General features: G+C 48.7%; 44 protein-coding genes and 21 tRNA genes (2 of these 65 cut by a window edge). 30 read left to right on the forward strand and 35 right to left on the reverse strand.

Annotated elements, in window-relative coordinates:
* Positions 1-431: the final stretch of a peptide ABC transporter ATP-binding protein gene (locus L1285_RS02825; RefSeq protein WP_046003465.1), read on the forward strand. It extends 577 nt beyond the left edge of the window; 431 of the gene's 1,008 nt are visible here — the last part of the coding sequence; the start codon falls outside the window, past its left edge; its stop codon occupies positions 429-431.
* On the forward strand, positions 416-1,177 hold the full coding sequence (locus tag L1285_RS02830) for an ATP-binding cassette domain-containing protein (RefSeq protein ID WP_046003464.1): 762 nt from the start codon (positions 416-418) through the stop codon (positions 1,175-1,177). The genes L1285_RS02825 and L1285_RS02830 overlap by 16 nt, the downstream gene beginning before the upstream one ends.
* A gap of 256 nt (positions 1,178-1,433) precedes the next feature.
* Here the strand turns inward: L1285_RS02830 and L1285_RS02835 are convergent, their stop codons facing one another.
* The 11 genes from L1285_RS02835 to L1285_RS02885 all read right to left on the reverse strand — a co-directional run bounded on the left by L1285_RS02835 (position 1,434) and on the right by L1285_RS02885 (position 11,379).
* On the reverse strand, positions 1,434-3,347 hold the full coding sequence (locus L1285_RS02835) for a SurA N-terminal domain-containing protein (RefSeq protein ID WP_235410925.1): 1,914 nt from the start codon (positions 3,345-3,347) through the stop codon (positions 1,434-1,436).
* 341 nt (positions 3,348-3,688) lie between these two features.
* On the reverse strand, positions 3,689-3,961 hold the full coding sequence (hupB, locus tag L1285_RS02840) for a nucleoid-associated protein HU-beta (protein ID WP_046003462.1): 273 nt from the start codon (positions 3,959-3,961) through the stop codon (positions 3,689-3,691).
* Between the two features lie 224 nt (positions 3,962-4,185).
* Entirely contained in the window at positions 4,186-6,549 is a 2,364-nt protein-coding gene (lon, locus tag L1285_RS02845) for an endopeptidase La (RefSeq protein WP_235410926.1), read from the reverse strand.
* 346 nt (positions 6,550-6,895) lie between these two features.
* Positions 6,896-8,179 (reverse strand): ATP-dependent protease ATP-binding subunit ClpX, encoded by a 1,284-nt coding sequence (clpX, locus tag L1285_RS02850; RefSeq protein WP_046003460.1) that lies wholly within the window; start codon positions 8,177-8,179, stop codon positions 6,896-6,898.
* Positions 8,180-8,322: 143 nt separating this feature from the next.
* Positions 8,323-8,940, reverse strand: a complete 618-nt coding sequence (gene clpP / locus L1285_RS02855) for an ATP-dependent Clp endopeptidase proteolytic subunit ClpP (protein WP_046003459.1) — start codon at positions 8,938-8,940, stop codon at positions 8,323-8,325.
* Between the two features lie 287 nt (positions 8,941-9,227).
* Entirely contained in the window at positions 9,228-10,535 is a 1,308-nt protein-coding gene (gene tig / locus L1285_RS02860) for a trigger factor (protein ID WP_125721981.1), read from the reverse strand.
* Positions 10,536-10,866: 331 nt separating this feature from the next.
* Positions 10,867-10,943, reverse strand: a tRNA-Pro gene (locus tag L1285_RS02865).
* Between the two features lie 19 nt (positions 10,944-10,962).
* Positions 10,963-11,039, reverse strand: a tRNA-Pro gene (locus L1285_RS02870).
* Positions 11,040-11,058: 19 nt separating this feature from the next.
* Positions 11,059-11,134, reverse strand: a tRNA-His gene (locus tag L1285_RS02875).
* Positions 11,135-11,157: 23 nt separating this feature from the next.
* A tRNA-Arg gene (locus tag L1285_RS02880) sits at positions 11,158-11,234 on the reverse strand.
* 68 nt (positions 11,235-11,302) lie between these two features.
* Positions 11,303-11,379 (reverse strand) — tRNA-Pro (locus L1285_RS02885).
* Positions 11,380-11,760: 381 nt separating this feature from the next.
* Between L1285_RS02885 and folD the strand changes: the two genes are divergently transcribed.
* Positions 11,761-12,615: a bifunctional methylenetetrahydrofolate dehydrogenase/methenyltetrahydrofolate cyclohydrolase FolD gene (gene folD / locus L1285_RS02890; protein ID WP_235410927.1), complete on the forward strand. Its 855-nt coding sequence runs from the start codon at positions 11,761-11,763 to the stop codon at positions 12,613-12,615.
* Positions 12,616-12,744: 129 nt separating this feature from the next.
* Positions 12,745-13,296 (forward strand): GNAT family N-acetyltransferase, encoded by a 552-nt coding sequence (locus tag L1285_RS02895; RefSeq protein WP_235410928.1) that lies wholly within the window; start codon positions 12,745-12,747, stop codon positions 13,294-13,296.
* 4 nt (positions 13,297-13,300) lie between these two features.
* Here L1285_RS02895 and L1285_RS02900 read toward each other — a convergent pair whose 3' ends face one another.
* Entirely contained in the window at positions 13,301-13,615 is a 315-nt protein-coding gene (locus L1285_RS02900) for an FHA domain-containing protein (protein ID WP_235410929.1), read from the reverse strand.
* A 233-nt stretch (positions 13,616-13,848) separates the two neighbouring features.
* Here L1285_RS02900 and L1285_RS02905 point away from each other — a divergent pair, with 233 nt between their 5' ends.
* Positions 13,849-14,679 carry a substrate-binding periplasmic protein gene (locus L1285_RS02905; RefSeq protein WP_235410930.1) on the forward strand — a complete coding sequence of 277 codons (831 nt, stop codon included), beginning with the start codon at positions 13,849-13,851 and terminating at the stop codon, positions 14,677-14,679.
* 76 nt (positions 14,680-14,755) lie between these two features.
* Here the strand turns inward: L1285_RS02905 and pyrC are convergent, their stop codons facing one another.
* Positions 14,756-15,799: a dihydroorotase gene (gene pyrC / locus L1285_RS02910; protein WP_046006714.1), complete on the reverse strand. Its 1,044-nt coding sequence runs from the start codon at positions 15,797-15,799 to the stop codon at positions 14,756-14,758.
* Positions 15,800-16,010: 211 nt separating this feature from the next.
* Between pyrC and L1285_RS02915 the strand changes: the two genes are divergently transcribed.
* From L1285_RS02915 to L1285_RS02935, 5 genes are all read left to right on the forward strand, one after another.
* Positions 16,011-18,404, forward strand: a complete 2,394-nt coding sequence (locus L1285_RS02915; protein ID WP_235410931.1) for an EAL domain-containing protein — start codon at positions 16,011-16,013, stop codon at positions 18,402-18,404.
* Positions 18,405-18,906: 502 nt separating this feature from the next.
* Positions 18,907-19,794 (forward strand): LysR family transcriptional regulator, encoded by an 888-nt coding sequence (locus L1285_RS02920; protein ID WP_125721890.1) that lies wholly within the window; start codon positions 18,907-18,909, stop codon positions 19,792-19,794.
* Positions 19,795-20,095: 301 nt separating this feature from the next.
* Positions 20,096-20,860, forward strand: coding sequence for a YdcF family protein (locus L1285_RS02925; RefSeq protein ID WP_235410932.1), 765 nt, complete (start codon positions 20,096-20,098; stop codon positions 20,858-20,860).
* A 208-nt stretch (positions 20,861-21,068) separates the two neighbouring features.
* Positions 21,069-21,428 carry a hypothetical protein gene (locus L1285_RS02930; RefSeq protein WP_046006712.1) on the forward strand — a complete coding sequence of 120 codons (360 nt, stop codon included), beginning with the start codon at positions 21,069-21,071 and terminating at the stop codon, positions 21,426-21,428.
* Positions 21,429-21,575: 147 nt separating this feature from the next.
* The gene (locus tag L1285_RS02935; protein ID WP_235410933.1) at positions 21,576-22,781 is read left to right on the forward strand and encodes an iron-containing alcohol dehydrogenase; all 1,206 of its coding nucleotides are present in this window, start codon (positions 21,576-21,578) and stop codon (positions 22,779-22,781) included.
* 1 nt (position 22,782) lies between these two features.
* On the opposite strand, the gene L1285_RS02940 is transcribed toward L1285_RS02935, so the two are convergent.
* Positions 22,783-23,253, reverse strand: a complete 471-nt coding sequence (locus tag L1285_RS02940) for a GNAT family N-acetyltransferase (protein WP_235410934.1) — start codon at positions 23,251-23,253, stop codon at positions 22,783-22,785.
* Between the two features lie 98 nt (positions 23,254-23,351).
* The gene (locus L1285_RS02945; RefSeq protein WP_235410935.1) at positions 23,352-24,008 is read right to left on the reverse strand and encodes a glutathione S-transferase family protein; all 657 of its coding nucleotides are present in this window, start codon (positions 24,006-24,008) and stop codon (positions 23,352-23,354) included.
* A gap of 109 nt (positions 24,009-24,117) precedes the next feature.
* Between L1285_RS02945 and L1285_RS02950 the strand changes: the two genes are divergently transcribed.
* Positions 24,118-24,960, forward strand: a complete 843-nt coding sequence (locus L1285_RS02950; RefSeq protein WP_235410936.1) for a LysR family transcriptional regulator — start codon at positions 24,118-24,120, stop codon at positions 24,958-24,960.
* A 122-nt stretch (positions 24,961-25,082) separates the two neighbouring features.
* Positions 25,083-25,679 carry a porin family protein gene (locus L1285_RS02955; protein WP_235410937.1) on the forward strand — a complete coding sequence of 199 codons (597 nt, stop codon included), beginning with the start codon at positions 25,083-25,085 and terminating at the stop codon, positions 25,677-25,679.
* A gap of 48 nt (positions 25,680-25,727) precedes the next feature.
* Here L1285_RS02955 and uvrB read toward each other — a convergent pair whose 3' ends face one another.
* Together uvrB and L1285_RS02965 are read right to left on the reverse strand one after the other, a co-directional pair.
* Positions 25,728-27,737: an excinuclease ABC subunit UvrB gene (gene uvrB / locus L1285_RS02960; RefSeq protein WP_235410938.1), complete on the reverse strand. Its 2,010-nt coding sequence runs from the start codon at positions 27,735-27,737 to the stop codon at positions 25,728-25,730.
* On the reverse strand, positions 27,734-29,119 hold the full coding sequence (locus L1285_RS02965) for an MATE family efflux transporter (RefSeq protein ID WP_235410939.1): 1,386 nt from the start codon (positions 29,117-29,119) through the stop codon (positions 27,734-27,736). Before L1285_RS02965 ends, uvrB begins: the two co-directional genes overlap by 4 nt.
* Before the next feature lie 1,135 nt (positions 29,120-30,254).
* On the opposite strand from L1285_RS02965, the gene L1285_RS02970 reads away from it, so the two are divergent.
* The 11 genes from L1285_RS02970 (at position 30,255) to L1285_RS03020 (ending at position 40,026) form a co-directional block, all read left to right on the forward strand.
* Positions 30,255-30,331, forward strand: a tRNA-Asn gene (locus L1285_RS02970).
* Between the two features lie 20 nt (positions 30,332-30,351).
* Positions 30,352-30,428: transfer RNA gene (locus tag L1285_RS02975), tRNA-Asn, on the forward strand.
* Between the two features lie 195 nt (positions 30,429-30,623).
* Positions 30,624-32,567, forward strand: a complete 1,944-nt coding sequence (locus L1285_RS02980; protein WP_235410940.1) for an EAL domain-containing protein — start codon at positions 30,624-30,626, stop codon at positions 32,565-32,567.
* 172 nt (positions 32,568-32,739) lie between these two features.
* Positions 32,740-33,321: an electron transport complex subunit RsxA gene (gene rsxA, locus L1285_RS02985; RefSeq protein WP_010386487.1), complete on the forward strand. Its 582-nt coding sequence runs from the start codon at positions 32,740-32,742 to the stop codon at positions 33,319-33,321.
* Position 33,322: 1 nt separating this feature from the next.
* The gene (rsxB, locus tag L1285_RS02990; protein ID WP_046006703.1) at positions 33,323-33,877 is read left to right on the forward strand and encodes an electron transport complex subunit RsxB; all 555 of its coding nucleotides are present in this window, start codon (positions 33,323-33,325) and stop codon (positions 33,875-33,877) included.
* Positions 33,878-33,886: 9 nt separating this feature from the next.
* Positions 33,887-36,517: an electron transport complex subunit RsxC gene (gene rsxC / locus L1285_RS02995; protein ID WP_235410941.1), complete on the forward strand. Its 2,631-nt coding sequence runs from the start codon at positions 33,887-33,889 to the stop codon at positions 36,515-36,517.
* Complete coding sequence (gene rsxD, locus L1285_RS03000) at positions 36,514-37,572, forward strand: electron transport complex subunit RsxD (protein WP_235410942.1); 1,059 nt, start codon at positions 36,514-36,516, stop codon at positions 37,570-37,572. Before rsxC ends, rsxD begins: the two co-directional genes overlap by 4 nt.
* Positions 37,569-38,210 (forward strand): electron transport complex subunit RsxG, encoded by a 642-nt coding sequence (gene rsxG, locus L1285_RS03005; protein WP_235410943.1) that lies wholly within the window; start codon positions 37,569-37,571, stop codon positions 38,208-38,210. The genes rsxD and rsxG overlap by 4 nt, the downstream gene beginning before the upstream one ends.
* The gene (locus L1285_RS03010) at positions 38,203-38,901 is read left to right on the forward strand and encodes an electron transport complex subunit E (protein WP_046006699.1); all 699 of its coding nucleotides are present in this window, start codon (positions 38,203-38,205) and stop codon (positions 38,899-38,901) included. Before rsxG ends, L1285_RS03010 begins: the two co-directional genes overlap by 8 nt.
* A gap of 68 nt (positions 38,902-38,969) precedes the next feature.
* On the forward strand, positions 38,970-39,605 hold the full coding sequence (nth, locus tag L1285_RS03015) for an endonuclease III (protein WP_235410944.1): 636 nt from the start codon (positions 38,970-38,972) through the stop codon (positions 39,603-39,605).
* Between the two features lie 106 nt (positions 39,606-39,711).
* Positions 39,712-40,026, forward strand: coding sequence for a hypothetical protein (locus tag L1285_RS03020; protein WP_235410945.1), 315 nt, complete (start codon positions 39,712-39,714; stop codon positions 40,024-40,026).
* On the opposite strand, the gene zigA is transcribed toward L1285_RS03020, so the two are convergent.
* From zigA to L1285_RS03085, 13 genes are all read right to left on the reverse strand, one after another.
* Positions 39,967-41,178, reverse strand: coding sequence for a zinc metallochaperone GTPase ZigA (gene zigA, locus L1285_RS03025; RefSeq protein WP_235410946.1), 1,212 nt, complete (start codon positions 41,176-41,178; stop codon positions 39,967-39,969). The genes L1285_RS03020 and zigA overlap by 60 nt on opposite strands.
* 55 nt (positions 41,179-41,233) lie before the next feature.
* Complete coding sequence (locus tag L1285_RS03030; RefSeq protein WP_046006695.1) at positions 41,234-41,677, reverse strand: TraR/DksA C4-type zinc finger protein; 444 nt, start codon at positions 41,675-41,677, stop codon at positions 41,234-41,236.
* Positions 41,678-41,833: 156 nt separating this feature from the next.
* Positions 41,834-42,634, reverse strand: coding sequence for a hypothetical protein (locus L1285_RS03035; RefSeq protein ID WP_235410947.1), 801 nt, complete (start codon positions 42,632-42,634; stop codon positions 41,834-41,836).
* Between the two features lie 57 nt (positions 42,635-42,691).
* Positions 42,692-43,246: a hypothetical protein gene (locus tag L1285_RS03040; protein ID WP_235410948.1), complete on the reverse strand. Its 555-nt coding sequence runs from the start codon at positions 43,244-43,246 to the stop codon at positions 42,692-42,694.
* Between the two features lie 290 nt (positions 43,247-43,536).
* The gene (locus L1285_RS03045) at positions 43,537-45,117 is read right to left on the reverse strand and encodes a methyl-accepting chemotaxis protein (RefSeq protein WP_235410949.1); all 1,581 of its coding nucleotides are present in this window, start codon (positions 45,115-45,117) and stop codon (positions 43,537-43,539) included.
* Positions 45,118-45,329: 212 nt separating this feature from the next.
* A tRNA-Glu gene (locus tag L1285_RS03050) sits at positions 45,330-45,405 on the reverse strand.
* Positions 45,406-45,571: 166 nt separating this feature from the next.
* Positions 45,572-45,647 (reverse strand) — tRNA-Glu (locus tag L1285_RS03055).
* A 68-nt stretch (positions 45,648-45,715) separates the two neighbouring features.
* A tRNA-Glu gene (locus L1285_RS03060) sits at positions 45,716-45,791 on the reverse strand.
* 68 nt (positions 45,792-45,859) lie between these two features.
* A tRNA-Glu gene (locus L1285_RS03065) sits at positions 45,860-45,935 on the reverse strand.
* Between the two features lie 152 nt (positions 45,936-46,087).
* Positions 46,088-46,163, reverse strand: a tRNA-Glu gene (locus L1285_RS03070).
* 68 nt (positions 46,164-46,231) lie between these two features.
* Positions 46,232-46,307: transfer RNA gene (locus tag L1285_RS03075), tRNA-Glu, on the reverse strand.
* A 152-nt stretch (positions 46,308-46,459) separates the two neighbouring features.
* Positions 46,460-46,535: transfer RNA gene (locus tag L1285_RS03080), tRNA-Glu, on the reverse strand.
* A 71-nt stretch (positions 46,536-46,606) separates the two neighbouring features.
* Positions 46,607-46,682, reverse strand: a tRNA-Ala gene (locus L1285_RS03085).
* Positions 46,683-47,278: 596 nt separating this feature from the next.
* Here L1285_RS03085 and L1285_RS03090 point away from each other — a divergent pair.
* From L1285_RS03090 to L1285_RS03120, 7 genes are all read left to right on the forward strand, one after another.
* Positions 47,279-47,354: transfer RNA gene (locus L1285_RS03090), tRNA-Val, on the forward strand.
* Between the two features lie 18 nt (positions 47,355-47,372).
* Positions 47,373-47,448 (forward strand) — tRNA-Val (locus L1285_RS03095).
* 63 nt (positions 47,449-47,511) lie between these two features.
* Positions 47,512-47,587: transfer RNA gene (locus tag L1285_RS03100), tRNA-Val, on the forward strand.
* 120 nt (positions 47,588-47,707) lie between these two features.
* Positions 47,708-47,783 (forward strand) — tRNA-Val (locus L1285_RS03105).
* A 197-nt stretch (positions 47,784-47,980) separates the two neighbouring features.
* A tRNA-Val gene (locus tag L1285_RS03110) sits at positions 47,981-48,056 on the forward strand.
* 40 nt (positions 48,057-48,096) lie between these two features.
* Positions 48,097-48,172: transfer RNA gene (locus L1285_RS03115), tRNA-Val, on the forward strand.
* Positions 48,173-48,502: 330 nt separating this feature from the next.
* On the forward strand, positions 48,503-50,137 hold the full coding sequence (locus L1285_RS03120) for a response regulator (protein ID WP_235410950.1): 1,635 nt from the start codon (positions 48,503-48,505) through the stop codon (positions 50,135-50,137).
* A 17-nt stretch (positions 50,138-50,154) separates the two neighbouring features.
* Here L1285_RS03120 and msrB read toward each other — a convergent pair whose 3' ends face one another.
* The 5 genes from msrB to L1285_RS03145 all read right to left on the reverse strand — a co-directional run.
* Entirely contained in the window at positions 50,155-50,610 is a 456-nt protein-coding gene (msrB, locus tag L1285_RS03125; protein ID WP_046006588.1) for a peptide-methionine (R)-S-oxide reductase MsrB, read from the reverse strand.
* Positions 50,611-50,781: 171 nt separating this feature from the next.
* The gene (locus L1285_RS03130; RefSeq protein ID WP_138552880.1) at positions 50,782-51,267 is read right to left on the reverse strand and encodes a DUF2919 family protein; all 486 of its coding nucleotides are present in this window, start codon (positions 51,265-51,267) and stop codon (positions 50,782-50,784) included.
* Positions 51,268-51,475: 208 nt separating this feature from the next.
* Complete coding sequence (gene ligA, locus L1285_RS03135) at positions 51,476-53,497, reverse strand: NAD-dependent DNA ligase LigA (protein ID WP_235410951.1); 2,022 nt, start codon at positions 53,495-53,497, stop codon at positions 51,476-51,478.
* A gap of 81 nt (positions 53,498-53,578) precedes the next feature.
* Positions 53,579-54,307: a cell division protein ZipA gene (gene zipA, locus L1285_RS03140; RefSeq protein ID WP_235410952.1), complete on the reverse strand. Its 729-nt coding sequence runs from the start codon at positions 54,305-54,307 to the stop codon at positions 53,579-53,581.
* A gap of 16 nt (positions 54,308-54,323) precedes the next feature.
* On the reverse strand, positions 54,324-57,671 hold the 3' portion of the coding sequence (locus tag L1285_RS03145; protein ID WP_235410953.1) for a chromosome segregation SMC family protein. 60 nt of this gene lie beyond the right edge of the window; the window shows 3,348 of its 3,408 coding nt (coding positions 61-3,408); its start codon lies beyond the right edge, outside the window — the gene reads right to left on this strand; it ends in the stop codon at positions 54,324-54,326.

Consider the following 57,671-nt stretch of genomic DNA (forward strand, 5'->3'; position numbering starts at 1 on the left):
CTCGGGCGCAGGTTTTCCGCTTATTGAAAAGCCTCAACCAGCTGAAGAACATGTCGATTTTGATGATCACCCATGAGCTGGAAGAAATTGCCGACTGGTCACATGCCATGCATGTCCTTTACTGTGGTCAGATGGTTGAAGCAGGCCCGACAACCAAAGTCTTTTGTCACCCCTATCACCCTTATACGCAAGCCCTGGTGAAATCGCTCCCTGACTACGCCCATGGGATTGGCCACAAAGCGTCTTTCTTTGCGCTCAAAGGCACCATTCCCCCTTTACAGCACTTACCGATTGGCTGCCGCCTGGGGCCCCGCTGCCCGCAGGCACAGCGTGAGTGTGTAGTCACACCGGAACAGGTTAAGTCGCACGGTCATGCTTATGCTTGTCACTTTCCATTGCTCCAGGAGAAGAAAAAATGCAACCCGTGCTAAAGGTGCAGTCGCTGAATAAAACCTTTAACACCCGGGCAGGCCTGTTTCGACGCAAGCGCGTTAAGGTGCTCAAAGATGTCTCTTTTGCCGTTGCTCCGGGCGAAACGCTGGCGGTGATTGGCGAAACCGGCTCAGGTAAAAGTACCCTGGCCCGGGTTTTGGCTGGCGCTGAGCACGCCGATTCGGGGCAGATTTTGCTAAGTGGTGAAATGATTGAAGACAACGGTCATCAAAATCATGATTGTCGTCATATCCGGCTGATCTTTCAGGATCCGACCCGCTCACTCAACCGGGGCCTGACCATAGGCGATATGCTGGACGACTGTTTGCGCTTAAATACCCAACTCACCAAGCATCAGCGCGATAAAAAAATCGTCGCAACCTTGTCTCGTGTTGGCTTGCTGTCAGAACATTATGACTACTATCCCCATATGTTCAGTGGCGGGCAGTTGCAACGTGTGGCGCTGGCGCGCGCTTTGATTTTGGACCCTAAAGTGGTGGTGCTGGACGAAGCCCTGTCGTCACTCGACCCGTCTGTTCGGGCACAAACCGTAAACCTGCTGCTGGAACTGCAACGTGATTATGGCTTAAGCTATATCCTGATCACCCACCACCTTAGCTTAGTTCGCCATATGAGTGATAAGTTACTGGTATTGAGCAGAGGAAGATGCGTGGAATACGGCAACAGCGAAGCAATTTTTCGTGCCCCTCAGTCTAAGGTTATGCAAAAGCTGCTAGCAGTTTAATACCAATTTCACTTAATAGCTGTTCAATTTGACGGAGCAAATATGACGCTAACTGTGTTAAAAATTTCTTATTTAGAACCTTTACCTAAGGTATAAGTTCGCAAATTTTTGCCTGGTTATCGAACATATTTTCTCGCCTCAAAATAGAACACTTAATTAAGCAAATTGGTATAAACACTGAGACTTCGTTAATTCAGACATAAAAAAACGCCGGGGTCCCGGCGTTTTTTCGTTTAGCTCTTCGATTATGCGTAACTTACTGCATTTCGTCGCTAAATTGTAAAGTTGGACGAACCACCTCAGCATCGGACTCCAGAGCGCTCAACAGAGCAAGGAAGTTTTTGTTCACCACAGACATGGTGATGTTTTGCTTCTGCTGTGGCTCCACTTCACCAGTGACCGCTGTGGTTGTAACCCCTTTAAGCACCAACAACGCGGCATCACCACTATTTAGCTCAACCAGCGCAGACTGAGCCTGGTCGCTATCCGGGTGTGCCAGTTTGAATGCCTGTTGGACAATCTCCGGCGCAACGGTAAAGCTTTGACGTTTCAGGGCTGTTTCGCTTTTCACTTCGACTGATTCTGCCGCAGCGATATCGCGCAGTGCTTTGCCTTCTTCCAGCTGAGCATATAGCGTGTTCGCTTTTTCTTTAATCAGCTCAGACGCTTTTTCGTTCTCAAGACGTGTTTTGATCTGCGCAGTCACCTCTTCCAGCGGCTTCACAGTCGCTGGCTTGTGGTCCAGAACACGAACCACAACAATGTGCTCGTTGCCTGCTTCAAGCACTTCTGAGTTAACTCTGTCTTCGATCAGCTCAGGCGTGAAAATAGCATTAGCAATGCTTGGATCGTTAAGCGGTGCAGGCAACGCCATACGCGATACCAACTCTGTGCTCTTCAGCTCAATATCCGCGACAGCCGCGGCATCTTCCAAAGTATCTGCCACTTCGAACGCCAACTCTGCGATTTGAGATTGTTTCTCGTAAAACGCATTGGCTTTAGCAGTACTTTCCAACTCTGCACGCAAGTCAGCTGCAACCTCTTCGAATGCTTTTGACTGTTGCGCCTGTAGATCGGTTAGCTTGATAATGTGAAAACCAAATTCAGTTTCGACAACAGGAGAGATATCACCGACATTTGCCAGCGCGAATGCCGCTTCTTCGAACTCAGGCTCCATCATGTCACGCTCGATCCAATCCAGATCACCACCGATTTCTGCTGAAGCGATGTCGTCAGATTCGCTTTGTGCCAGCTCGGCAAAGTCTTTGCCACCTTGTAGCTGCTCGTACAAAGCGGTCGCTTTTTGCTTCGCCGCTTCGGCATCGTCAATGCTTTCAATCAGAATATGTGCTACACGACGACGTTCTTCTTCCAGGTATTGCGCCTGGTTTTCTTCATAGTAAGCACGTACTTCTTCGTCAGTGACCGGCTGATCCAGGGTAATATCTTCAGACTTAAGCTCCAGATATTGTAACGCAATTTGCTCTGGCGCCTGGAACTGCTCCTGATTGAGCTGATAGTAGTCAGAAATTTCAGCATCAGTTACGGATACCTCATCTTTAACTGTTTCTTTGCTCAGCTCAACGTAATCAATGTCACGTGTTTGTTGTTGCAGAGCGAGCGTTTGCTTTAGCTCGTTGTCCAACACAAAATCAGACCCAGCAACCGCAGAAACCAACTGATCACGGGTCATTTCTTCACGCAGGTACTCTCGGAAAGAGTCTGGCTGGAAGTTCATCTGGCGGATCAGCTGCAGATATCTGTCGTTACTGAACTGGCCACCTGACTGAAAGTAAGGCATCTCAAAAATGGCTTGCTTCACTTGCTCGTCACTCACTCTCAGGCCTAACTCAATCGCTAGCTGGTTTTGTAGTTCTTGTTGTACCAGACGGTCAATGATCCCACTGCGGATCTGAGCCATGTATGCTGGATCTGCCGAGATTTGTGTAAAGTACTCACCAAACTGACGCTCCAGCCGTTGACGTTCACTTTCATAGGCGCGGGAGAATTCCACTTGTGTGATCTTAACTCCGTTAACTTCTGCTACGGCCTGCTCAGTGGTTTGACCTAGGTAACCACCGATCCCTGCCAACGCAAAAGACAAGATCACTACACCAAGAATAATTTTGGCTGCCGGGCCCTGTGAGCCTTCTCTAATCTTTTCTAGCATTTATTCTATCTCTTATCTAAGTCCAAGCACGTAAGTCCAAGCACACTCGGTACTGTGGGTTTATGTGCGTATCCAAGCTCGCTGAACACAATACTCCAGCGCCCTGTTTTATCTCTGTACCTATTTATATGGATAAGTGCGGCAATTGCAAGCACAGAAGTGCAAACTTACATGCAACTCAGCCCATTGAGCCAAATCGCCATTGGTCAGGCGACTGTGCGTCATTATCCAGCTGGTATAAAAAAAGCGTATCTTAGCAGATACGCTTTTTTTCTTGAAGCTTATCTGGCCCAATCACACTATTTTAACATAGGTCACCGGACAGACTGAGCGAAATCTGCTTAGTTTACCGCGTCTTTCAGAGTTTTACCGGCTTTGAAAGATGGGATGTTAGCTGCAGCGATTTCGATTGCCGCACCAGTTTGTGGGTTACGACCAGTACGCGCTGCACGCTCACGCACTGAGAAAGTACCAAAACCGACTAGGGCAACTGAGTCACCGTCTTTTAGCGCACCAGTTACTGACTCAATGAATGAATCCAGAGCACGACCAGCAGCCGCTTTAGAAATATCAGCATCAGCTGCGATTTGATCGATTAATTGAGATTTATTCACAATATCATCCTCTTACATTGTTATTATCAAGAGCGATGAGGGCTTACCACTAACATCACTTTTGTAGTTAACTCAGAGAAATCTGACGATTCTCTATTTCATCTAATGTCTCAAAGCCTAGTAACCATGCGGGTTGCAAGCTACCAGGCTAATCCAGTGCTTAAGTTAGCATACCATATAGATTTGAAAACCCTTTTTACGCACTTTTATGTACTTTTTCTGCTTTACCCGGCCGACTTTTGCGACTCAATGGCAAAACTGTCTACTGGATGAGCGAGTGCCAGAGATAAAACGTCATCAATCCAGCTCACTGGGTGGATTTCCAGACCTTCCAGCACGTTTTGCGGGATCTCTTTCAAGTCACGCTCATTCTTCTTCGGAATGACCACCGTTTTAATGCCACCACGGTGCGCGGCTAACAGCTTCTCTTTCAGTCCACCAATAGGGAGGACTTCACCGCGTAACGTAATTTCACCTGTCATCGCCACATCGCTGCGCACCGGGTTACCGGTCAGACTGGAAACCAGAGCTGTGACCATGGCAATACCGGCACTTGGGCCGTCTTTTGGCGTCGCACCTTCAGGCACGTGTACATGGATGTCACGTTTCTCATAGAAGTCTTCATTGATCCTAAGCTTTTCGGCACGATTGCGTACCACGGTCATGGCAGCCTGAATCGACTCTTGCATTACATCGCCAAGCGAACCGGTATAGGCTAATTTGCCTTTTCCTGGTACCGCCGCACATTCAATGGTCAGTAAGTCACCGCCCACTTCAGTCCAGGCTAAACCTGTGACCAGGCCAACACGATCGCCATCTTCTGCTTTACCATAATCGAAACGCTGAACACCCAGGTAACTTTCCAGGTTTTGGCCGTTGATCACCACCTTGTCTTTGGACTTACTCAGCAGGATACTCTTAACCGCTTTACGACACAGCTTTGACAGTTCACGCTCCAAGTTACGTACACCGGCTTCTCGGGTATAGTAACGTATGGTATCTATGATCGCGCTGTCTTCAATTTCAATTTCATGCTCTTTCAACCCGTTACGCTTGATTTGTTTCGGGATAAGGTGCTGTTTAGAGATATTCAGTTTTTCATCTTCGGTGTAACCCGACAGACGGATCACTTCCATTCTGTCAAGCAGTGGGCCTGGGATGTTAAAGCTGTTAGAGGTCGCAACAAACATCACATCCGACAGGTCATATTCGACTTCCAGATAATGGTCGGCAAAGCTGCTGTTTTGCTCAGGATCCAGCACTTCAAGCAAAGCTGAAGCTGGGTCGCCACGCATATCAGAAGACATTTTGTCGATTTCGTCCAGCAAGAACAGGGGATTCTTTACACCCACTTTGGTCATGCTCTGGATCAATTTACCTGGCATTGAACCAATGTAGGTACGTCTGTGACCGCGGATCTCCGCTTCATCACGCACGCCACCCAGTGCCATACGGACATACTTACGACCCGTTGAACGTGCAATAGATTGCCCCAAGCTGGTTTTACCCACCCCAGGCGGGCCCACAAGACACAGAATTGGGCCTTTTAGCTTGTTGGTGCGCTGCTGAACCGCAAGATATTCAATAATACGATCTTTGACTTTCTCCAGACCGTAGTGGTCAGCATCAAGGATTTTCTGCGCATTCGCCAAGTCTTTTTTAACCTTAGAGCGTTTTTTCCACGGCACACCGATCAGCGTATCAATGTAAGAGCGAACCACAGTTGCTTCAGCCGACATAGGCGACATCATTTTCAACTTGTTCAGCTCGGAGGTGGCTTTTTCTTCTGCCTCTTTGGGCATTTGCGCTTCTGCGATGCGCTTTTTCAGCGCTTCAAATTCATCCGGGACATCGTCCAGCTCACCCAGCTCTTTCTGGATGGCTTTCATTTGTTCATTGAGGTAATACTCGCGCTGCGATTTTTCCATCTGCTTTTTAACGCGTGACCGGATCTTCTTCTCAACCTGTAGCAGGTCAATTTCACCTTCCATCAACGCCATCAGATATTCTAATCGCTCAGTGACATTATATAGCTCGAGCACTTTCTGCTTTTCAGGTACTTTGATAGGCATGTGCGCAGCCATAGTGTCAGCAAGGCGCGCCGTTTCATCAATCCCGGAAACCGAAGTCAGCACTTCTGGCGGGATCTTCTTATTGAGTTTTACATAGCCTTCAAATTGACTGATAGCACTGCGGATGAAGATATCTTGCTCCGGGCCTTCAATGTTTTCAGACGCAATAAATTGCGCTTCTGCCATGAAGTACTCGTCGGTCACCAAAAACTTTTCTATCTTGGCGCGCTGAGTGCCTTCAACTAATACCTTTACGGTGCCATCAGGTAATTTAAGTAGTTGCAGTACGGTAGCGACGGTGCCAACCTGATAGATATCATCAGTGTCTGGGTCGTCTATTGACGCTTCTTTTTGCGCCACCAAAAAAATTTGCTTGTCATTCTCCATCGCGGCTTCTAGGCATTTTATTGATTTTTCTCTGCCTACAAACAACGGGATCACCATATGAGGGTATACGACCACATCACGCAGTGCCAATACGGGTATTTCGACTCGATCCATTCTCTCAAGCGTCATTATATTCTCTTCGCACTTCATTAATTTCAAGGATTAGGGAGGTATATGGGGATTGCCTTTAAAAAGTTCAACCTAAATACCAATCCGTATCGATTTCTAGTTTGAGTTTATACCAATTTGCTTAATTAAGTGTTCTATTTTGAGGCGAGAAAATAGGCTCGATAACAAGGCAAAAATTTTGCTATTTAGTTGTCCTAAATGAGAAATTTTTAACGCTGTTAGCGTCATATTTGCTCCGTCAAATTGAACAGGTATTAAGTGAAATTGGTAATATAGTTTGCTGGTACAACTAAACTGTAGACAAAAAAAGGAGCCTGAGGCTCCTTTTTGCGATAAAACTCGCTCGTTACTCCGATGCAGCTTTATCCTGACTGTTGTTTTCGTAAATCAAAATTGGGTCAGATTCACCTTTAATGACGGTTTCATCTACCACAACTTTAGTTACGTCTTCGATGGACGGCAGTTCGTACATAGTATCCAGCAGGACACCTTCTACAATGGAGCGTAGTCCGCGTGCGCCGGTTTTTCTGTCCATCGCTTTACGAGCAATGGCCTTAAGCGCGTCTTCACGGAACTCAAGCTCAACCCCTTCCATCTTGAACAATGCACCATATTGCTTGGTCAGCGCATTTTTAGGCTCATTCAAGATTTGGATCAGAGCGTCTTCGTCCAGTTCAGTCAAAGTTGCAACCACAGGCAAACGACCGATAAACTCAGGGATCAAACCATACTTGACCAGATCTTCCGGTTCAACATCTTTAAAGGTCTCACTCAGTGAACGTTCGCTGTCTGAGAGTTTCACCTGAGCGCCGAAGCCAATACCTGTGTTGGTATGACTGCGCTGCTCAATCACCTTATCCAGACCCGCAAATGCGCCGCCACAGATAAACAGGATCTTCGATGTGTCGACTTGCAAAAACTCTTGCTGAGGATGCTTACGCCCGCCTTGTGGCGGCACCGAGGCAACGGTCCCTTCAATCAGTTTTAACAGTGCTTGCTGAACGCCTTCGCCCGATACGTCACGGGTGATGGACGGGTTATCAGATTTACGTGAAATCTTATCGATTTCATCAATGTAAACAATGCCGCGCTGTGCTTTTTCAACGTCGTAGTCGCACTTTTGTAAGAGCTTCTGGATAATGTTTTCAACATCCTCACCCACATAACCAGCTTCGGTTAGAGTGGTGGCGTCAGCCATAGTGAAAGGCACATCCAGTAAACGTGCTAGCGTTTCTGCTAGTAGCGTTTTACCACTACCTGTTGGACCGATCAGCAGGATATTACTCTTGCCCAGTTCCACATCGCCTTTCAGGCCCTGGTTTTTCAGTCGCTTGTAATGGTTGTACACAGCAACCGAAAGCACTTTTTTAGCGTGCTCCTGGCCAATCACATAGTCATCAAGGTGATTGCGGATCTCTCTAGGTACCGGCAATTTATCAGACGAATCGTGTTGCGGCGCTATATCCTTGATTTCTTCTCTAATGATGTCGTTACACAGTTCGACGCATTCATCACAAATGTACACTGACGGACCAGCGATCAACTTGCGTACTTCGTGTTGGCTCTTACCACAAAATGAGCAGTATAAGAGCTTACTATTCTTGTCGCCGTCTGTAGGAGTGTCTGACATTCAGCTACCTCTTAAATTTGGTCAGTTATCTACTGCGATAACATAAAACATATTTTAACTATACCAAAGAATTTTGCCTTTAGCATAGCCGGGCCAACCGCATTTATCTAACAGTGTTTAGAAATACGCCTGCCCGAAACAGATTACTTGATGTTTCTGCTGCTATGAACGGCATCAACCAGACCGTATTCAACGGCTTGCTCGGCGTTCATAAAGTTGTCACGATCCGTGTCATTGGCCACGACATCGTAAGGCTGGCCAGTATGTTCAGCCAACAGGCGATTCAGTTTCTCTTTGATCGTCAGGATCTCTTTGGCGTGGATCTCAAAGTCTGATGCCTGGCCCTGGAAACCACCCAGCGGTTGATGGATCATAACGCGTGAGTTTGGCAGGCAGTAGCGTTTGCCTTTAGCACCGCCAGAAAGCAGGAAGGCACCCATGCTGGCAGCCTGGCCAACACACACAGTGCTCACATCTGGCTTGATAAAATTCATTGTATCGTAAATCGACATACCTGCAGTCACTGAGCCACCCGGTGAGTTAATGTACAGATAAATGTCTTTTTCAGGGCTTTCTGATTCCAAGAAAAGCAGCTGAGCAACAATCAGGTTTGCCATATGGTCCTCAACCTGACCGGTCAAAAAGATAATGCGCTCTTTAAGCAAGCGAGAATAAATGTCATACGAACGCTCGCCTTTCGCTGTTTGCTCAACAACCATAGGGACTAACGCGTTTAGAGGATCAAACATACCGTCATTCATTTTATAGATTCCTTATAAACAGGGAAGTGCACTGCAAAACCTGGCTGCTTGTCAGTCTCAATACACAGGACAAGCAGGATTTGTTTACCCGAGTTACAACAAGCTGGTTTTGAGGTATAAGTTTATACAAAAGGTGCTGATAAACAAAAGTATACGCACAATAGTGTTGCTTTGAGAAAACAAACAAAAATGGCTCGCAGCGCTGCAAAACACAGAGCAATACGAGCCATTTAAACGTTAGCTTAACAGTAAGTCAATGATTTCGTCTTTGACGATATCAAAAGGGCTTACTGAGCCGCCTGTTGTGGGTTCATGATGTCGTCGAAAGACTTCTCAACATCAGCAACCTGAGCTGCTGCCAGAATCGCATCTACCGCTTGCTCTTCCATTGCAACATTACGCATTTGCTGCATAAGTTGGTCGTTGCCTTTGTAGTAAGCAACTACTTCACTTGGATCTTCGTAAGCAGAAGCAACTGTTTCGATTAGCTCTTCAACTTTTGCATCATCTACTTTGATGTCGTTCGCTTTGATCACTTCGCCTAACAGCAGACCCGTTTTAACGCGTGTTACTGCTTGCTCGTGGAACAGCTCAGCTGGTAGCTCAGGCATGTTCTTAGCATCGCCACCGAAACGCTGTGCAGCTTGCTGACGTAGCGCATCGATTTCCTGGTCGATAAGTGCTTTAGGTACTTCAACTTCGTTCGTTTCTAGAAGACCTTTGATCGCTTGATCTTTGATCTGAGCTTTAACAGCCTGACCAAGTTCACGCGTCATGTTTTTCTTCACTTCTTCTTTCAGTGCGTCAACACCGCCTTCAGCAACACCGAACTTAGTTGCGAATTCGTCAGTCAGTTCAGGCAGTTCCTGAACTTCAACTTTCTTCACAGTGATCTTGAACTGTGCCGCTTTACCCTTCAGGTTTTCAGCGTGGTATTCTTCAGGGAAAGTTACGTCTGCAACCACTTCTTCGCCTGCTTTCTTACCGATGATGCCATCTTCGAAACCAGGGATCATGCGGCCTTGACCAAGCTCAAGAGGGAAATCTTCCGCTTTACCACCTTCGAACTCTTCGCCTTCAACTGTACCCAGGAAGTCGATAGTTACACGGTCTTTCTCGCCTGCAGCAGCGTCGCTTTCAGTCCAGCTTGCGTGTTGCTTGCGCAGAGTTTCCAGCATGTTAGCCAGGTCATCTTCAGTTACGTCAACCACTGGCTTCTCAACTGAGATCTTCTCAAGATCTTTCAGCTCAACTTCAGGATAAACTTCAAAAGTTGCATCGAACTCCAGGTCCTTACCTGACTCCAGAGACTTAGGAGCAAAAGTAGGTGCGCCAGCTGGGTTGATCTTTTCAGAAACAATCGCTTCGATATAGTTGCGTTGCATCAGCTCGCCCGCAACTTCCTGCATTACCGCAGCACCGTAGCGCTTTTTGATAACAGATACTGGTACTTTACCCGGACGGAAGCCGTCGATACGCTGTGTTTTAGCCAGTTGTTGTAAGCGTTTTTTTACTTCAGTCTCAACGTTCTCAGCTGGAACTGTGATAGTCAGACGGCGCTCAAGACCTTGAGTCGTCTCAACAGAAACTTGCATGATATAACCTCAATTTTCATTTTTGGCGACAACGCGCCTTCCTTACAAACAAGTCGACTTTTTATCAGACCAGATGACAGCAGAGCATCATATCCGCTCAATCTCGATTAAGCAGATCACCGTTGAAAACATCCCTACATTTGATGTTTAAGAATCAGTGCTGATCCCCGTCAGACTTGCTGCCTGCCCATACAGGGCGCTATGTTAAATAATAGACGCGGCATTATAACCTATAAAACGGGAGAGTCGAGCAATCACAGCAAATAATTGATGTTGCTTAGGACAAAATTAAGGAAATAAAACAGATTTAGAACAAGTAGAAGAGAAGAGATGGTCGGCGATGCAGGATTTGAACCTGCGACCCCTTGGACCCAAACCAAGTGCGCTACCAAGCTGCGCTAATCGCCGAATATATCAATTTTGAAAGTGGTCGGCGATGCAGGATTTGAACCTGCGACCCCTTGGACCCAAACCAAGTGCGCTACCAAGCTGCGCTAATCGCCGAACATATAGGTTTTGTAGATGGGGCGACTGACGAGGCTTGAACTCGCGACAACCGGAATCACAATCCGGGGCTCTACCAACTGAGCTACAGCCGCCACTACAAATGTGGATTTTAAAATGGCGCACCCGGAAGGATTCGAACCTTCGACCGACGGCTTAGAAGGCCGTTGCTCTATCCAACTGAGCTACGGGCGCGGCGCAAAGAATGCTTCTTCGTGCATACCACCAACTTTCGTTGATTACTCTCTTTAAAGTAAAGAAAGTGGTCGGCGATGCAGGATTTGAACCTGCGACCCCTTGGACCCAAACCAAGTGCGCTACCAAGCTGCGCTAATCGCCGAAATTTGTTATTTCAGAGTTTCTCTTGCGAGCCCCTCGTTGACAACGGGGTGCATAATAGTGATTTGCCCGGATGAGGTCAAACATTTTTTTTAGAAATCATGTCAACTGACTATTTTTACTGCAAAACGTTTAATTAATATAACAAAACGATTGGTTTTCCAGCAATTTCTTCAGCTGCAATGGTAATAAAAGCGCCCGGCGACGGATCCAGCTTGGCTATTCAGGGGATTTTTGAGAAAATAGCGACGGCTTTTTGAGTTTTGTCCTATCATGCTTAGTACTGATTTCAATAACTCACATGCCACCAATAAATAGAGTACCCCCTTTAATACACTCTATAATCGTTCAAGTAATTAACCCTTAAATTTAAAGGTCAGTCATGACGGCAAACATCATCGACGGTAAAGTCATTGCGAAACAGGTTCGCAATACCGTAGCTAACCGCGTTGCAGCGCGGATCAATCAGGGACTCAGAGCACCAGGACTAGCAGTTGTACTGGTTGGCCAGGACCCCGCCAGCCAGGTATACGTCGGCTCAAAGCGCAAAGCGTGTGAAGAAGTCGGCTTCGTATCTAAGTCATATGATCTACCCGCAGACACAAGTGAGGCGCAATTGCTGGAGTTGGTGGACACGCTCAATCAGGATCCAAGCGTTGACGGTATCCTGGTGCAATTGCCTTTACCTGACGGGCTCGATGCAGAGAAAGTGCTGGAACGAATCCACCCGCACAAAGATGTTGATGGTTTCCACCCTTATAACGTCGGACGACTGGCACAGCGTATGCCAGCGCTGCGCCCCTGCACGCCCAAAGGGATCATCACCTTACTCGACTCAACCGGCGTAAGGTATAAAGGTATGCATGCCGTTGTTGTGGGTGCATCCAATATAGTTGGTCGCCCCATGTCACTCGAGTTGTTGCTGGCAGGCTGTACGACGACCGTTTGCCACAAATTTACCCAAGATCTCGAAGCCCACGTGCGCCGTGCCGATCTACTGGTCGTTGCCGTCGGTAAACCAGAATTCATTCCGGGTGACTGGATAAAAGAAGGCGCCATGGTCATCGATGTTGGCATTAACAGGCTTGAGTCTGGCAAATTGGTCGGCGATGTACAATATGATGTTGCCGAGCAACGTGCCAGCTTCATCACGCCAGTACCTGGTGGCGTTGGACCAATGACAGTTGCAAGCCTGATTGAGAACACGCTCGAAGCCTGCGAAAACTATCATAGTTAATGTCTTCATAGCAGGTGCACACCGCACCTGCTTCCCTCACCTACCTCGTCTCAATTTCAAACAAAATCTGGCATGTTCTCAAATATGAACTAGGGTTGTACGGCTATTGCTATCATATAAAGGATCATGATGACAGCGTTCACCCAACCGCAATTAAAAACCTATTCTCTGCAATGTTACACCCCGGGCACCTTGAGTGATGCAGATAAACTCAGACTGGGGCAGTTTCGAAGCTCAATATGGCGCGAGCAAGGACAAACCGTCCGTCATTGTGCAACGTCAGACTCCTGGCTTGAGCGCGCAGACGATGAGGCATATATCTGGCTGGCAAAAAATCAGGGAAATATTGTCGCAACCGCCAGAATGAACCTGTGCGGGCATCTTGCACATTTGCCCGAACAACAACTTTACCAACCACTAAGCGACCAATTGATCACCCCATTGGCCACCTGGGGACGACTTGCCGTCGCTACGCAGTGGCGAAGCCAAGGGTTAGCGACCCAACTTATTAAGGCACGCTTGCTGCTAGCTAACCAGTTGGGCTGCCGATATATTGTGTTAGATTGCCCGATTTCACGAGTTGCAGCGATGCAGGCACACCACTTTAAAGTACTGCTGCCGCCTCAGCCAGGTATTTTGTTTCCCGATTTGCAATTTGTCGTCATGGGCCGCAAGCTTTAACTCATCAGCCAGATTGAGTCGGCGGGGCCAAAGAACTTACGACAAAGCTGTGAGGGTGTAAATCTGAAAAAGTGATCACATCACCCAGGCTCAGCACAGTGTCTACTTCAGATGATATCTTAATTTGGTTTACAAACACGCCATTTTTACTGGTGTCTTTGAGCGTCCATTGCTCGCCTGTCCAGACAATCACAGCATGGTGGCGCGAGATTTCGATGCCAAACACCTGAGTGTCGACCTCATCCTGTGCTCGACCAAAACGGTGACGCGGTTTGAGAAGGATATGATCATTGGTTTGTGCTAATAAAAGATGTGCCATGCCTGTGCCTATCTGAGTGTCCTGACGTCGAATCTTGCAACAGTAGGTATCCCGGGAATAAGAAATTCCCAACTGTTGGGCATGAGATTGTAATCGTTACTTAATAATGATGACATTACGCCAGCTTACAGCGCACAAAGCTTTCAGTAATAACCATGTAAACCTATCCAATACTGGCATCTGAACAGATCTTATCTAAAGTTAAAATAAGGGTTCCCTCTGGAAGTACAGCCGTGTCAGAAGTAGCTAAGGCAAATCAACGCAGGTGTCTGCATCGCGCATATTCTGGTTATATACAAGTGATGCGCCTGCTGGTGTGGTTTAGCATTTTTACGAGCAATATTGTCCGTGCCGCAAGCCCGATACCAGTCACTATTTTGGCTGACGACAGCTATCCACCCTACTCGTATGTTCAGGATGGAAAACTGGTCGGCATTTATCCGACACTCATTCTGGAAGCCGCCAAGCTCATCAAAGAAGAATACCAGGTTGAGTTACGCCCTATTCCCTGGAAAAGAGGCGTTGCAGCACTCGAGCAGGGTGAAGCGTTTGCACTGATGCCACCTTATATCCACCTTGATACACGCCCTTATATCTGGCCTTACTCGGTCGCGTTAAAACAAGAAGAGGTCGTGGCGTTTTGCAACCCCGGCATCACTTTACAAAATATCGCTCAGCGTGATGGCGAGCTGGCGCCCATTAATATCGGGTTGAATGCAGGCTTTTTGATCCTGGACGATGCGCTAAAAGAAGCGAGAAAAGCCGGACGTATTATTGTTTGGGAAAACAAAAATACCCGTGCCAACATCATCAAGCTGTATAAAAAGAGGGTCGACTGCTATATCAACGACAGGCTCTCGACCTTGATTGGGATCAGCGATCTGCAAGACCAACTGCCCGGCTTAAGTGCACAATCATTTGTTGAGGACCATGTGGTACTGAGCCGCAGTGCTCACATCGGCTATCTGAAGGGGTATGAAGGAAAGTACCCATATAAAGCAGACTTTATCGAAAAAATGGATGAGGCCTTAAATACGGTTTTACAAAAAGCGACCCCCCCCTGACTTTTACTTAAATCTCACGGCATCAAGTTGCACAAAAAAGGCAGCGACGGCTGCCTTAATATCTCTGTTCTAATGCTTACTCAGCAACAACCTGCCAGTCGATGCTGGCACCGGCTTTGATTGGCACAACCTGAGTATCTCCGAGCGGATAAGACTCTGGCACTTGCCAGCTGCTTTTTTCCAGAGTGATGGTATCGGTATTGCGAGGCAACCCGTAAAAATCCGCACCAAAGTGACTGGCAAAGCCCTCGAGCTTATCCAGTGCGCCGGCTTCTTCAAATGCCTCTGCATATAATTCAATGGCGGCGTGGGCGGTGTAAGCACCGGCACAACCACAAGCGGCTTCTTTTTTATCTTTAGCATGAGGTGCCGAATCAGTACCCAGGAAGAACTTTTTGCTACCGCTGGTTGCCGCTCGCAATAATGCCTGCTGATGGGTATTACGCTTGAGAATTGGCAGGCAGTAATAATGTGGACGAATGCCACCGGCCAGCATGTGGTTGCGGTTGTATAGTAGATGATGCGCCGTAATCGTAGCAGCAACATTGTCAGGTGCTGATTCAACAAACTCAACCGCATCTTGCGTGGTAATGTGCTCAAGCACGATTTTCAGCTTAGGAAAGGCATCGACTACTTTTCTGAGCTTAGTATCAATGAATACCTTTTCACGGTCGAAAATATCTATCGAAGAATCGGTCACCTCACCATGCACCAGTAACAGCATACCGACTTCCTGCATCACTTCCAGGATTGGGTAAATGTTTTCAACGTCGGTTACACCAGAGTCCGAATTGGTGGTTGCGCCCGCAGGATATAACTTCGCAGCGACAATATGGCCACTGGCCTGCGCCGCACGGATCTCTTCAGCACTGGTGTTGTCAGTCAAATACAATACCATTAAAGGCTCAAATTGTCCGTTTGGCTTTGCAGCAAGAATTCGCTCACGATATGCCAGTGCACTTTGCGTACAAGTTGCCGGTGGTACCAGGTTAGGCATAATGATGGCCCGCCCCATATAGCGACTGATATCGCGCACTGTATCAACGAGTACCGCGCCATCGCGAAGATGCACATGCCAATCGTCCGGACGAGTGATTGTTAAGGTCTGTTTACTTGTCATTGCTCTTTCCCACTACTGAATTTGCCCGATCATAGGCTGAGCCAGCTAGTTAGTAAAGTTTTTAAGCCCAATCAGCCCACAGCTTGTACCCGAATATGTCGTAAAAGTGTCATCAGGTTTACAGCCAATAGCAATTTAATTGCAACATTGACTGTAACGCATCATTTAAGAGCGTTAACATAGTAGAAGATTAAGTAATCAGGCCTGTGTCATGCCAATACTGTCAGAAGCAAAACTAGAATCAAAAACCGAACAGTTAAGCATCATTAACCAGTTTTCATCGTCACTACTACAAATCACCCATCTCGATGAACTCTTTGAGTATGTTACCAGTCAGGTTGTGAGCAAGCTGGGGTTCGTGGATTGCGTTATTTATCTTAGTGATCCGGCTGGCCAGTTTCTCGATGTGGTCGCCAGTATGGGCGTGGCACACAAAGACATCTGCCACCAGGTAAGCCAACAGAAGATCCCCATTGCGGCGGGGATCACAGGACATGTTGCGCGAACCAAACAACCGTTTATTTCTGGCAACGTGGCGCTGGAACCTATGTATATTGCCGATGCCCGGCCTGCGCTCTCAGAGCTGTGCGTACCTTTGGTATACGAAAATACATTGCTGGGCGTTATTGACTGTGAGCATCCTGAGGCGGATTACTTCACCCAGGCACATTTGCAGATCCTCTCTACGGTGGCACATTTACTCAGCGCCAAAATCCATCAGGTTCGTACACTGGATCACCTCAAGGCAACGGTAGAGCAACTACACCAGGCACAACAACTGGAAACGTGCCTGCTAAAAATCGCCAATATCACCTATCAGTCGCGTAATCTGGAAGCTTTTTATGATGAGCTTTATAGCATCATCTGCTCGCAGCTCCCGGCGGAGAACTGCTTTATTGGGCTGTACGATACCCAGCAGGATGTTCTGGAGATCGATTACCTTATAGAGGCAGGGGTGAAATGCAGCGCGCACCAGAAAGTCTCCAAAGAGCAAATAAAACACACTGCGTCCTATTATATTATTAAACAACAGCACCCTTTATTGTGCGACCACCAGCAATTTCTGACTCATATTAAGAAGCAAAACTTCAAAATGGTTGGCCGCTCACCTCGTTCATGGCTTGGTGTGCCCTTCGTCGTCAACGATCAGTATCAAGGCGTAGTGGTGCTGCAAAGCTACGATAACGACCGGGCTTTTAGTCAGCATCATAAAGCCATTTTGACCTACATCAGCCGCCAGCTTAGTATGGCCATAGACAGACGTCTTGCCCGGCAGGCACTGGAGCACCGGGCTCTGCATGACGACCTGACGGGCCTGGCAAACCGCTATCTGATGCTGGAGCGCATTAAACACGCTATTTTATCGTTGGGCAGAAGTCAGCCTGAGCGCCAGCACTGCCTGCTGTATCTTGATCTGGACCGATTCAAAAGCATTAATGACGCGCTGGGGCATGATGTTGGCGACCATTTTTTGGTGGCCATTGTTGGGCTTATTAAGGCCAGTATCCGCAAAACAGATACCTTTGCGCGTCTGGGCGGCGATGAGTTCGCCATTTTTATGGAGAACATTAGCGACAAGCAACAAGTGGAACTGGCACTGGAACGGATCACTGGTGCCATTGCCAAGCCCATTCAAATCGATGGCCATTTGTTGCAAGCCTCCAGCAGCATCGGGGTTGCATTTACCTCCAGCGACTCAGACAGTGCCATTACCCTGCTTCAGCAAGCCGATGCCGCCATGTATGAAGCCAAATCAGCTGGACGCAGTCAGATCCGATATTTCAATAATGAAATGCGTAAAAAGCTCAAGCAACAAGCCGACATAGAAAACGACCTACAAAACGGCATTAAAAATGGTGAGTTTGAGCTGTATTATCAACCAATTTTTTCGCTAACTCAGCCCAGGGTGGTCAGCTTTGAGTCTCTGGTACGCTGGCATCACCCCAAAAATGGGCTGGTCACGCCAGATGACTTTATTCCCATCGCCGAGCAAACAGGCCAGATCATAGAACTTGATTTACATTTGCTTGAACTGGCGGCAAAACAAATTGCGCAGTGGCAGGATGCCGGGGCTGGCAATATCTGTCTGACGGTCAATGTGTCATCTCGCCATTTTGCTAGCCTGGAGTTTGTCGATCAAATAGCCTCCTTGTATCGCAACTATGGCTTAAGCCAGGGCGCGCTCAGCCTTGAAATTACAGAATCGGGTTTGATTGAAAACCTCAACCTGGCCACCAAAGTCATCAACGGCTTGTCACCTTACGGCGTAAAGCTCTATCTGGATGATTTTGGCACCGGCTACTCTGCGCTGGGATACCTGCATCAGCTACCCATCCACGTACTAAAAATCGATAAGAGTTTTATTAGTCAGTTAACAGATGAAGAAAACCCGCTGGTTGATGCCATTTTATCGCTGGCAAAATCCCTGGATCTGGAAGTAGTCGCCGAAGGCATAGAAACCTCGCAGCAGTTTCAGTTACTCAGCACCAAAGCGTGCCAGTATGGGCAAGGGTTTTTGGTTTCCCGCCCGCTAAAAGCAGCACAGGCTATGGCCTTTTTACAAACGGAGCAGATTAAACTCGCAACCGCCCCCACTTTGGCGTAATGCAAGTAGTTAAAGCGCATTAGCTTGCTCAGCTCAATGCGCTTGCCTTACAACTCCAGCTTAACTTCTTTAGCAGCCCAATTAAGAACTAACAGCGCGAATAACCGAAGGTGCTCCATCACTTATACTCAGTCAAGCGGCTTTGCACCCAATCCACTGGTAAAGTGTAACTACTCACTCTATGTGCTAACTGTTTTGCGAAATACAGTAGATTAGCTTGTTCCCTGCAGCGCTCTCATCAAAGTTTCCAAGTTAACAGAGCTAAACTTTTTGCCTCAGTAGCGCCTTGAGAGCAACTTGAGTAAAATTAAATTGTAATTTTTTGGAAAAAAGTCAAATAAAGAATGACAACGCTGTCAAAAATAGTGCTATAGTAATTTTGTAAATATTTAGTCAATCGCTGCTGGATTTATAGACGTCTAGACGTTGAATAGCTAGGGTTCACAGCGTAATATGGGTGTAATCTGAGTTTTACTCACGTTTAGAATGAGATTTGTTGATGATGATAGATATAAAGCACTTAAAAACCATAGCGACCCTGAAAGAAACCGGATCACTGGTCAATACGGCGCGTGAGTTATTCCTAACTCAGTCAGCACTCTCTCACCAAATCAAAGATCTGGAAAATAAACTGGATTGTCAGTTATTCGAGCGCAAGACCCAGCCCGTGCGATTCACTCCACAGGGTATGTTGCTGCTGGAGCTGGCCAATGATGTATTACCCAAAGTTGAAGCAACCAAGTGCCGCCTCAAAGAAAGCCTGAATCAACCCATCTCACAACTACGACTCAGTGTTGAGTGCCACGCCTGCTTCCATTGGTTATTGCCCACTATCAAAGAATTCAATAACTTCTGGCCTGACATCAAAGTCGATTACGAACGTGGCTTTAGCTACGACGCTATTCCGGAGTTGCTCAGTGATGAACTCGACCTAGTCCTGACTTCTGATATTCGCGAGCCAGAGCAGGTTGAGTATGCTCATATCTTCGACTTTAAACTGAAACTGATTGTCGCACCAGACCATGAACTGGCTAAAAAAGCCTATGTTACGGCGCTCGATTTAAAAGACGAAACCATCATTTCTTACCCAATTCCTAAAGAGCGCCAGGATATATTTAAACACTTTATTCAAAACGCTCGCTTTGACGGCACACTGAAAACGGTCGATCAGGGGCTGTTGATTTTTCAGTTAGTCAGTGCCGGTATGGGCGTTGCTGCGCTGCCTGACTGGCTGGTTACGCCCTACGAAAGTCAGGGGCTGATCAAGTCTATCCCTCTGGGTGCACTGGGTTTAAGCCGCCCTATGTACCTGGCAATGAAAAAGAACATGAAAGACAACCCGGTGTACCGGCACTTTCTGAACACCTGCAAGCAGTCTGTCGCACGCTAAGTTACAAGTCTGCATATTTACGTAACGCAATTGCCTGACAATAGGAGTAAACTAAGCGCAAACTAAGTAAACGGACAACTTGTGATGTTTGAGATGAAAAAGGTAATTGGCTCACTGTTAATGCCCTTACCGGTGACGCTACTACTAAAAGAACATGAAAGACAACCCGGTGTACCGGCACTTTCTGAACACCTGCAAGCAATCTGTCGCACGTTAAGTTCCAGGCCTGCTGATTTACATGACGCAATTGCCTGACAATAGGGGTAAACTAAGCGCAAACTAAGTAAACGGACAACTTGTGATGTTTGAGATAAAGAAAGTAATTGGCTCACTGTTAATGCCCTTACCGGTGACGCTACTACTGCTTGCGCTCTGCTTATTGTTTATTGCTAAAACACACCGTAAATCTTACCTGATGAGCTGGCTGCTCGTGGTAGGCCTGTGGGCTGTCAGCACACCTTTTGTTGCTGACAAACTGATAAACCCAACGGAGGCGAAGTTGAGTCCATTCGCAGTGAACAAACACAAAGATATGGACTATATCGTCGTGCTTGGGTGTGGCATGAGCCCGGCACCTCGACTGACTGCCAACCTACAACTCTCTGGGTGCGCATTGTCTCGTCTTACCGAAGGGCTCAGATTACTACAGCACTATCCACAGGCTCAGTTGGTTGTTTCGGGTGCCGGATATGGAAAAACGACCAGTAGTGCTCTGATGGCAGACACCGCAATCTCACTGGGGGTTCCTGCAACTAAGATAATCCAAAATCCACAAGCCCGGGATACAGCCGAAGAAGCATTGTTGCTCGCAACCAGACTAGTTGACAGTAAAGTGGCACTGATCACCTCTGCCAGCCATATGGCACGCGCACAGGATTTATTCTCTGCTCAGGGCATAGATACCCTTGCAGCCCCTGTGCAGTTTTATAGCTATGCAAACTCACAGGGCTACCGACGCTTTATTGCCAGTGCATCCGTATTAAAAGCGGTAACCACCTATGCGCATGAAGCACTGGGGCAACAGTGGATTTTGCTACGTCGAATGTTAGACCCGCAGGCGCTCTAATACCCATGTCACTTAATAGCGGTTTAATTTGAAGGGGCAAATTGGTATAAATTAGTGCAAAAGTCGCACATAGCACACTCAAGCAGGTACTGATTTGCGATGAATCAGAGCTTAAAAACGCAAAAAATTGAAAAATACCTCAAAAATAGGTATAAATATCGTTTAATCTTAACCTGCGTATCCGCGTATAACACGACTGGGATTTACGATGAGTAAACTAGATAAAACTGAAGTTTTAAGTGCATTTGAAGCCGCATATGAAGCAGCCCACGGCAAAAAGCCAGAGATCACCACTAAGCCTGGCTGGTACAGCATTGACGGTGGTAAAAATATGCGTCTGGCAGATGTAGCAGCTTTGACCGAAGAGCTAACTTCAGGGACAGCCGCGACAGAACAACCTGCGCCAAAGAAAAAAGCAACAAAGAAGGCCGCAGCGCCTGCTGTTAAAAAAGCAGCGCCATTCACGGTTGTTAAAGCCAATGACGATGGCTATACCGCAGAAGAAGCTTGGATCATCGAGCTGGCTGAAAAGGACCATGACTGCCGCCTGCCGCGTGGCGTTGTCTAATTGCCTTTCATATGAGTCAGCACTCGCTGACTCATACACCTCCCAAAACATCGTAAATACAATCACCTACTATTAAAAACTTTGCCAATCTTTGGTACTTTCGGCTATGCTTCTGTGCAATAAACAACCAAGCGAGCCTGTACAGTCATGCACTTACTCTATCGTTGCTACCACTTTGTTTTAAAATCGATAGTCAGATTTATCGGTATTCCGGAACCACAGTTATACCAAGGCACCCAGGGGCTGAAGGATGCTATAGCAGACCTGTCTTTACCCGATGATGCTCAGGTTCTGGTTGTTACAGATAAGGTGCTCAATGAGCGTGGCATAATCCAACCCGTACTTACCGCGCTTTACGCCCAAAACCTAAGCCCCGTAGTTTATGATCAGGTGCAGCCTAACCCGACAATCAAGAACATTGAACAGGGCTATCAGGTATACAACCAACACCACTGTGTGGCAATCGTGAGTGTTGGTGGTGGTTCTGTGCTGGATGCGGCAAAGTTAATCGGTGCCCGTGTCGTCAGACCAAAGCGCCCAGTAAAGACGTTTTCTGGCTTGTTTAAAGTGCTCAAAACACTACCACCAAACATTGCGATACCAACGACGGCAGGCACAGGCTCCGAGACCACGGTTGCGGCGGTATTTAACGATGAAAAGCAGGGTAAAAAGCTCGCGGCCGCAGACTTTTGCCTGGTGCCACAACGAGCGGTTTTGCTCAGCCAGCTTACCACCTCACTGCCAGGCGGGATCACAGCAACCACAGCCATCGATGCCCTGACACACGCCATTGAAGCCATTTTAAGCATTAACGCTACCAAGCTTACGAATGACAGAGCACTCGAAGCTTGTTCGCAGATATTTGCTCACTTACCCACGGCCTACCATAATGGTCAGGACCAAAAAGCGAGGGAAAAACTGCTCTATGCCTCCTTTCTAGCCGGACAGGCGTTCACCCGAACCTCCGTGGGTTATATTCATGCCATTTCGCATCAGCTTACAGCCAGGTACGGCACCCCGCACGGTCTGGCCAACGCCGTTTTGCTGTTGCCTGTTTTGCACTGGTACGGCAGCAGGATACACCGTCAATTAGCCATGATTGCCTGCCATTGCAGCCTGACTTCACTGGATTACCCCGTCGAACAACAAGCGCAGGACCTTATTGCCCATATTACCCAGCTACTGGCACAGTTAAATATTCAAACCCAACTCACTGAAGTACTGAGTGACGACATTCAGTCTCTGGCGGTCATGGCGCTCGATGAGGCACACCCCGATTACCCGGTGCCGCACTTTATGGCACTACCGGATTGCCAGAACATACTGACACAGATCCGGGCCTGCTCTTCATGACTCACGTGCAGGTATTGTAGTGAAACTGCTGACGGGTCACAGTCCCCCAATATGGATCCAGATAGGTATCTTCAGTCATCTTCGCTATACCAGCTGTCGCAATGGCGCGGCGCCAGAATTGCGTTGCATACTCAGCACCAGCGATCTGCTTAATGGTCCAAAATCCGGGCAATTTATCCCAGATAGCCCGGGCAAATCGGGCACCCAGCCCCGCTTTACGATAACGCGGCACAATGTAAAACTCACACACCTCAAACTCACTCTCTCCATGCCGCGATATCGCCGCCAACCCTACTGGCGTTTCACCGTCATACCAGAGATAACCTGTCACACTGCCTTCTAACACAGTATCCAGTGCAAACAGGCCATCAGTCCCAGGGGCTTTATCAGTCAGGGCAGAAAACTCGGCTTCATAAGCCTGTGCCAGATTGAGATAAACAGGCAGATTGTTGGCATCAACGGGGATAAGCATAAGGCACCTCCATTATTGAGTAATACACAAGAGTAAGTGTACTACTCAATTAAGGAGGCAATATGCAAATAACTCCGGCAGATAAAAAGTGACTGAGATTAGGGGTATGGTACACCCGCTTCATCACTTTCCACTATGTCCTTTTCCAGTAATGCTTCAGCACGCCACTTTTGTATCGCCGGGCAGGCAAGGACTTTTTCCATATACGCTTTTTCCAAAGGACCTAACTCAACACCATAGCTGATAAAGCGCATCACAACAGGTGCAAACATCGCATCAACAATGCTCCAGCTGCCAAATAACCAGCCTTCCTGAGCGCCGAACTCTGTCAACTGTTGACGCCAGATCTGGGCAATACGCACTATGTCTTTCTGGGCAGCTGGGGATAACTCTACACGCCGCTGTGCTCTGATATTCATTGGCATTTCAGCCCTGAGTGCCAAAAAGCCACTGTGCATTTGTGCACTCAACGTCCGCGCTCTGGCCCGTAATTTAGGGCAGCAAGGCCAAGCCTGTCCGAAAAGATAAGCTTCATTGATATATTCACAGATAGCCAAAGATTCCCAGACGACCAAATCTCCATCCACAAGCAAGGGGACTTTCTGCGTTGGGCTGAGCTCAGACAAGGTTTGGTAGAAGGCGGGTGTTTCTAACTTGAGTGCCACTTCCTCAAAATTTAGTTTATACTTTTCAATAAGCAGCCAAGCTCTCAGCGACCAGGTAGAGTAATTTTTATTCCCGATATAGAGTTTCATAATGCGCCTCAGTTCAGTGATACATTTTTAGTTAGCATTACTTTAGGTTGCTTTATCAGCTCAAACCAGCGGATAATTCTGATATCAAACATCAACATTTCTTATAGATATGGATATAGACTCTCTGCGTAGTTTCATCGCCTGTGTCGAAAATGGCAGTTTTACCCGGGCTGCCAGCCAACTGTATCGCACTCAATCAGCCATCAGCATGCAGATGAAAAAGCTCCAGCAGGAAGTAGGCAGGCCCTTGTTTGAAAAGTCCGGGCGAAAATTACACCTGACTCAGGATGGACACACTTTAATGCGCTACGCCCGACAGCTGGTGCGGTTACACGATGACACGCTGTCCCATATGCGGCGTAATGAGGGAACAACCTTACTCAGGCTTGGCTGTCCGGACGATTACGCCGATGCAATTTTGCCCAGGTTAGTAAGCCAACTACATCGACATTGGCCAAACCTGGAACTGGACATTCACTGTATGTCCAGCAACCGGATCAAAGATGCGCTGGACCGTGGCGAGTTAGATTTAGCTGTGATCACCCGCAGTCCGGATTCTGAGGAAGGGGTATTACTCTATCATGATCAAGGCGTCTGGGTTGGCAGCTTCCACCCCGATCCCAGTTTGTCACTGGCCATATTCCAGCGAGACTGTCGTTTCCATCAGGCCGCCATCGAAGGATTAATGAAACAGGAGCGGCCATTCAAAGTAATCGCTAACTGCGGGAGCGCTTCTGCTTTGCGCGCTCTGGTTAAAGCGGGCTTGGCAGTGGGTGCGCTGGCGAAAAGTAGCGCACGGGGCCTGCCAATTATCAGCCACTCGGATTTACCCGCCCTGCCGGCTATCGAAATAGTGCTGATCCGCAGTAACGCCGCTGCTAACCCGATTAGAGAAGAGGATTTGCGCGCTATCTGTGATGCTACCGGTAACGCCATCGACCTCCCTGAGTGAGCGTATTCATAGTTGCTTACAGCCACTCTACATGCGCTTACATTTTATGACACCCCGCAAACAGACTCTCACAAGGTGTCTGCATACACTTGTCGGCAAGTTAACCAAACGGAATGACGGCAATGAAAACTTTCTCTCTCCTCTCACTTGTTTTTGCAGTTTCAGCTTCTTTTGCAACTCAGGCTGCCCAGCATAACGAGCAGCACCGCGTAGGTGCTCAGCTATTTGGTGGCGACGCCTCTTACAAAAGCTCAAGCCAAGACGGCGACGGTGTGACACATGTGTATTTTTACTACAACTATCAGTACGACTCTACCTGGGCGCTGGAAGCCGCCTACAACACAGGTATGGAAGCGGATGAATGGGAATGTAAAGATGACAGCGATGACAAGTTCACCTGTACACGCAACGACAAGGCGCTGTTCGGCCTCGGTGCGAATGAGCTAGATTACGATAACTTCGTGCTGGCAGTTAAGGGCCAGTATCAGCTGTCGGATAGCAACTACCTGTACGCCAAACTTGGTGCTCACTACTATGACTACGAGATTGGCTACAAAGGCAAAACCATGGTTGAAGAAGATGGCGTTAGTTTCCTGACGGAAGCAGGCTGGCAGTACGACTGGGACAATGGCATGTCGCTTAATGCCAGTATTCAATACATGGATATGGGTGATCTGGACACGACTAACTTCGGTTTAGGCGTAAGCTATCGCTTCTAATTCAGATAATAAAAGCGCAGCTACTGGCTGCGCTTTTCGCATCAAACGTTAACTTTTTAACAATTGCTGCTGCAATAGATGTACCTCATCCCGAATAGCTGCCGCTTTTTCAAACTCTAACTCTCGGGCATATTGCATCATCTGCGCCTCAAGCTGTTTTATCTGCTCGGTCAGGTCAGTCACACTTTGATTCTGCTTAGCAGCCGATGGCTTTCTCGCCGCTTTCGATGCCGCTGCCTGTTCAGCCGATACTTCCTCGCCCAGGTCCATCACATCGGTGATCTTCTTAACCAGAGCCTGCGGTTTCAGACCATGTTTCTCATTGTAGGCGTGCTGAATAGCCCGGCGTCGCTCCGTTTCATCAATGGCCTTTCGCATGGATTTAGTGATCACATCACCATACAGAATGGCTTTACCATTGATGTGTCGGGCAGCCCGGCCAATGGTCTGGATCAATGAACGGGTCGAGCGTAAAAAGCCTTCCTTATCCGCATCCAAAATAGCAACCAGAGATACTTCGGGCATATCGAGCCCTTCACGTAACAGGTTAATGCCGACTAACACGTCAAACACGCCTTTGCGCAAATCGCGGATAATTTCCATCCGTTCCACAGTATCAATATCCGAATGTAGATAGCGTACCCGAACATCATGATCATTGAGATAATCTGTCAGGTCTTCGGCCATGCGTTTCGTCAGCGTGGTCACCAGCACCCGCTCCTGCAGCTCAACCCGGCGATAGATTTCAGACAGCAAGTCGTCCACCTGAGTGGCAACGGGGCGTACTTCCAGCACGGGATCAAGCAGCCCTGTCGGGCGAATAACCTGCTCGGCGACCTCGCCACTTGAGCGTTCTAGTTCATAGTCGCCTGGCGTAGCTGACACATAGATGGTTTGCGGCGCAATCGCCTCAAACTCTTCAAATTTCAAAGGCCGGTTGTCCATTGCAGACGGTAATCTGAAGCCGTATTCCACCAGGTTCTCTTTACGACTGCGGTCGCCCTTGTACATGGCGCCTATCTGCGACACAGTCACGTGAGATTCATCTATGATCATCAGTGCATCATCTGGCAAGTAATCCAGTAATGTTGGCGGCGGCTCGCCCGGTGCACGACCTGATAAATAACGGCTATAGTTTTCAATGCCCGAGCAATAACCCAGCTCGGTCATCATTTCAATGTCGTATTGCGTGCGCTGTGCAACCCGCTGCTCTTCGACCAGGCGGTTATCGGCCAGTAATTTGTTGCGGCGCTCTTTGAGTTCCTGCTTGATGTTTTCTATCGCGTCGAGAATTTTTTCGCGCGGCGTTACATAGTGAGTTTTGGGGTAAATGGTTGCACGCACTAAATGCTTTTCGACCGCGCCGGTCAGGGGATCAAACATACTAATGCGCTCGATTTCTTCATCGAACATTTCCACCCGGATAGCATAAGTATCCGATTCTGCCGGGAAGATATCGATCACCTCTCCCCTCACCCGATAAGTACCGCGACTAAAGTCCATATCATTGCGGGTATATTGCAGTTCAGCCAGGCGTCTGAGCATGGCCCGCTGCTCCATGGTTTCACCCACTTTAAGCAACAGCATCATCTTCATGTAAGAGTCAGGGTCGCCCAAACCATAAATGGCAGATACAGACGCAACTATGATGGTATCCCTACGCTCCAGCAAAGCTTTTGTCGCAGACAAACGCATTTGCTCAATATGCTCATTGATTGAGGCATCTTTTTCAATGAAGGTGTCGCTGGCAACCACATAGGCTTCGGGCTGATAATAGTCATAGTAAGAAACAAAATACTCCACCGCGTTATTGGGGAAAAACTCTTTCATCTCTCCGTATAACTGTGCGGCCAGCGTTTTATTGTGCGCCATGATAATGGTTGGCCGGTTTAACGTATGAATAATATTGGCCATAGTAAAAGTTTTACCTGTACCGGTCGCACCCAGTAGGGTCTGATGCGCCAGACCGGCTTCCAGCCCATCACACAATTGTGCAATAGCGGTGGGTTGATCGCCACTGGGTGAAAACTCGGACACCAGGTCAAAGACATCACTCATACCGTTTTCTCCTGTGATTGAGGTTGACTTACTTGCATCGCACCCAAAGTGCTCATAAACCATCTATACGCCAGCATTGCCGTAAACAGGTTACCAATTGCGGCGCCAATAAACAGCCCTTGAATGCCTGCAATGTGTGACCCCAGATAAGCGCAAGGGACATAAAACACAAACAAACGCACTATACTCAGAACCAAAGCCCGCATCGGCTTATGTAACGCATTAAAGGATGAGTTGGTAAGAATGATCACCCCTTGCAAACCATAACTCAGTGGCAAGGTATAAATGAATAGCTTAATAATATCGACCACCTGAGGTTCATCGCCAAATGCCACACTGATCCAATGCGATGCCGCAATAAGCACAATATAGATGCCAAACTGCCATGCCATCACAAACTTCAGTGTTGTGCGGTATGCATCTTCAACTCGCTGATACTTCTGCGCACCAAAGTTTTGACTCACAAACGGCGGTAAGGTCATAGATAACGCCAACACCACCAGACTGGCAATCGATTCGATACGACTGCCTACCCCAAACGCCGCCACAGCTTCTGCACCATAGGTTGCAATAATCGCTGTCATCACCGCCATCGCGATTGGCGTAAGCATATTCGCCCCGGCAGCAGGCAAACCTATCTTTAATATTTTACTGGTCGCCTGACTAATGCTTTGCTGCGGACTCGATATCTGTAGTAAACGCTTCTTCACTGCCAACAAATATAAAATGAACACCACACCGACGCTCCAGGCAATCACACTGGCGATCGCTGCACCTTTCACACCCAGTTCAGGAAACGGTCCATAGCCAAAAATAAGCAAGGGATCCAAAATGGCATTGATAAGCCCGCCCAATCCCATGATCAGGCTTGGCGTTTTGGTGTCGCCGCTGGCTCTGAGGATAGAGTTACCTATCATTGGCATAATCAAAAAGACGGCACCTGCAAACCAGATAGAAATATAGTCATAAATATACGGCATGGTCTGTGGGCCGGCACCCAGTAAGGTAAAAATAGGCTCAATCAATGCGTAACCCGCAGCAGACAAGATAGCCACCATCAGCGCAGACACCAGCAAAGCGACAAACCCATCAAACTTTGCTTCTTCCATGTTATTGGCACCCAGTGCTTTTGCGATTACCGCCGACGTGCCGATACCAAGGCCAATTGCCAGGCTGATCACCGTAAAAGTAACAGGAAAGGTAAAACTCACCGCAGCCAGCGGCTCGGTACCAAGCAAGCTAATAAAGAAGGTATCGACTAAGTTAAAACTCATCAGCGTGATCATGCCAAAAATCATGGGCACGGTCATACGCCTGAGCGTAGCCGCTATAGACCCATTGAGAATATCACTGCCGGTATTTGATTGACGAACTGCGGACATAGTTTGTTTTACCTCATTTGGAAGCGAGTATTCTAAAGGATCCCCCTCTGTGATGCACTTAATTAAACACCGATGGCGTGTACATACCTGATACAAGATGCATAACATAGGTAGCGCATCATAGCGCTGTGCGATGATTTAGACTTACCAGCGTTTTCTCGCCATGACACGTATCGCGCAAAACATACGCAAACTAAGCTTCTTGTGCTATCGAGGCTCTGGCACAGCGTTAAAAATTGTTTTATTGGGGTGTTTCACGCCAACTCAAACATATTTAGGAAAAAGTCGGTTTTTTATCGTACTGCAAGTTGAGCCGGGTTACTTTTTGCACATTATTGGTGCTCATGCGAAATAAATTCGTCATATTGGTCATTTCTCTTTCCAGTATGGTGCAATTTTAGTAACCAATTGAAAATTAATAACTAATTATTTTTCACCAAAATACTTGCATCGTCGCTATGCCCCGGAATATATGGCTTCGTAGCACTTTTTAAAGTTTAATAAACAATGTTATCCACAGATTCGGTGGATAACTTATCTCAGCCTTTAAAAATAAAGGCCTAGGCTAGGATCCAAACAAAGGATCTCGTTATTGACGCTGATCCTTCATCCGCCAAGCGGGGATCAGACTGCAATTCACAGCCTGATCTTATGTTGCTAGACCAATATTAGAATATTGCAAATTTGGGGCAATAGAGCTAAAAGCATAGTAAACCATTGATAAGAAAGAAGTTACCATATTAACTAACATATATATGCAATAAATCTGCATATGTTGAGTAATTTTTGTGCAATAAATTCCAATTACACTGGATTGTTATTCGATCTTCACTCGGATCTTTCTCGGATCGCACAGCAGAATCATGATTGATCACAGAGAAAGTGCAAAAAAGCCACGCTTCGAACAAAAATAAGACATAAGCACTAAAAAATATACATTTCGCGACTTGTCCAGATCTGCCACACGCACCTCCTAATTAATACTCATCACTCCAGAGGCCCCAAAAGTCAGCTAAAAAAGGGGCAAATCGCGCATTAATTCAACGAACGAACCGCTTTTTTACAATTCAATGATTTTTATTGTTGACACCTTGCCAAGCGGTCATTAATATTTCGCCCCGTTGAGAGACATGCTTCCCCCTTAGCTCAGTTGGTTAGAGCGACGGACTGTTAATCCGCAGGTCCCCCGTTCGAGTCGGGGAGGGGGAGCCATTTTGAGTCATCTTATTTGTTCCCCCTTAGCTCAGTTGGTTAGAGCGACGGACTGTTAATCCGCAGGTCCCCCGTTCGAGTCGGGGAGGGGGAGCCAATTCACTATACTTCTCCAGAATTATCTAATTTTTCTTTACTTCTCTTTGGCAATTGTTCGAATATATTAGACTTTTTATCATGAATGCTCTACCCTACAGGCATTCTAGGCGGCTATTTCACTCCTCAAAAAAGCTGCTCATGCAAGTCAGTCGACGAACGGAATTTAATCCCAATTTCAGGTAGATGAATAACAATGGCAGGTTTTAAAAAACTCATATTTCTCCAGCTCATTTCCTGGATTGTTTTTTCTGCGCTTGGTAGCTTCTTGGTCGCAAGCAGCTTTGATAATGCCGTTAGCAGAGCTCAACAAAATGCACAAAGCATGGTGAGTAACTACATTCAGGAAAAAACCATGGCGGATGTCACGCCCGAGCACATACGCTTATCTTTGGGCAGTGGCAATGTATTCTCCTCCTTTATAGTCCGCGATTTTGCCGGACAAACCGTACTGAATATTAACACCCAGAGCGAAATGCCGGCTCTGGCAGGCGTGATTGCCAATGCGATGAACTCAGTTCGGCCACAATTTGCGGTGAATAAAAGCAAAGACATTAAAATTGAGTTTCTGATCAATGTGCAGAGCCAGGCGCAATTGCTACAACAAGCGATGATTTTTATGATCATCATTTCCGCGTTGATGGCTTTTATTCCCATCTTCTATATGAAGACCATTTACCGTAAGCTCAATCGTAATGTGAGTATGACCGTTGCTGATGCCGTTGATATCTACATTACTCAAAATCAGGTCTCAGAAAGCATAGATCAGGATTTTAATACCAATAAAGTCGCTGAGCTGGGTGCTGAACTGGCGCCCTCTTTCAACCGACTGGCACACTTTTTAAAGAGCAAGCAGGAAGACATTAAGTCAGCTGCTCAGTCTATTAAACAAGAAGCCTATAAAGATGTGGTGACCGGTCTTGGTAACCGCAATATGTTTGTTGAATATTACGAGCACCAAATTGAGTCGGCCAGTGACAAGAGTTTTGGCTCGCTGGCAATGATACGTTGCAGTGAGCTGCAAATGATCAACCAGACCCGGGGCTACCAAAAAGGCGACTTGTATATCAAAGGCATTGCAGACATCGTCAAACATGTCAGCGGTACTTACACAGGTAGCCAGGTATTCCGCCTTAACAGCTCAGACTTTGCCGTTATTTTACCGAATATCCCCTCTAAAGAAGCTGAGCGCTTTGGCGAAACCTTGCAAGCCAGGTTTACTCAGTATCAGCAAAACCAGGAGCTGAGCTCAGTTGCCAATACCGGTATTGTGCCTTACGAGTCGGGTAAGCCATTGGGCGAGTTGCTGTCGGTCGTGGATAACGCCATGAGTATGGCACAAAGCAAACAAGCCAACGCCTGGCACCTGCAGCGCGAAACAGATCTGGTCAACAATGTCGGTGCCGGATTTGGCAATCAAAACTGGCGACGTGTTATCCGTGAAGTGATAGAAAGCCGCCGCGTGATGCTGATGATGCAGAACATTATGCCGATTGGCAAAAATGTCAAAGCCTACGCCGAAATACAGGCACGTTTTAAAACCGAAGACGGACAGATGCTGCCAACCGCCTCATTCCTGGCGATGGCCGAAAAGCTGGAGATGGCGGTAGAAATCGACCAGCTTATTATCGACACCTCAATCGAGATGATTAAGTCGCGTAATTTCAATGAGAAATTCTTTGGTATCAATGTGACAGCGTCCAGTGCCCACAGTGATCAGTTTGTTATCTGGCTTGAGCGTCGACTGCTAAAAGAAGCCAATCTGGCGTCTAAGCTTATCTTTGAGGTGAGCGAATTCGGCTTACAGCAGAATATTAAAGCCAGTAAGCGCTTTATCGACATGGTGCATCGGGTTGGCGCCCGGATCACGGTTGAGCGCTTTGGTGTTGGACTCACCTCCTTCAAGTTCTTCCGCGACCTGAAACCCGACTTTATTAAGATGGATGCCAGCTATACCCGCGGCCTGGAAGAAGACAAAAACAACCAGTACTTTATGCGACTGATGGTCGACCTGGCGCACCGCATTGGGGTCAGTGTATTTGCCGAAGGGGTCGAAAGTCAGGAAGAAAAGCACATTGTTGAAACCCTATGCCTGGACGGCGTGCAGGGTTACTACATCGAAAAGCCAAAAGAAATTTAATACTCTGATGACAATAGGGCGAACCTGTCGCCCTATTGTCAACTTTACTAGCCATTTTTAACAAACTTTCCCCTCCCTCCCCTGGCTAAATACTGTGATCTCTGGCCCGAAATTGTTAGAATTCTCAGTCTATTCTGGTTCTCTGTAAATTCATTCACACTAAGGGGCAAGCATGACAGAGTATATTCTGTTGCTTATTGGCACAGTGCTGGTAAATAACTTTGTATTGGTGCAATTCCTCGGCTTGTGCCCATTTATGGGTGTCTCGGGTAAACTCGAAACCGCCATTGGTATGTCACTTGCGACGACCTTTGTTCTGACGCTGGCATCCGTGACCAGTTATCTGGTCAATCAGTATATTTTATTGCCCCTGGACCTCACCTTCTTGCGTACCATGAGCTTTATTCTGGTGATTGCCGTTGTGGTGCAGTTTACAGAGATGGTAGTGCGTAAAACCAGCCCCACCCTGTATCGTTTACTTGGGATCTTTTTGCCGCTGATCACCACCAACTGTGCGGTATTAGGGGTTGCGCTACTTAATATCAAAAATGACCACACTTTTATCGGTTCCGCTGTGTACGGCTTTGGTGCTGCGGTAGGTTTTTCATTGGTACTGGTCTTATTTGCCGCCCTGCGAGAGCGACTGGCCGTCGCAGATGTGCCTGCGCCGTTTAAGGGCGCTTCAATAGCCATGATCACAGCCGGTCTAATGTCACTGGCCTTTATGGGTTTTTCTGGATTGGTGAAGTTCTGAGATGACACTGTTTTATGCACTGATAGCCATCGGCGCACTGGCGCTGGTATTTGGCCTTATCCTCGGCTATGCAGCCGTTAAGTACCGGGTTGAAAGCAACCCGATTGTTGATCAGGTAGATGCCATTTTGCCACAAACACAATGTGGCCAATGTGGCTACCCTGGTTGTCGCCCTTATGCAGAAGCAATTGCCAACGGCGATGACGTTAACAAATGCCCGCCTGGTGGCGAGGCCACGGTGAAAAAACTGGCCGACTTAATGGGCGTTGAAGCCAAACCTCTGGCTGGTGGCGAAGAAGCGGAGCCCATCAAAAAAGTTGCCTACATACGCGAAGATGAGTGCATTGGTTGCACTAAGTGTATTCAGGCCTGCCCGGTGGACGCCATTGTCGGCGCAACCCGCCAGATGCATACAGTAATTGCCGATGAATGTACCGGCTGCGACCTGTGTGTCGACCCCTGCCCTGTCGATTGTATTGATATGATCCCGGTGGCACAAACCGTTCAAACCTGGAAGTGGCAAATTGACGCCATTCCCGTGAAGCAAATCGACTAAGAGGTTTAAGTGGAAACTTTACTTGAACAAATTGAACACGGTAAATTGTGGCAGTTTCCCGGCGGCATCCATCCACCGGAGCAAAAATCTGTGTCAAATCAGGCGAGTATTGGTCGTATTCCCCTGCCCGACTATCTGGTGCTACCTCTGAAGCAACACATAGGTGCCAATGGCCAGTTGCTGGTCAACAAAGGTGACTCTGTGCGTAAAGGGCAGCCACTTACCCGCCCCGGCGCAAACTGGTCACTACCAGTGCATGCACCAACGTCCGGCGTGATAAGCGACATTAAACCTATGCCTTCGGCGCACCCCTCTGCGCTGCCTGAGCTGAGCATTGTCCTGACGCCCGACGGTGAAGATAAGTGGTGCGAGCTGAACCCGGTTGCCGACTATACCCAGCTCGACAAGCAGGCATTGATCGACATTATCCACCATGCAGGCATCGCAGGCATGGGTGGCGCCGGCTTCCCGACTTATGTCAAAGCCGACAGTGCCAAACATAAACCCGTCGAATTTTTGGTGGTCAACGGTGTGGAGTGTGAACCATACATCACAGCCGATGACCTGCTGATGCGCGAACATGCCGAGCAAATTGTGCAAGGCATCGAAATTATGCAGCACCTGCTTAATCCTCAATACGTTTTGGTGGGCATTGAAACCAACAAACCTGAAGCCATTCAGGCAATGACCGCCGCAGCGGCTCATAACGATAAGATCCTGGTCCGTGGCCTGCCCGTCAAGTACCCATCCGGTGGTGAGAAGCAGCTGATCCAGGTGCTCACCTCAAAGGAAGTGCCAAGCGGTGGGATCCCGGCAGACGTGGGTGTGCTGGTACAAAATGTCGGTACTTTGTTTGCCGTCAGCGAAGCCATATGTAAAGGCAAGCCGCTGATTGAGCGTGTTGTTACTGTAACCGGCAATACCATTCAGACGCCACAAAATGTCTGGGCGCTGCTTGGCAGTGAAATTAAGCACTTACTAACCTGCCAGGGCTTTGAACCTGTCGCCGAGCAGCGTGTTATCATGGGTGGTCCTATGATGGGCTTTACGCTGCCAACGGTTCGTATTCCGGTGGTTAAAACCACCAACTGTATTCTTGCGCCAGATAATCAGGAGCTGGCGGTTGCAGGCCCCGAACAGGCTTGTATTCGTTGTAGTGCCTGTGCTGATGCTTGTCCGCAAACCCTGCTGCCGCAACAGCTGCAATGGTTTGCCAAAGGCAAAGAGTACGACAAACTGGAAGAGCACAACCTGTTCGACTGCATTGAATGTGGTGCCTGTGCCTATGTCTGTCCGAGTGAGATTCCACTGGTGCAGTACTACCGGGTTGCCAAAGCCGAGATCCGCGAACAGAAACTGGAAAAAGTGAAAGCGGAGCGTGCAAAGGAGCGGTTTGAGGCACGTAAAGAGCGCCTTGAACGGGAGCAGGAAGAGCGGCAGAATCGCCATAAACGCTCAGCGCGCAGCAATACTCGCAGTGCAGAGCAAAGCGATAAGGTCAGCGCCGCAATGGAACGCGTCAAACAGAAAAAAGACAGCCAGTCTGCCGTACAAGCCGCAATTGAACGGGCCAAAGCTAAAAAGTCGGCCGATGGCACACTGGAGCCGGATAATTCAGAAGTGGCACTGGAGCGTGCTAAGCGCAAAGAAAAAGCGCGTCAGTACAAAGCTGAAAAAGACGCACAAGCGACACCTGAAATGCACGCAGGCGGAGAAGGCTCACGTAAAGATGCCGTTGCCGCAGCGATTGCCCGCGCTAAAGCCAAAAAAGCATCACAACAAAACGACGCACCAGAGTCTTCAGCTACAGCGCCCGCAGCAAGTGACGATCCGCGTAAAGCCGCCGTAGCCGCCGCGATTGCCCGTGCTAAAGCGAAAAAAGCGGCGCAACAGGACGACGACACAGCGCAATCGTCGGGTGATGCAGGTACCGAAGATCCTCGTAAAGCCGCTGTAGCCGCCGCGATTGCCCGTGCTAAAGCGAAGAAAGCGGCCAAAGAGGCCGAGCAGCCAGATGAGGCGCAACCCGTCGAGACAGACGCTGAGCCGGTAGATCCCCGTAAAGCTGCCGTGGCCGCTGCGATTGCCCGTGCTAAAGCGAAGAAAGAGGCCGAGCAGCCAGACGAGGCACAACCTGTCGAGGCAGACGCTGAACCGGAAGATCCTCGCAAAGCCGCCGTGGCCGCTGCAATTGCCCGTGCTAAAGCGAAGAAAGCGGCCAAAGAGGCTGAGCAGCAAGCCGATACAGTAACGGATGAGGCAGACGTTGAACAGGAAGATCCCCGTAAAGCCGCCGTAGCCGCTGCGATAGCCCGTGCAAAAGCGAAGAAAGCCGCCAAAGAGGCTGAGCAGCAAGCGGATACAGTAACGGACGAGGCAGACGCTGAACCGGAAGATCCCCGCAAGGCTGCCGTGGCCGCTGCAATTGCCCGTGCTAAGGCGAAGAAAGCAGCCAAAGAAGCCGAGCAGCAAGCGGATATAGAGCAGGCCAGCTCAGCACCTGAGCAAGATTCGCCCGCGAATGATGCGCCCCTGAGCGCCGAAGAAAAACGTCAGGCGGCGATTAAAGCCGCTGTGGCGCGCGCAAAAGCTAAAAAGCAGGCCGCCGCCAAAGACCAAGAAGGAAATGATCTGTCATGAAATTAACCATGGCTTCATCGCCCCACAATCACAGCCACAAAACCCTCAGCCGTCTGATGCTGACGGTCATCGCCGCCTGTATCCCCGGCATCCTGGTGCAGAGTTACTTTTTTGGTCCAGGCACCTTATTCCAGCTGGTACTGGCATTGCTGACAGTCAGCCTCAGCGAAGCTGCTATGATGAAACTGCGTGGTCGACCTGTGTGGCCAACGCTCAGTGATGGCAGTGCCTGGCTAACCGCCGTGCTGCTTGCTGTGAGTATTCCACCACTGGCGCCTTGGTGGGTCACTGTAATTGGTTGTGTATTTGCCATTGTCATCGTCAAACAATTATATGGCGGCCTGGGTTTTAACCTGTTCAACCCGGCTATGGCCGCTTATGTGTTGCTGCTTATCTCTTTCCCGGTGCAAATGACCAGCTGGACACCCATCATGGAGATACAAGCAACACCGCTGTCCGCTTTGGACCAGCTGGCACTGATTTTTACTGAACACACCCTGTCGGGCGCTCCACTGGCGGAAGCCCGCCAGGTGATTGATGGCACCACCTCTGCCACACCACTGGATCATGTCAAAACAGCCGTATCTCAGAATCTGACTGTCTCTGAAGCCACTAATAGTATCGCGTTCGGAGAATATGCCGGACAAGGCTGGCAATGGGTTAACCTGGCTTACCTGTTGGGCGGTTTGTACCTGCTAAAAACCAAGGTCATTAACTGGCACATCCCGGTGGCATTTATCGTGACGCTGGCGGTGTGCAGTGGCTTAGGTTACGCGCTGTCGCCGGCCACACAGGCAGGTACGCTGTTTCACCTGCTTAGCGGTGCCACTATGCTGGGGGCATTTTTCATTGCTACCGATCCTGTATCGGCCAGTACCACCAATCGCGGCCGCTTAATCTACGGCGCGCTGATCGGTCTGCTGGTTTATCTGATCCGTCATTTTGGCGGTTACCCGGACGCCGTCGCCTTTGCTGTGCTGATCATGAACATGGCGGTGCCTTTGATTGATTATTATACGCAACCTCGTACTTACGGGCATGGAGCAAGCTCATGATCCTGTCATCAATGAAAAAGAACGGCCTGATCCTGACCGCCTTTGCACTGGCCACCACCGGCAGTGTGGCATTGGTACAAAGCTTTACCGCGCCAGAAATCGCCAAGCAGGAGCAACGTCACCTGATGCGCATACTGACTCAGGTTATTCCCCAGGCGCAATACGATAACGAGCTCTATCTGGATTGTGCCATCAGCAATGCACCTGAGCTGGGCCCGAATGGCCCGCACATTATCTATCGAGCCCGACTGCAGGGTGAGCCGGTCGCCTTGTTGGTACAGCATATTACGCCGCGCGGCTATAGCGGCAATATCGACATTCTGAGCGCAGTCTATCCCACAGGTGAAATTGCCGGCGTGCGAGTTACCCGCCACGAGGAAACCCCGGGGCTTGGCGACAAAGTTGAGCTGGCCAAATCGGACTGGATCACCACCTTTGCCGCGACCAGGGTTACGCAAGCCAAAGACCCGGCCTTCAATGTGCAAAAAGACGGTGGCCAGTTTGACCAGTTTACCGGCGCAACAATTACGCCTCGCGCCGTTGTGCAGAGCGTAAATGCCGCCGCCTGGTACGCTCGCAGCAATTTTGACGCGCTGTTCGCAGCGCCAAACCACTGCCAGGAGGCCACCAATGAGTGAATTTAAACAACTCGCCCATGAGGGCATGTGGAAAAACAACCCGGCGCTGGTACAGCTGCTGGGCCTGTGCCCGTTGCTGGCCGTCACCAGCACGATAACCAACGCTTTGGGCCTGGGGCTGGCCACTTTACTGGTATTGGTTGGATCCAATGTCACAGTCTCAATTGTGCGAAACTGGGTCCCCAAAGACATCCGGATCCCGGTGTTTGTGATGATCATCGCCGCCTTTGTAACCATAGTGCAGCTGTTGATGAACGCCTATACTTTTGGTCTATACCAGTCACTTGGGATCTTTATTCCGCTGATTGTGACCAACTGCGCCATCATAGGCCGGGCTGAAGCCTATGCCTCAAAAAATACGCCCCTGTTGTCTGCGTGGGACGGTATCATGATGGGGCTGGGATTTGGTGCTGTACTGGTATTACTGGGCGCCATGCGCGAGCTGATTGGTCAGGGCACGCTGTTTGATGGTGCTAACCTGTTACTGGGTGACTGGGCAACCGCACTGCGCATCGAAGTCATAGAATTCGACAGTCAATTTCTGGTGGCCATTTTACCACCGGGTGCCTTTTTAGGGTTGGGGTTAATCATCGCTGCCAAAAACTATATTGATGCACGTAAAGAGGCCCAGGCTGAGCCCGTCGCCAGTCCGGAAAAAGCCCCCCGAGCTCGGGTCACCAGCTTAGATTAACGCGCTATGGGAGAGCCGTCACTCTCCCGCTGAGCTCAGATAGGATCAACAGCAAGTAAGTCAGTACTATGAATAAAGCAAAACGACTCGAAATTCTCACCCGTCTGCGGGATGACAACCCTAACCCGGAAACTGAACTGGAATATACCTCCCCGTTTGAGCTGCTGGTCGCCGTCACTTTATCAGCCCAGGCCACAGACGTGAGCGTCAATAAAGCCACCCGTAAGCTGTTCCCAGTCGCTAACACACCACAGGGGATTATTGATCTGGGTGTGGATGGCCTGAGGGACTACATCAAAACCATCGGCTTATTTAACTCCAAAGCCAACAACGTCTACAAAATGTGCCACATTTTGATGGAGCAGCATGGCGGCGAAGTGCCGGAAAATCGCGAAGCGCTGGAAGCTCTGCCCGGCGTGGGCCGCAAGACTGCCAACGTGGTGCTCAATTGTGCCTTCGGCTGGCCTACCATCGCCGTAGATACCCATATTTTCCGTGTATCAAACCGCACCAAATTTGCCATGGGCAAAGACGTCGTCGCGGTTGAAGAAAAGCTCGAAAAGGTAGTCCCCAAAGAGTTCAAAGTGGATGTCCATCACTGGCTGATTTTGCTGGGCCGCTACACCTGTGTGGCCAGAAAGCCCAAGTGTGGCAGCTGTATTATTGAAGACTTGTGTGAGTTCAAAGAAAAAACCTCTGGCTAACCTATCGCGCCAATAAGACCATGGCTGCTCAGTAATAAACAGCATATTCATTGTCTTATTGGCATGCTAAGCTCATCTCATTAAGTAATGGACTTCTTAAACTCTGATGACGCTACCACAACTGTTCACGGCCCTGGTGCCTTTTTTCAGCGTATTTGTCCTGCTGGTCCTGCTCAGACTGCCTGCTAAGCAGGCCATGCCATTTAGCCTGCTCGTGACCTCCTTATCAGCTTATTTTATCTGGCAGGTGCCTTTGGGGCATATCACCGCCGCCAGTGTTGTCGGCCTGCAAGGCAAAGAGGGTGATATTATTCGCTACACCCTGATTCCCATGCGCTATTACTGCCTGGCTACTGTTTGTTTAGTGCGCCCAGGAAGGAAAAGGGTCCGGCAGTGTTTTCCACGCTTGCTGGCCTTTTAATACCTCCTCTTCGCTGAGCAAACAGGCATTCAGGCGACGGATAATCTCGGCTTTGTCCAGGCCCTGACCAATAAATACTAATTCCTGGCGCATGTCACCAAAAGGCTCAACCCAGTGCTCTTCAATGGCGGCAATATATTCCGGGTCTTCTGGCCACTGATCTCGTGGTACAGCTTTCCAAAATAGTCCCGCTGCACCATGCCTTGCGATACCGCCAGCCTGACTCCAGCTGCCAGCAATTTGAGGTCTGGTTGCCAGCCAGAAAAACCCTTTTGAGCGGATAAGCTTGCCGGCCAGTTCATCACTGTGCAAAAAGTCATAGAACTTTTGCGGGTGAAAGGGCCTTCTGGCACAAAAGGTAAAACTGCTGATGCCAAACTCCTCCGTTTCCGGAATGTGCTCGCCCCGCAGCTCTTTGAGCCAGCCCGGCGCCTGCTGAGCTTTTTCAAAACTGAACTTTTTGGTATTTAACACCTGCGCCAGGGGCACCTGACCATGTGCCATAGGGATTTGCTCAGCGTCTGTATTGAGTGTGCGCAGAATACTTTGCAAACGTTTAAGCTCGGTACCTGAGATAAGATCTGTTTTGCTGATCAACAACACATCGGCAAACTCGACCTGCTCAACCAGTAAATCTGCCACACTACGCTCATCTTCTTCACCCAGGCTTTCCCCAACGTCCTGCAAAGCCTCTGCGCGGTCGTAATCTTTCAGAAAGTTCACCGCATCTACTACGGTGACCATAGTATCCAGTGTGGCGATGTCAGATAAGCTTACTCCTTGCTCATCCGCAAAGGTAAAAGTTTCGGCCACGGGCAGAGGTTCCGAAATACCGGTCGACTCAATCACCAGGTAGTCATATTTGCCCGATTTAGCCAGCCGATTAACCTCTTCAAGCAGATCTTCTCTGAGTGTGCAACAGATACAGCCATTGCTCATCTCAACCAGCTTTTCTTCAGCCCGGTTGAGGCTGACTTCATTTTGTACCGTCGCAGCGTCAATGTTGATTTCACTCATATCATTGACGATAACGGCCACTTTTAGCCCCTCACGGTTGCTCAGAATATGGTTCAGCACCGTGGTTTTTCCTGCCCCTAAAAAACCGGACAGCACGGTCACGGGCAATAAATTTGATGTATTTAACTTAGCCATTGCTTGATCACCTTACACAGTTTTTGACGGTAGATATGTGTGGGTTCAGGTTTTGTCAGACATGCCTTTCTTTGACGTACATGTGCTCTTTGAGTTCGGAGCACAGCTTTACATCAGCGCACAGCTCTGCTGTAGGCCTTGCCAGTAAACGGGCAATGCCAATAGGCTCCCCCGTTTCCAGACAATAGCCATATTCATTGAGCCGAATACGCTCCAGCGCCTGCTGGATTTTGGGTAACAGCTTCTGCTCACGGTCAACAATGCGCATCAGGATCAGGCACTGTTCCTCCCACGATGCTCTGTCACTCAAATCGACTAATTCGGGTGGGTTCATTATTTGCGCTTTGGTATCACGGATACGTGCTCTGGTTGAATCGTGTAGCTCCACCAAACGTTGTCTGAAAAATGCCTGTTGTGCGGCATTCATATAGTCGGATTCGGGCGCAGCCAGCATTTGCTCAACGCTGAGCGTGGCCGAAGTAGGATCAGGTGCTTGCATATCAGATGCCTTGTCTGAACAATTGAACTTGGAATAATGTTATATTATAACAAAACCAAGTTTAAAAGGATCACCTGATTAAATTTATTTCTGTGTGGTCATATAGCAGCCTTAAAACTTGCGCCCCCTTTTATTAAAAAAGCGCTAAGGTGCCGCTCAATGATTATTTAACTTATCTGCCAGTGCCATATGATAGTTAAGCAGCGTAATTTTTGCCTGTATCACCGTAGACTCATCAGCCTGAAACTGTTCAAGCTGGTGCTTTAGTTGTGCCTGATCCGCGCTCATTGTTGCCAGAGACTCCAAGGCACTCAGACGTACCAGTTCACTCTCGCTGTGCCGGGCTGTAGCGACAATATCCTGCATCTGGCTGAGCGGCTCTGTACCTGGTTCAAACTGCTCCACGCTTTGCGCCATAAGGTGGATGGCAAAACTCTGAGACAGCGCACCTTTGTGCTCAGCCTGTGCCAGTAAGTCAGTAAAAAATTGCACGGAGGCAATCTGTGGCATGGCTTCCAGGTAATGCTCTACCTCATCAAACTGAGCATACACATCGCCCTGTGAAGCACGCAGGTTTGTCAGCAGATGCTGTTCAATCAGTCTGGTAATATCCTGATTTTCATAACCAGCCAGATCCGGGTAACTACCGCTGTCTAACCCTATGTCCTGCGCTATTGATAGTAGCCTGGCCTTGTCTTCGTCTTTGTTCTCAGGCTCACCTTTGAGCTCTGGGGGGATAGGCGAAGCGCTGGTGTAAAGCCGTTTTTCTGGGGTTGGCTGCGCTGTGTTGAATGGCAGTGAGCGTTCCTCTGCCTGAGGTATGAGGATAGTGTCGGGGCTTTCAATGTCGCCTACTGGGGTATAGTGCTGGGGTACTTCTTTATGCAGTAACACGGCGGCCACAAGAAAGCCGAGCATAAAGCACAACACGTTGATCATCAGGTATTTTGCTTTCATCGTTATATCCCGGCTGTAAAGTTAAGGCTGACCTTATTGCGCCAGCCCGAGGTGCGCTTAGTGAATATCGAAGCGTACGCCCTGACAACCATTGTTATGATAGGCTGTGCCCGCACTCTTGATTGACCAGAATACTTCACCGCGCGTTGAATTAGCATTGGTTGGGGTGAAAGTACGTTTGCAGGTTTTGGTTTTTTTATTGTTCCAGACCGGCTTGCCCTGCTTCAATTTTACGAAGGTATAATCCAGTTCCATTTTATATTCTTCGTTGATATTGGCGCTCAGATCAGGATAAAAACCGTGGCCATATCCTGACGTGAGGTTTTGTTTTCTTTTTTCACGAAATACGACGGTGTTGTCGCTCAAACGCTTGATCTTTAACTCAACCGTGGTGACGGTATAACCGCCACGGTTGCAGTAAAAAATCATAGACTGATTACCACGAGTGGTGTTGGCCCAGTTGTAAGGTGCCACGTCTCGCCAGATCTCGCAGTCTTGCTTTTTACCGGAGAAGTAGCCGCCATCAACGCCGGCAACACTGATTTGTGTGTTAGCCAATGTCAAAACCAGTGCAGCAGCACCTGTTTTTAAAGTTTTCTGTAAATTACTCATTCATTATCCCTTTGTGTGATTTTTATACCAACTTGCTTAATTAAGTGTTCTATTTTGAGGCGAGAAAATAGGGTCGATAATAAGGCAAAAATTTTGCTATTTAGTTGTTCTAAATGAAAAATTTTTAACGCCGTTAGCGTCATATTTGCACCGTCAAATTGAACAGGTATTAAGTGAAGTTGGTATTATATGCATATTCAGGTTAAAAGCGGCGATTTTGCCACATAAATTACCCAAGTGAAATCATACCAGCAAGGAATTTTCTAATCACATATTTTTAACATTTTTCTTTAATGGCTAAGCCTGAGCAGGAATTGATCAACCAGTGCAGCCTGATCTGCCAGCGCCAGCTCTGTGTTTCGCATCGCGGTGGTAGTGTTGTCTGCGCTTTGCATGGATGCGTTCGCCAGCCCTGAAATACTGACCGCTTTATCGTTGATCTCATTACTGGCGCCCGACATTTGATCGGTCGCGGTGGCGATTTCGTAATTTAGCGCAGAAATATCTTTCACCATGTGCTCTATCGAGGCCAGGTTCTCTTTGGTTTGTTCCGCCTGCGCCACACACTGAGTGGATTTATCGACTCCGTTTTGAATGGCTTCTACCGCACGCTCAGCGCGTTGTTTGAGCCCTGCAACTATGTCATCAATCTCTCTGGTCGAGTCCTGAGTGCGTTGTGCCAGGGCTCTGACTTCATCGGCCACCACTGCAAACCCTCTGCCCTGTTCACCGGCCCTGGCTGCTTCTATCGCCGCATTCAACGCCAGCAAATTGGTCTGCTCAGAAATGTCCCGGATCACATCAACAACGCCACCAATATGCACGGTTTGTTCATTCAGCTCGGCAATATCGCGCTGAGTTCGGCTCAATTCTTCACATAAAGTGTGATTGGTCTGCATACTTGCTTGCACGACAGAATTTGAATCCAGCACCGAGCGCAATGCCCCTTCAGAGCGGTTCGCTGCATCGCTGGTATTGCCGGCAATATCCGCAATCGCTGCGGTCATTTCATTCATGGCTGTAGCCAAAGACGCAGTCTGGCTCTGTTGCTCCTGCAATAACTCAGTATTACTGTGGCATTCAGACACCGTTTCCTGGGCGTGCTGATCGACCAGCTGGCTGGCATCCTGAACCCTGCCAAGTACGGCGCGTAGTTCAGACCCCCGAGCCAGCAGCGCCAGTTCAATGGCTGCGACATCATTGACTTTATTAAGGTAAATTTTTTGCATCAGCGGGTTGTCATAGACTTGCTTGGCTTTTTCACTCAACTGGCGCACCGGGGATAATCGCTGATATGTCAGTGCAAGTACGCCTGTTAGCAGCAATGTCTCCAGAATATAGTTCCATGGCGCAGGCAAACTGGTAAATACCATGCTCAAAATATACGACACCACCAGGATCAACATCATCTGCGCAGACAAAGACAGAGATGAGCGGGTCAATTTAGCTGGTGCAACGCCTTTATCGAGCTGCTGATAAATGTTTTCAGCCCGTTTTACAACATCTCGTTCTGGCTTGGTTCTGACCGACTGGTACTCGGCAGTCTGACCCTGCTTGTCTTTGATTGGCGTGACGTAGGCGTTAACCCAGTAATGATCACCATTTTTGCAGCGATTTTTGACTATGCCCATCCAGGGCTTACCGGAGCCAATGAACTGCCAGAGATCTTTGAAGGCGGCTTTGGGCATGGTTGGATGACGCACCAGGTTATGTGGTTGGCCTTCTAGTTCGTCCAACTCAAAGCCTGCGACATCACAAAAGCTTTGATTTGCATACGTGATCCGCCCTTTAGTATCTGTAGTAGACAGCAGGTTATAAGAGACCGGATAATCATTCTCTTTATCCGTATAATCGGTACGATTTTTGGCCATGACACTCACCTAAAAAACGCGATACTAACCCATTTTTCGTAGTTGAGCTTGTTAATAAAGCCTTAACCTTGTTTTAAATCAAATAATTTAAGTAAATGAAATATATGAAAAAATTCATTTAAATATTGAAATTTAAGATTGATAGATATTAAAAGGAGTCGAAAAAAATAAACAGGAAGTTTTATTGAATGAAATGGTACTGCTGAGAAGAGTGGCGTCCCCTAGGGGATTCGAACCCCTGTTACCGCCGTGAAAGGGCGGTGTCCTAGGCCTCTAGACGAAGGGGACGCAGAATTTGTCTAGCAAATCACTGATTTGCTAATTCTGAGTTGAGGTGAGTCTTTTGCCAGCAAAAGCGAACGGCATTATTCTCTCTCTTACAGAATGTTCTGTGTCACTAGGACTGGTTATTTAGACTCTTACCATGCGAGTTTGGTACTTACTAAAAAGTAAGTGGCGTCCCCTAGGGGATTCGAACCCCTGTTACCGCCGTGAAAGGGCGGTGTCCTAGGCCTCTAGACGAAGGGGACACTGAAAGTGTCACTAGGACTAGTTGTTTATACTCTTACTATACGAGTTTGGTACTTACAAAAGTAAGTGGCGTCCCCTAGGGGATTCGAACCCCTGTTACCGCCGTGAAAGGGCGGTGTCCTAGGCCTCTAGACGAAGGGGACACTGAATGTGTCACTAGGACTAGTTATTTAGACTCTTACTATACGAGTTTGGTACTTACTAAAGTAAGTGGCGTCCCCTAGGGGATTCGAACCCCTGTTACCGCCGTGAAAGGGCGGTGTCCTAGGCCTCTAGACGAAGGGGACAAAAAATTTGCTTATTGAAGCACCGCTTCAATAATTTTTTGTTAGCGTGAAAGTCGAGCCAGCGAGACCGAACTTCCTTTAACAAAATATTTTGTCACTAGGACTAGTTGTTTATACTCTTACTATACGAGTTTGGTACTTACTAAAGTAAGTGGCGTCCCCTAGGGGATTCGAACCCCTGTTACCGCCGTGAAAGGGCGGTGTCCTAGGCCTCTAGACGAAGGGGACACTGAATGTGTCACTAGGACTAGTTGTTTATACTCTTACTATACGAGTTTGGTACTTACAAAAGTAAGTGGCGTCCCCTAGGGGATTCGAACCCCTGTTACCGCCGTGAAAGGGCGGTGTCCTAGGCCTCTAGACGAAGGGGACAAAAAATTTGCTTATTGAAGCACCGCTTCAATAATTTTTTGTTAGCGTGTAAGTCGAGCCAGCGAGACCGAACTTCCTTTAACAAAATCTTTTGTCACTAGGACTGGTTATTTAGACTCTTACCATGCGAGTTTGGTACTTACTAAAGTAAGTGGCGTCCCCTAGGGGATTCGAACCCCTGTTACCGCCGTGAAAGGGCGGTGTCCTAGGCCTCTAGACGAAGGGGACACAATCATTTAGAAACAGCATTCGAAGCCAGTTCCAAATATTATATCACTAGGACATTTATGCACTGAATTTGGTGGAGCTAGGCGGGATCGAACCGCCGACCTCTTGCATGCCATGCAAGCGCTCTCCCAGCTGAGCTATAGCCCCTCACCAGTAGCAATGAAACTGTAACGCTGCATCGCTGAGTGCGGGGCGCATTCTATGCATCACAGAAAACAAAGTCAACACCTTTTCTGCAAGTTTTTTCCAACTGCTGTAAAAACACCCCAAGAGCACAGAATATAAGCGAATTGAGCGGTTCAATCAATAGAAGTGCCTGTTTTTGCTTAATTTAAAACCAGCTATTATAGATTATGTATATCCTTGTACTTGATCTCTCAGTATTTTGAACAAGGAGACACAGACTGCTACTCAATTGGACACTGATAAAAAGCCAGAATATCCATGGACAACTCATTTCTTTTGCAAGCGGATCTCCACCTCGAAACAAATGCTTTTAACTCCCCCGCCCAACCTTCCTGCCTAAAAACAGCACTCAACATCTCCACCACCCCGCCGCTCACTTTACCTGGCGGAAAATATATTGCTTAGACATATAATGAAGAGAAATACCTAAAAAACGAACACCTGAACACAAAAGAAGCATACAGATAAAAAATCAGGATTTTGTGTTGACTCCTTTGAAAGGAAACATATAATAGCGCCCCACAACGACACGGCAATGTGTCTTGTGTTTCGAATGTGGGTTGTTAGCTCAGTTGGGAGAGCATCGCCCTTACAAGGCGAGGGTCACTGGTTCAAGTCCAGTACAACCCACCACATTCGAAACAGCGTATTGGGTTGTTAGCTCAGTTGGGAGAGCATCGCCCTTACAAGGCGAGGGTCACTGGTTCAAGTCCAGTACAACCCACCATAATTTCATTGTCTATATAGAACAAAAAATTATGGCTCAATACGCAAAAGTCAGAATAGTTATGGGTTGTTAGCTCAGTTGGGAGAGCATCGCCCTTACAAGGCGAGGGTCACTGGTTCAAGTCCAGTACAACCCACCATTAATTTGGTGAACTTGGTCGATGCAGCATCGCGCTCATTCATACCAAGGCAAGGGTTACTGAATTAAAGTCAGTACAACCCACCATAACTAAAACTAAACTCTGACAGAATTTTAAGATGGGTTGTTAGCTCAGTTGGGAGAGCATCGCCCTTACAAGGCGAGGGTCACTGGTTCAAGTCCAGTACAACCCACCATTAATTTGGTGAACTTGGTCGATGCAGCATCGCGCTCATTCTTACCAAGGCAAGGGTTATGAATTAAAGTCAGTACAACCCACCATTAATTTGGTGAACTTGGTCGATGCAGCATCGCGCTCATTCTTACCAAGGCAAGGGTTGTGAATTAAAGTCAGTACAACCCACCATCTTAAAGACTTAGTAAAAAATACTCTGGGTTGTTAGCTCAGTTGGGAGAGCATCGCCCTTACAAGGCGAGGGTCACTGGTTCAAGTCCAGTACAACCCACCATTTCTTCGGAAATACAGAGTATGTACCTGCATCTATGCATGGGTTGTTAGCTCAGTTGGGAGAGCATCGCCCTTACAAGGCGAGGGTCACTGGTTCAAGTCCAGTACAACCCACCATCACTTCAAAAATAGTCAGTTAAATTCTCTTTATTCTATATCCATGATTTAGTCGATGCGGCATCGCGCTCATTCCTAATCAAGGCGAGGGTCACTGGTTCAAGTTCAGTACAACCCACCATCACTTCAAAAATATCACCAACTACACTCTTTTATTTTTTGCTCTATCAACCATATTTTCGTCAATGCAGCATCGCACTCATCCAAAACAATGCCCAGCCCCCTACTTTCTCTGTATTCTTACCAAGCTTTTTAATCCTTATGTTTCAAAAGAAAAGATAAACGACTAGACTAAAAGCATTCCGAGTTTATTCCTTTAGCTTTCACTTTATGTCTGTTCAACCCTTTGTAAATGCAAAAATTTTGATCGTGGAAGAACAGCAACTGGCGCTGAGCTACATTAAACAGTCGCTGGACCAGCTGGCATATAAAAACGTCCAGTTTGCCGAAAATGCCCAATTGGCAAAGGAAAGCTGTATCCATCATAAGTTTGATTTGATTATCTGCTCATTTGACCTGAGCAAACGCCAGAATGGGTATCAGCTTTACGAAGAGCTACTTAAAAAGCGCCTGATCCGTCAAAGTACCGGGTTTATTTTCACCTCAGCCGAAACCAGCCCCGAACTGGTACACAGTATTGTTGAGTTACAGCCTGATGACTTCCTGGTAAAGCCTTTCAGTATTAAAGAACTCAAATCACGCATCGAGCGTGTACTAAAACGTAAACGTAGCCTTAAAACGCTCTACAACCTGATTGACGATGAAAACTACTCGAAGGCGCTAAAACTGATTAATTCGGAGCTTGAAAGCGGTGAGCACGCTTACAGCCCGATATTGCTCAAGCTAAAAGGTGAGACCCTGTTGCAGCTCAAGCAATATGACGAGGCCAAACAGTTCTACCGCTCTGTTCTCGAATTGCAAAAGTTTACCTGGGCCAAGCTCGGCCTGGTGGAAACCTTGATCGCTAATAACGAAGACATCATGGCGCAGAAGATGCTTAAGTCTTTGATAGAAAAAAGTGAAACTCGCCTGGCCGCGTTGGATTTGTTGTCTCGCCTGGAGCTAAAGCTCAATCAGTTTGAGGAAGCTCAGGTATCTTTAGTGCAGGCCTCCCAGATTGCACCTCGTAATATCGAAAGACAGAAATCACTCAGCACGGTAGCTCGGATCAATCACGATTATGAATGCAGTTACAACGCACAAAAAGAAATCGCCAATTTTGCACGGTTTTCAATGCACGACAGCCCTGAGGTCTATTTAAACGCCGCCCGCGCCGGAATTGATTTTGCACTGAGCACAGATCAACACGATCAGATCACCCGCCTCACCCGGCAAACCCAACAATATCTGAGCGATCTCAAAAAGCAGTTTCCCAATGCAAATAACCAGACTCAAATTGATGTGCTGAACGCGCGGCTGCATTATCTTAAAGATGAGCACAGCAAAGCGCGACAACTGATGGAGCAACTGGAAGATGAGCCTCAGATCCGCTCGGTTGATGCCGCATTAGATAAAGCAAAAGCATTTCATGAGCTAGGGTTTCAGCACAAAGCTGAGGCCTTATTTGGTCAGATCATCACGCACTGCGAACGTCACCAGCAACAAAACGATCCCGCCTTTATGCACCTGCTACAACAACAGCAGGATGAACGTCGCAATATCACTATGGGACCAAAAGAGTTAAACAATCATGCCGTAAAGCAATTTCAGAAGGGGCAGTTGGATGTCGCACTGGAAGCCTTTACACAAGCATTTAGGGTCATGCCTAAAAACGCCAGTATTGCGCTCAATTTGCTCCAGTGTCTTGCCGACGCAACAGGGAAGAAAGCCACCTCGTTCAACTCAAATCTGGCTGCCAAATGCTACAAAACACTCAGCGCCGCGCACCTAGAGCCTGAACAGCAGGAGCGATTTGAGAAACTGCAGGCACAGCTTGCAGAAATGAACCTGGATTTTAAGCCTTAATCAGGCAGAAGTGCTGCTCAATGCGTGCCTTCTTCGTGCTTTTTCAGCGCCAGTGCGTTCACGCAATAGCGTAAGCCGCTGGGCTTAGGGCCATCCGGAAACACATGTCCCAGGTGGGCATCACACACATTACACACTATCTCTACCCTGTCCATACCGTGCGATCTGTCCAGTTTATAGGCCACAGAATCAGCGCTGTAAGGTTGAGTAAATGCAGGCCAACCAGAGCCACTGTCATACTTTTCTTCGGCATCAAACAACAGTTGGTCACAGCAGGCACAGTGGTATTTACCCGGTGAGAATACACTACAGCTTTGCGAGCTGAACGGACGCTCAGTGCCCCGGTTACGTGTGATATGAAATACGGAAGGTTCAAGCAGCGCCTGCCACTGCATCAGGTTTTTTTCAACCCGCCGGGGTGGCTGTGGGTTGCCGTTGTCTGCGAACTGCAGAATATCTCGCCAAGTTAACATGTCTCTTTCTCCGGTTGATATTGGGTGACTCCATATCGGCAAGCACAAGCATTTTGTCTTATTGTTATAGAGTGACACAAGCCAGTCCGGATCAGACTAGCGTGATATTTTTACGCCAATATGAAATCCACGATCGCCCTTATGTTTAGTTGTCTGCCCTCCAGCGTCAAGTCAATTATTTTCAGGTTCAGGCCAATCCCCAAAAAAACACGTTAAGTATCGACTTTTGAGCAAATACAAAATAACCCAGCAGACTAGTACAGCCTGAATGGCCAAATAGAAAGAGAATTGATAGTGTGCCTGAACAATTTGCATCCCCAGCCACGCCAAATCCAGACAGGCGGCTATCAGCAATGGCCAGCGCATATGACGCCAGTAGCGGGCTAACTTAGGTGAGCTGGTTGGCCTGCGCAAAGAAAACAAGACCGTTGGGATCAGGGCCAGGCTGGCTATCATCACTGCCACAAAAAAATGCTGCTTTGAATGGAAAAACAAGGACATGAGATCAAGGTCTGGACGCCAGGTCAGAGCTGAAACCAGCCAAAGGAACAACGGCCTGAGCAACACCAGTAAGGTCAGATTAAATCCAACAGGCGTGCGATATACCCCGTATTTATCCCAGTACTCGGGCCCGTACCCCGCCTGTAACTTGCTCATACCACTTCTCTCATTTGATGGCGGGCTAATCAGCCCGCCTGTTGTTTATACCAATTTGCTTAATTAAGTGTTCTATTTTGAGGCGAGAAAATAGGGTCGATAACAAGGCAAAAATTTCGCTATTTAGTTGCTCTAAATGAGAGATTTTTAACACAGTTAGCGTCCTATTTGCTCCTTCAAATTGAACAGGTATTAAGTGAAATTGGTATTAGCCCTGATGTGAGTCAAGCAATGCAATCAGTGCTGCTTCATCCAGGATATCGATCCCCAGATCCTGCGCCTTGGTTAGCTTAGACCCGGCTTTTTCGCCTGCCACCAGTGCGTGCGTGTTCTTAGAGACACTCCCGGACACTTTAGCTCCAAGTGCCTGTAATCGCGCTTTAGCGTCGTTGCGGTTAAGCTGGCTCAGCGTACCCGTCAATACGTAAGTCAGGCCAGCAAGTGGCTGCTCACTTTCTGCTTTTGCAGCAATTTCAGGCCAGTGCAACCCTTGCTCAAGTAGATCGCTCACCACTTTTTGATTGTGTGGTTCACTGAAAAACGCGTGAATATGCTGAGCAACCACAACACCCACATCACTTACTTCCTGTAGACTCTCAATGGAGGCATTCATCACCTTTTCAAGCGTCAGATAGTGATTTGCCAGATTTTGTGCAGTGGCTTCGCCCACTTCGCGGATCCCAAGGGCATATAAAAACTTGGCCAAGGTTGTTTGTTTGGCCTCTTCAAGCGCGCCTACCAGGTTCTTGGCTGATTTAGGGCCCATGCGCTCCAGTGACTCAAAGTGGCCCTGACGCAGGGTAAATAATTCCGCCGGTGTGGTGATCAGTTCCCGCTCAACCAGTTGCTCAACAATCTTGTCGCCCAGGCCGTCGATGTCCAGCGCCTTACGCGATGCAAAGTGTTTAATCGCTTCTTTGCGTTGCGCGCGGCACACCAGGCCACCGGTGCAACGTGCAACGGCTTCACCTTCAACTCGCTCAACGTGGGAATCACATACCGGACAGGTATCCGGGAAAGTGATATCGCGGGCATCTTCAGGCCTTTTTTCCAGTACCACCTGAGTGATCTGCGGGATCACATCACCGGCGCGTCGGATGATCACAGTATCGCCCACTTTGACACCCAGGCGGTCGATTTCGTCACGGTTGTGCAAAGTCGCATTCGAGACGGTCACGCCGCCAACAAACACCGGCTCCAGCCGCGCAACTGGCGTGATGGCGCCGGTCCGGCCCACCTGAAACTCCACGTCCAGCAACTGCGTTAATTCTTCCTGAGCCGGAAATTTAAATGCAATGGCCCAGCGCGGAGCACGCGCAACAAAGCCCAGCTGCTCCTGAAACGGTTTATTATCAACCTTGATAACCACGCCATCAATTTCATACGGCAACGCGTCGCGCTCGGCCATAATGGCTTCGTAGTATTGATAAGCCGCGCTGGCACCCGTTACCCGCTTAGTTTGCGGGCACATAGGCAAGCCCCAGTCTTTTAACTGCTGCAACTGCGCATAATGGGTATCAGCCAGCTCAGCGCCCTGCACTACGCCCATTGAATAGGCGTAAAACATCAGTGGACGTTTGGCAGTAATTTTAGGGTCCAGCTGACGCAGGCTGCCCGCCGCCGCATTGCGCGGGTTCGCAAAGGTTTTTTCATCACGCTTTGCTGCGGTTTCGTTCAGTCGTGCAAATCCGGCCTTGTCCATAAAAACTTCACCACGTACTTCCAGCTCAGCCGGAATATTGTCACCACGCAAACGCAGCGGAATATTACGTATGGTTTTCACGTTTTCGGTGATATTTTCACCTACCTGACCATCACCGCGAGTTGCGGCCTGAACCAGCACCCCACCACGGTAGAGAATCGACACGGCCAGCCCATCCAGCTTTGGCTCGCAACAAAAATCCAGCTCGTCGTTGTGCAGCAGGCGCTCTTTAATGCGACGATTAAAGGCATTGAATTCAGCCTCATCAAATGCATTGTCCAGAGACAACATAGGCACCTGATGCGTTACCTGCTCAAATTTGCTCAGCGCAGCGCCACCCACTTTTTGTGAGGGCGAATCCGGGGTTAGATAGTCAGGATGCTGGGTTTCCAGCTCAATCAGAGCGCGCATTACCCGGTCATATTCGGCATCGGGTACCGTGGGCTGATCCAAGACATAGTACTGGTAGTTATAACTTTCCAACTGCTGTCTTAATTCATTGATTTGTTTGCTGATAGTTTCTGACATTACAACCTCTTAATAACACAAAAAGCCACGGACCTAAGTCCGTGGCTCTGTCGCGTCTATGCCCGCAGGCAGTATTAACGCTTAAACGGTATATTCACGCACCTTTTCAACATAGGCACGGGTGGTATTCACAGTGAGTGGCTCACGACTGCTGTCCAGCACACTGGCACCAAATTCATCGGCAAGCTTTTTCGCGGCGCTGTGCAGCATATTGAACGCCGCCATGCTGTCGCCTTCGCACGGCAACGTCATAAACAGGCTAACGCCACCGGTGCTGAACTGTTCCATATTATCGATATCGAACGTGCCCGGGTTATACATATTCACTAACCGGAACAAGACCGGGCCATTGCCGGATGACTCTACATGACGGTTGAAAAAGCCTTCATCCGAGTACTTAAAGCCAAGACTCAATACACATGGCAACAACTTAGAGCCCGCCATTGTCAGGCCTTCTGGCATTTCGATATGGAGAATAATAAAGTCCTGCGGCGCTGTTTCCTGTGAAGCGGCCTCCTGCGGCGCCTCTTCCTGTTGCTCAGCAGAGTCTGCTGGTGTTTCTGCCGCTTCGCTTTGACTTTGGGCTAGTGCAGACTCTTTGTCTTCATCGACGGCAGAAAAGCTCATTTCATCCAGCTGAGGCTCTTCCTCGCGCTGCGGCTGAGGCGCAGCTGCGGGTTTCTTATTGGCTGCGGGGTTATCGGTGTCCTGGTTCTCTTTTTTTCTCACCGACCATAAGCCATGTATCAATAATCCACCAATGATCAGTGCACTGATCACGATTAATGCCCATCTTAATTCTGTGGCCATTGCTCACCTTTACTTATTATGCATGCGCCATTTGCACTGCTTGTTCTATGTCTACGGCAACCATACGTGAAACCCCGGGTTCCGCCATGGTTACCCCCGTCAGCCGGCCCGCCATTTCCATTGCGACCTTGTTGTGGCTGATGTAAATAAACTGCACCGTTTGCGACATTTCTTCGACCAGTCGGCAGAAGCGTCCAACGTTCGCATCGTCCAGCGGTGCATCTACTTCATCCAGCATACAAAACGGGGCTGGATTTAGTCTAAATATTGAAAATACCAATGATAATGCGGTCAGGGCTTTTTCTCCACCACTTAACAGATGAATTGTCGAGTTTTTCTTACCCGGTGGTCTTGCCATGATGCTCACCCCACTCTCCAGCAGGTCATCACTGGTCAGTTCCAGATAGGCGCTACCGCCGCCAAATACTTTGGGAAACAGCTCCGCCAGCCCCTGATTAACCTGATCAAAGGTGCTTTTAAAACGACTACGTGTTTCGCGGTCAATCTTACGAATGGCGCCTTCGAGCGTTTCCAGTGCCGCACTGAGGTCATCCAGCTGCTCGTCAAGGTAACGCTTGCGCTGCTGCGCCTCATCAAATTCTTCAATCGCCGCCAGGTTAACGGCACCGAGCAAACTCAGCTGCTGCCCAATCCGGGTCAGCTTGCCCTGATGACTGCTGGCCTGCGCATCTTCCGGTAGCTGCGCTAATACGTCTTTAAGTGTCTGACGAAGCTCAACTAAAGGTTCAAGCGCGGCCTGCGCCTTGACCATCAGGCTTTGCTCCTGAAGCGCTAGCTGCTGGCGTTGCTCTTTAAGCTGGGTGCTTTTTGCCTGGGCATCTTTAAGTGCCAGCTGTTTGTCGGCGAGTTGCTGTTTTGCGTCACTCAGCTTTGCTGCCGTTTCCTTTGCAGCCTGCTCCAATTCAGTATGACGGATCAGCAGCTCGGTTTGCTGTTGTTCCAACTCAACTCCGGGCTCATCGCAGCTGCTTAGTTGCTGCTGCACCTGATCCAGCGCTTCAGTGCCCTGCTTTAGACTTTGCGCCAGATGGCTGAGTTTGGTCTGACCCAGTTGTGCATCGCTTTGCGCCTGCTGGAGCTTCATTTTGGCCTGATGATGCTGTTGCTGAATATCACGCTGCTGCTGTTGCTGATGCTGATGCGCCCGCTTGAGTGCTTCGAGTGCCTCACCCGCCTGGTTCATTTGCTGTTGCAACTGCTCTTGTGCTTCTTCTGCCTGCCACAGGGCCTGCTCGCTTTCTTCAAGCTGCGCCACCAGCAATTCACCCTGCTCGTCCAGCTCAAGCTGGCTGCGCTCAAGCTGGCTGCTTTGCTGCTGCCAGCTGGCTTGCTGAGCGAGCAACATATCGACCCGGGTCTGGCTGCTGGCCACCTGTTTGGCCGCCTCATGGACCGCTTGCTTGTTCACTTCCAACTGTTGTGAACACGTTGTCACAGCGCTCTCCAAAGGCGTCAGCGACGCTTCCAGCTCACTCAGCTGTGCTTCAATTTGTGGCAATGCAGCCTTGTGAGCGCGCAGTTCGCTGTAATGGGCAAGCAGGCTACCCGACTGTGCATCTTCCTTCTGCGCCTGCCAGTTGCCGCCATACAGGGTGCCTTCGTCATCGATAGCGGCAAAAAACGCACCACGGGCGCTAAAATGGCGAGCCTGCCCCAGCCATTCAATCTGATTGAGAAAGTCCGGGTAAATCTCGGACTGCACAAGCGTTGCCACACTGCCCGGCGTTTTTTCGCCCTCAGGCGCAGGCCAGATACGGCTGGCGTAGTCTTGTTCAGTGATCCGCAATGACCCCAGCCCAAACATGGCACGCTCTACAATCGCTTCAAGCCCCGGCTCAGCTCTCAGTACACGAAGCAGTGGCTCGCCTGGCGCATCCTGGCTGTCGCCTTGCTGGGCACGGGTAAGTTTTTCCAGCGCCTGAACCTGAGCCTGCGCCTGTCCAAGCCTGACTTGTTGCGCCTGACATTTGTTCTGCAGTGCCGTTTTGGCTTCGCTCAGACGTTGTAGCTCTGCGCTCAGACGCTGATTTTCTTGTTGCGAGATGGCCATTGCATGAACCAGCTCCTGATGGGCCTTTTGCTGCTCGGCGAGCGTCTGTGCCGGGTTTTGCGCACTGTGCTGGGCTTGTTGCTGCTCCAGTTGTGCCTGCCGCTGGCTCTGATGCTGCCTCTGTTGTGTCAGGCGTTGCAGCGCCAGCTGGCACTGCTGAGTATGCTGGCGTGCTTTTTCCAGCGCCTGTTGCGCCGTCTGGCTGCTTGCTTCCTGTGTTTGTAGCTGCTGCATTTTTTCATCAATAAGTAACTCAGCTTCAGCGAGCTTTTCGGCACTGATTTGAGTTGCTTCCTGATGCGCTTCACACAGCTCATCGAGCTCTGCACAATGCTGCTGTTGTTGTTCATAAAGCGCCTGAGCTTGCGCAATTTCTTCATTCAACTGGGTGTGTTTATCTGCCAGTTCACGACGTTTCTCACTCAGGTGGATCTTTTGTTGTTCAATGCGGGTTAACTGGGTTTGTGTACTGTGCAGCTGCTGTTGTAATGTTGCCTGCGCATCACTGAAATGGGTGACCTGCTGCTCAAAGCTCGCCAGTACATCGTCGTGCCCGCCGTGAGCCTGCTCTAAAAAGGTCAGCTGCTCGTTCAGCTTAGCAATCTGAGTGGTTTTTTCCTGCTGTTTGGCATGTAATTCCTGCCACTTTAACACCGCCAGCTGGCCTTTCAGGGTACGCTCCTGGGCCTTGAGATCTCGGTACTGGCGTGCGGCTTCGGCCTGTTTGGCCAGTCTGTCGAGCTGATTTTGCAGCTCCTGACGCATATCCAGCAACCGCTCCAGGTTCTCCCGGGTGCTTTTGATCCGCGTCTGGGTTTCCCGGCGGCGCTCTTTATATTTGGACACCCCGGCGGCTTCTTCCAAAAAAATACGCAGCTCCTGCGGTTTACTCTCAATCAGTCGCGAGATCATCCCCTGCTCTATGATGGCATAACTGCGCGGGCCAAGGCCGGTGCCAAGAAAAATATCGGTGATGTCACGTTTGCGGCATTTACTGCCATTGAGAAAATACAGCGACTGGCCATCCCGAGTCACCAGACGCTTTATCGCAACCTGGGTGCGGTCGGCCATAGACCCGGGCAAGCGCCCTTGAGTATTATCGAACAGCAGCTCAACGGAAGCCTGAGAGACGGGTTTGCGGTGGGTTGAACCGTTGAAGATCACGTCGGTCATGGCATCGCCACGGAGGTTTTTGGCGGAACTTTCACCCAACACCCAGCGCACCGCATCAATCACGTTAGATTTGCCACACCCGTTTGGACCGACAACACAGGTCATCGGCTCCGGGAAAGG

This window comes from Pseudoalteromonas sp. DL2-H2.2, assembly GCF_021532535.1.
GTDB lineage: Bacteria > Pseudomonadota > Gammaproteobacteria > Enterobacterales > Alteromonadaceae > Pseudoalteromonas > Pseudoalteromonas rubra_A.

Bases quoted from the DNA above. Each gene is read 5' to 3' on its own strand.
- L1285_RS02830 (WP_046003464.1), top strand. From the start codon at position 416: ATGCAACCCGTGCTAAAGGTGCAGTCGCTGAATAAAACCTTTAACACC.
- rsxA (WP_010386487.1), top strand. From the start codon at position 32,740: ATGACAGAGTATATTCTGTTGCTTATTGGCACAGTGCTGGTAAATAAC.
- rsxD (WP_235410942.1), top strand. From the start codon at position 36,514: ATGAAATTAACCATGGCTTCATCGCCCCACAATCACAGCCACAAAACC.
- rsxB (WP_046006703.1), top strand. From the start codon at position 33,323: ATGACACTGTTTTATGCACTGATAGCCATCGGCGCACTGGCGCTGGTA.
- nth (WP_235410944.1), top strand. From the start codon at position 38,970: ATGAATAAAGCAAAACGACTCGAAATTCTCACCCGTCTGCGGGATGAC.
- L1285_RS03040 (WP_235410948.1), bottom strand. From the start codon at position 43,246: ATGAGTAATTTACAGAAAACTTTAAAAACAGGTGCTGCTGCACTGGTT.
- msrB (WP_046006588.1), bottom strand. From the start codon at position 50,610: ATGTTAACTTGGCGAGATATTCTGCAGTTCGCAGACAACGGCAACCCA.
- L1285_RS02940 (WP_235410934.1), bottom strand. From the start codon at position 23,253: ATGCTTATCCCCGTTGATGCCAACAATCTGCCTGTTTATCTCAATCTG.
- L1285_RS02920 (WP_125721890.1), top strand. From the start codon at position 18,907: ATGATAGATATAAAGCACTTAAAAACCATAGCGACCCTGAAAGAAACC.
- rsxG (WP_235410943.1), top strand. From the start codon at position 37,569: ATGATCCTGTCATCAATGAAAAAGAACGGCCTGATCCTGACCGCCTTT.
- L1285_RS03010 (WP_046006699.1), top strand. From the start codon at position 38,203: ATGAGTGAATTTAAACAACTCGCCCATGAGGGCATGTGGAAAAACAAC.
- L1285_RS03120 (WP_235410950.1), top strand. From the start codon at position 48,503: ATGTCTGTTCAACCCTTTGTAAATGCAAAAATTTTGATCGTGGAAGAA.
- L1285_RS02900 (WP_235410929.1), bottom strand. From the start codon at position 13,615: ATGGCACATCTTTTATTAGCACAAACCAATGATCATATCCTTCTCAAA.
- L1285_RS02895 (WP_235410928.1), top strand. From the start codon at position 12,745: ATGACAGCGTTCACCCAACCGCAATTAAAAACCTATTCTCTGCAATGT.
- ligA (WP_235410951.1), bottom strand. From the start codon at position 53,497: ATGTCAGAAACTATCAGCAAACAAATCAATGAATTAAGACAGCAGTTG.
- L1285_RS02925 (WP_235410932.1), top strand. From the start codon at position 20,096: ATGTTTGAGATAAAGAAAGTAATTGGCTCACTGTTAATGCCCTTACCG.
- L1285_RS03130 (WP_138552880.1), bottom strand. From the start codon at position 51,267: ATGAGCAAGTTACAGGCGGGGTACGGGCCCGAGTACTGGGATAAATAC.
- clpP (WP_046003459.1), bottom strand. From the start codon at position 8,940: ATGAATGACGGTATGTTTGATCCTCTAAACGCGTTAGTCCCTATGGTT.
- pyrC (WP_046006714.1), bottom strand. From the start codon at position 15,799: ATGACAAGTAAACAGACCTTAACAATCACTCGTCCGGACGATTGGCAT.
- L1285_RS02965 (WP_235410939.1), bottom strand. From the start codon at position 29,119: ATGTCCGCAGTTCGTCAATCAAATACCGGCAGTGATATTCTCAATGGG.
- L1285_RS02945 (WP_235410935.1), bottom strand. From the start codon at position 24,008: ATGAAACTCTATATCGGGAATAAAAATTACTCTACCTGGTCGCTGAGA.
- folD (WP_235410927.1), top strand. From the start codon at position 11,761: ATGACGGCAAACATCATCGACGGTAAAGTCATTGCGAAACAGGTTCGC.
- uvrB (WP_235410938.1), bottom strand. From the start codon at position 27,737: ATGAGTGATGTCTTTGACCTGGTGTCCGAGTTTTCACCCAGTGGCGAT.
- L1285_RS03020 (WP_235410945.1), top strand. From the start codon at position 39,712: ATGACGCTACCACAACTGTTCACGGCCCTGGTGCCTTTTTTCAGCGTA.
- L1285_RS02980 (WP_235410940.1), top strand. From the start codon at position 30,624: ATGGCAGGTTTTAAAAAACTCATATTTCTCCAGCTCATTTCCTGGATT.
- zigA (WP_235410946.1), bottom strand. From the start codon at position 41,178: ATGGCTAAGTTAAATACATCAAATTTATTGCCCGTGACCGTGCTGTCC.
- L1285_RS02930 (WP_046006712.1), top strand. From the start codon at position 21,069: ATGAGTAAACTAGATAAAACTGAAGTTTTAAGTGCATTTGAAGCCGCA.
- L1285_RS02915 (WP_235410931.1), top strand. From the start codon at position 16,011: ATGCCAATACTGTCAGAAGCAAAACTAGAATCAAAAACCGAACAGTTA.
- L1285_RS03045 (WP_235410949.1), bottom strand. From the start codon at position 45,117: ATGGCCAAAAATCGTACCGATTATACGGATAAAGAGAATGATTATCCG.
- zipA (WP_235410952.1), bottom strand. From the start codon at position 54,307: ATGGCCACAGAATTAAGATGGGCATTAATCGTGATCAGTGCACTGATC.
- L1285_RS02835 (WP_235410925.1), bottom strand. From the start codon at position 3,347: ATGCTAGAAAAGATTAGAGAAGGCTCACAGGGCCCGGCAGCCAAAATT.
- L1285_RS02935 (WP_235410933.1), top strand. From the start codon at position 21,576: ATGCACTTACTCTATCGTTGCTACCACTTTGTTTTAAAATCGATAGTC.
- tig (WP_125721981.1), bottom strand. From the start codon at position 10,535: ATGCAAGTTTCTGTTGAGACGACTCAAGGTCTTGAGCGCCGTCTGACT.
- L1285_RS02950 (WP_235410936.1), top strand. From the start codon at position 24,118: ATGGATATAGACTCTCTGCGTAGTTTCATCGCCTGTGTCGAAAATGGC.
- clpX (WP_046003460.1), bottom strand. From the start codon at position 8,179: ATGTCAGACACTCCTACAGACGGCGACAAGAATAGTAAGCTCTTATAC.
- lon (WP_235410926.1), bottom strand. From the start codon at position 6,549: ATGACGCTTGAGAGAATGGATCGAGTCGAAATACCCGTATTGGCACTG.
- L1285_RS02955 (WP_235410937.1), top strand. From the start codon at position 25,083: ATGAAAACTTTCTCTCTCCTCTCACTTGTTTTTGCAGTTTCAGCTTCT.
- L1285_RS03035 (WP_235410947.1), bottom strand. From the start codon at position 42,634: ATGAAAGCAAAATACCTGATGATCAACGTGTTGTGCTTTATGCTCGGC.
- L1285_RS03030 (WP_046006695.1), bottom strand. From the start codon at position 41,677: ATGCAAGCACCTGATCCTACTTCGGCCACGCTCAGCGTTGAGCAAATG.